Origin of the sequence: Weissella confusa, assembly GCF_004766315.1 — a bacterium.
GTDB lineage: Bacteria > Bacillota > Bacilli > Lactobacillales > Lactobacillaceae > Weissella > Weissella confusa_A.
Genome location: NZ_PVSN01000007.1, coordinates 1 through 52,261, shown reverse-complemented (window position 1 = coordinate 52,261; position 52,261 = coordinate 1). Strand labels below are relative to the sequence as shown.

Here is a 52,261-nt window from a genome sequence, read left to right as displayed (position 1 = left end):
AAAAATAGCAAAATCTGGCTGGTTTTAGTGTGCCCATTTTTCTCAAAAAACGCCCAATCGAAAAAAACACCCTGAAACCGTGCCAAGGTACTGGCAGTTTCAAGGTGATTTATCGTATTTTACTGATCTAGCTGTGGTTAAAAATTTAGTGCATGAATAATCCGGGTTAAATAATGAATATTCTAATCGTTATTTTAAGTGTACTAGTTGCTTTGGAGTTCTTTTTCATTATGTATTTGGAAACATTCGCAACAACTTCATCTCGTACTGCTGAAACTTTCAGCATGTCAAAAGATGATCTTCAAAGCGAAAAGGTAAACACTCTACTTAAAAATCAAGGTATTTATAACGGTCTTATTGGCGTTGGAATACTTTATTTGTTGATTTTTACGCAAAATTACAACAATAGCTTGTTTGCCATTATGCTATACATTATTTTGGTGGCATTATACGGAAGTTTCTCATCAGGAAACAAGTCAATTTTCTTCAAGCAAGGAACTTTGGCCGTCATCGTGGTAGTTTTGTTGTTAGTTCAAATGATTCTGGGATAATTAGCAGGCATTGCTAATCAGGGGTCTGCGCAATATTGCGCCAACCAAATGGGGGTTCGTTAATTTTGACGATACCCTAAAAATTGAGGCCCGCCGAAAAGTCGGCCACCTCTTCACATACTCAAAACTTAATGCCATACATAGAGTTGGCTGCTCGCATGGAAAGGCTTAACTATGAGTATTACGAAACAAAAAAACGGCACCTACTCCGTGCGCATCCGTTGGACGGACAAACAGGGCAAGCGCCGTGAAAAGGCAAAAACTAAATTTGAAACTAAAACACGTGCAAAGCGTTGGGAACGGCAAGCAACATTGGATGCTGACGCCGGTAAATTTGATGGTGTCACGACGGACTTAACCGTTAATGAACTTGTTGATATGTATCTGCAAGAATACGTGCGCGGTAAAAGGCTATCGACCACAAGCAAGGTGGCTCGTTCATTTGAAATGTACGTGCTCACTCCCAAATGGTTCGATAACATCAAAGTGGCCAAACTATCCAAAGTTGAATTACAACGCTGGGTTAATTGGTTAGCTGGCCAGTTCTCATCGTACAAGCGCAAAGTGGATCATTTCAGAAAAGCATTAGATATTGCTGTATCTTATGAACTGCTAGAAAGTAACCCGCTTAATGACGTTCGATACCCTACGGCAGTGTCAAAGCCTGATAGGTCATATCGAGTTGAATTTTATGATCGTCAGCAACTTCAATCATTCATGCAAGCTGTACAAGACAAGTATGATAATGCTATCAACTATCACAAGTACGCCTATCTCCGTTTGTTAGCATTTACGGGGATGCGCAATGGTGAGGTTCGTGCGCTTGCATGGTCCGATATTCATTTAGAGGTCAATGAGCCACATATTATCGTTAGCAAGACCACTAGCGAAACAACTGGCCATGGTGTCGTTATTAACCCGCCTAAAACGAAGGCAGGTAATCGCAAGGTTATGCTAGACGAAAAAACTGCCGGCATTCTAAGACACTGGCGGGCTATTCAAGGACAGCAATTGATGAAACGTGGTATATCTGCCAATGGCATCGTTTGGACCAACCAGCGGCTTGATAATCGCATTTCAGGCAATCAACCACGTTCGTGGCTACTATCAGCCATACGTGATACGGACGTCCCTCAAATTAATATTCACGGGTTACGGCACACATATATCACACTTGCGGTTCAAGCTGGCATGGATATTAAGACTTTGCAGTCACAAGTTGGACACGATGACGTAAAAACTACCTTAGCAATTTATGCTACCGTCACAGATGAAATGCGATCAAAGACGGCCGATATTTTCACTCAATTAGTCAGCTTTTAATGACAACTGGGGGAGTAACTGGGGGAGTGAATAGAATTCAATACTGAAAACGCCTATACGACAAGGGTTTCAAGCTGATTGGTCGGTTCCCAGCCAGAGCAGTCAGTAATTTCGCATGTAGCGCCGGTTCCGTTTGGAGCCGGCGCTATTTGTTTGCCATATAAAAAAAGATGCGTATCACTACGCATCTCAATAACTATTTCTATCGTCGACGTTGGCGGTAAGCCATGCCGCCACTAATGAGCAACAGCACGCCTGGCACAACCCAAAACATTCGGACGCCTGGTCCACCAACACGTGGGAAAATCGACTTCATCTTTTTGGTTGGTAGGTCTACCAACCATTCACCACGTTCTTCGTTGTACTGTAGCTTGTCGCCCAGTGGCACACAATCCACCGCCATTTCTGCCGGCTCACCGTTAATACCACCCGCTGTAACTTCAAAACAGTAGACCTTTGGATCAACTTCAAACCCAGCCGGAGCTTCAACTTCTTCTAACGTATAAAGCCCCTGACTCAATCCAGGCAACGTTTGCCCTGATTCACGGGTCGTAAACTCACGGCCGTGACCCGAACTCACACGCGTCAATCGATAAGTTGAACCAGCCAGTGGCTTATCAGGGTCATCCCCCAAAGCAAACTTACGGAACACAACGCCGTTAACTTCATTGGCAAAAAGAACCTCGTGCACATCTGTCGCAGCACGATGCTTGCTTGTCGGCAAATCCGTCGTCACAACACCGTCTGTCACATGAACTTGATACTCATTTTCATCAATCCAATAACCGTGGGCAACACCAGTTTGGCGTAACGTATAAGTCGTGTCATCTGCTAAACCTGCCCACAATGTCGTGTGACTACCTGAATTTTGCTTAGTCAATTGCTTACCAGAATCATCAAACAGTTCGAATTCACCACCCAGCAACGTTAAGTCACCAGCACGGTTTGTATTCTTAACCGCAAAGGAAATCTGCTTCTCTTCAGCAGGTGCTTCTTCCTTTCCCTTACGTTGGTGACTCACCACGTTTGATTGCTGCGTACGATTCCACAATACGTTATTGAACGTATATGAAACTGCGGCTTGTTGGGTGTAGGTTGCATCAGTCAAATATTCCGCAACCGAATGACGTACGTTAACCCCGACTGCCCAGTCTGAGCCGTTAAACATCAACTTACGTACACCTTCCTTGGTCAACGTCACCTTAACCTTACGATCGTTCACCGTCACCTCATAGTCGGTGCCGTACGCCATTTCAGCACGGGTACCGGTTGTCGTGTCGTCACTCGTTCCCGCCGTATTGTAGACCTTCACGCCATTCTTTAAGGCACCGGCCAAAATCACCGCATCACCACCGACCTTCGGCAAATTAACCGTTGCTTCAACCGCACTTGGTGATAGCAAATAATCTTCACCGTTCGCATAAGTCGTTGGGTATGTCCAATACCAGAATGGCTTCGTCGCATCTTCCAGCGTTTTGCCATTCAAATCATTCGTATCCTTGTGGACGAATTTATTCACCGATGGCTTATCACGCGTCCCGACAGTCGTATCAATGTCGAATGAGAATTCCTCATCATTCGGTACGGAGATACTTGAACTCAAGAACGCGCCCCAAACACCGTTGGTTAATGAACCCATGCGTACCTTTGCCGATGTACCTTCAAGCACAAATGACACGGCTGAACGTTCAAAATTCTCACCGTTCAAATAATCCTGCCAAATGTCATTACCAGTCTCCCATTGACTAGCCGCGTCAGCCGTCCCAATGTACTTGTCTTTGTGATAAGTAATGGTTGCACCTTCAACTGTCACACCCTTGTTTTCGTTTGCACCTGCCCAGCCGACACCTTCCGCATAGTCATAACGCTTTTCGATGTCTGCATCAGGTCCCCACGGGTTTGTCTGACGATTAGCATTCAATGATGCAAATGTCAGATATGACATCTTCTTATCCGTCTTTTGCACATCAATCAGATGCTTATTTTCAAAATCAACATACTGGAATTCAATTTGGAAATCCGAGAGTTTGTTGTACAACAACCCCGAATACAAATTATTCGATAGGTTCAAATACGGATCGGCCGAATCACCCGTTCCGCCAGTATGACCACCAATGACGCCTGGAATGAAGTCTGACAATGTCACGTAGGCACCCATCAAATGCGTCGTCCACTTCACATCGCCATTATCATCCACGTGCTTGGTTTTGTACGTGCCGACATATGGGTAATAAATCGTAATTTCACCACGTTTTGCACGACTCGCAACCATCTCAATCACGGAAATCATAACTGAGTAATTCTTACCCGGCGACTGCTCATTAAACTTCTCGTAGTAGTACAAACCGTGGTCGTTTTCCTCTGAGTTCCACCACGTTTCACCCCACATGTTCGCCAAGTTACTACGCTTGTCTGAGTTCAAGCGTTCCTCAATGACCAAATAATCATCATCAATTGCGTCTTGGTTCAGATAAACTTTCATCTTGCTTGGGTCAGAATAGGCATCAGCCTTAATCGTCGCGCTGTAACCCTTCAACGTTTCAGTCGGAATCAAATCGTCTGGTCTCGCTAACGTCGCACGCTCCTCCTGCTCGTCGTACACCGTCATCTTTTGATCATCGTGCTCCCAATCACTCGCAAATGGATAAAACAGCACACCCATATGAATTTCACGTGGAATATACACGTTTTCATGACCATCTGAATAGATTTCCTCACGCACCGGCGACACAATCATCAACCCATATTTCTTATTAGCCGGTGGTCGCAGCGTAAACTTGAAGACTTGCTTTTCAGTTCGTGCATCAACTCGGTAACGATTCTTATCATCCAACTCAATCGGCTTGTCATTAAGCGTGATGCTTTCAACGCTGCCAACACGATCGCCGTCAACACCAAATTCAACCGGGAATACCCCAGCTTCCTTATCAGTACCAAACTTTTGAAAGTTATCTTCTACTTTGTCAAACGTAATCTCGTAATCCATAAAGGCACGACGTTGCGAAACTTTAATCACAAATGGCACACCTTCGTAGTCGAAGTAATCATAAATTGTTCCGGCAACACTCTTTAGCACAGCCGGCTTCATCGGAGTTGTTGGTTCCAACTCGCCCTCACCAGTCAACGTCGGATTACCCTCACCGGCACCTACGACATCCGGCAACGACACTTTACCAGTATCTTCAATCGCATCTAGCAGTCCGTTATCAATCTTAGCTGGTAGCTCACTAATCAACGTATTCTTAGTTTCCGCGTACGCCACCTTACTGAAGATGGCGAGATTTAGTAATAACGGCATCAACAAAATCAGCACACTAAATCGGGTATTAAATTTTCGCATGCGTCTTGTCATCACTGCCGTATCCTTCCATTTTCTACTTATCCCATATTACGGACAAGATACAAAATCTATGTGGCTGTCAATTAAAGACTCTTGGAAATTATCGACGGGTTTATGTCCAAAAATACAACAGAAAAGCCGGCTGCGAACATTTCTGTTCACAACCGGCTTATTCAAGCACGTCTACTTCAAATTATGTGTATCAAAATTATTGGTTTTGACGGCGCTTGATGTACCAAGCTGCCCCACCGGCGATCAACATAACGATCAAACCAGCACCAATGTATGCTTGAATTCCTGTTCCTCCAACACGAGGGAAGATTGACTTAGGGTTGTTTTGAACTTCAAACGTACCGATAAAGATACCATCGACTTCATCCATAGATGCCCATCCGTACGCCTCTGTTCCTTCAGCATTAGTTGCAAGTAATGCAACGTCTGTCAAAGGCGCGGTCAAATTGCTGTACAAACCATAATCAGACTTTGGCACTACCTTGAAGTAGATGCTGCCGTCCAAAGCATATCCATCAGGAGATTGGGTTTCCTTAACTTCATACATAACTTCCTTCTTTGAAGGACGATCGTAATCTAGTTGCTCGCCTGACTTCATTGTGAAGATAGCACCGTTGGCATCCAAATCATGCCATGTAGCTTCTGGTTGATCATTAACAATCATGCGGTATTGGAACTGAGCTCCTGAAAGCTCGTTGCCATCCGCATCCTTCTTAATCAACTTGACCTTAGCTTCCTTTTCACCGTTAGGCACGTCAACTTGAACACCAGTGTCAATATCAAATGTATTCCAAGTTGTGCCGCTAGGGAGCGTGATAACCATCTTCAAATCGTCATAATGGTCGTCCTCAGGTGTTAAACTTGGATTTGCACGCACATAGTTCAATGTAAAGACAATATCAGCGATACCAGTCCACCCGTCCGGTGTTTGCGTCTCGCTTAGCTTGTACGTTCCAGGCTTCAACTTAGGCTCACCTGGCGTTCCATCTGCTCCTTCAGAAACAGAGTTATCAAACGTCCATGTATCCGCCGTCTTTGAAGCTGGTGTGATTTCTAATTCAGATTTCGTTGGGGTATCAAACGTCGTACCATTCCAGTTCGTGTATTCTGTTTGACGAGTCAACGTGAAATCAGCACCTGAAAGTGAACGTCCATCACCGTCAACCTTGTGAATCTTCAATGCGATGTTTGCATCCAATGGATCCAAGTGTGTCGTAACCTTGTTTGTCTTCTCATCACTTACACCAGTAATGACTTCGGCTTGGTTTTCCCAAACCACCTCAGACTTTGCATTGATAGCTGACATAACGTCAACCTTTACACGGAGACTAAATCCAATATCATCACCATTAAACACAGTCTTACCAATACCAGCATCCGTAAATGTAACCGTTACTCGCTGGCGCGTTGGCTCATCTGCATCTTTTTCAACTCGAACAGAATAATCGTTAGCGGCTGAATTTGTTTGACGAATCAAAGGTGTCGTTGTACCCGTTCCTGTTGGAACGATAACACTGACGTCTTGTTGGCTGTCAATGGTTACTGGCGTGTCTGACAAATCATAGTCACGCAAAGTCATACCTTCTGGCAACAAGTCGGTCATCACAATCTTATTTGACTTAGCAATTGACTCATCCCCAACTGTATACGTTGGTTGGAACACCCAATAGTTATGAACAAAGTAACTTGTGTTGTTCTTCGTAAAGGTTCCAGCTTGACTGACACTTTCACCATCGTAGTCTCCAGCTTGTTTCGCTGACCCGCTCGTATAAGCATCAAGTTCAGCCAGCGCTGATCCATAATCCGTCTTATCCGTTACAGTCTTGTAAGGTTCCGGCAGTGCAACTGGATTAATTTGCGCACTAGTCAACGTTTGCCAAGTATTACCCGTTCCTGAGAACAAACGGAACGTGTTCGTTGTCCCAGTGATTGGGCAATTAATGGCTCCTCGTTCGAACGTATTTGACTCAGCAACGTCGACCCAACGATCGTATGGGTCATTGTCATACATGGCCATGCTTGACACTGGGTATTGCGGATCTGTCGTGTAATGTCCGTGAGCAGTTGAGTACCACTCACCCTTCATTTCATTAGCAAGTGAATTGTCTTGCACCATCGCTGTTCCTGCCTTAGCAGTTCGAGCTGAATTCCAATCTAAGGTGTTGCCAACAACCTTGGCAGCTGACTCAGCAAACTGGGCTGAGTTAATACCATATGCAGTTGCATCCCATTGATTAACAGTTCCGTGGTTAGTCGTCGTACCAAAGTTATTCAAAGAGTCAAATGTAATACTTGCCTTTGTTGTATCAGCTGAATCATTTTGAACATTAATAATGTTTGCGAATTGACCGCCTTCAACAGTAAAGAACTGCAACGTTACGTCCAATGAACGAATACCTTGGTAAATCAAACCTGAATACAAGTTGTTTGGCACATCGATAAAGTGGTGTGTACCATCCCAAACGCCACGGTTGTCTTGTGCCATACCGTCAACAGCCACAATGTTTGACAAGTGCAACGTCGCACCGATTTGGTGTTCGTCACCGTTGGCATCAACATACACACCAACATTGTCGTATACAACCGTGAATGCTGATCCCGTTACTTGGCTTGCATTTTGGAATTCAATCAAATATGAAGAACGGTTTGGTTGTGGATCCGTTTGCTCATATTGTGCGTGATAGTGTGTTCGTACATTTTGAATGTGCGCAGCAGCAGAGCCTTCCTTGTATCCGTCAATCGTTCCTGAATCCAGTCCCAACTTTTGGCGAATTTCAATTGCCGCATTTGGATCATGAGTCACAGTCCCAGTTGTAGATGTTTGCACTTGTCGAGTGTATTGACGATTACTCCAAATTTGGAAGTTATTAGGATCCGTTGCCTCACTATTTGTCTGAGGAGTCGTGAACTGACGAGACTTCATAACAATAGACGTAACTTCTGTCCCCCCAATTTGTGAACCGGTCCATTTTGCTGGATCAGCATTTCCATAAGGAACAAAACCGTTGTTTGAAGGCACCACACGTGGAGCCTTTTCAGCTTGCTTTTCTTCCTTAACTTCAGCTGTCTTTTCTTCAGACTTTACTTCAGCCTTCTTCTCTTCCTTAGCAACCGCTTCAGTCACTGTCTCAGATGAAGATTCCTTAGCAATTTCAGCAACTTGCTCAAACGCCATCGTCAAATCGACTGAACGATTATCGGCTGGCAACAAGTTTTCACCGTTTTCTTCGTTATACAATCCCAATTCAGTAACCGGCAACGTAATGTCGTGTTTATCTTCATTAGAACTGATAGCTGTCAAAATCAAATGCGGTGATTGTGTCTTCAGAACGGCATCCACGATTCCTTCGCGCATGTCTAGTGGCTCGCCCAACTTGTCGCCATCCTTAACAGCAATCTCGGCATCGGTTAACCCAGCCTTTTCCAAATCAAGTTTGAACTTAACTGTCTGCTCACTGACAGACATATCTGATCGATCAAACTCCAAATCCCACGTGGTCTTTGCTTTGTCCTGTGATGTCTCTAGTTTGACATTCAGCAACTTGCTCTCATACACGTTCTGCGGTCCAGTGACCGCATGAATCGCGTCTCCCAAGGTACCCAGATTGGCGGCAAATGGCACAGCCAGAGCTGCCAAACCAATCAAAGCGCCTAACTTGCGGTGACGCTTCTTAATTGAAAAGCCTCCACTTTTTGTCATAGACGTACTCCCTAAATCTGTATTTTTTCTCTCATAAACAGTGTGGTCCATCCCACCTTCTGTTGGACTCTCTTAGAATACCGACAAAATGGTGCAACAGTTTGTAGGAGCCGTAACGACTTTTAGAAACGTTATGAAGAAACTTTGCCACTTGCCTTGAAGTTTGAATTTTCCATTACAGAATGACGTCAATTCACAAATTATTCATTTTTCTTGCACGTTTTGACCCTCATTTACTTTTTATAATGAATAAATGTAAGAGGGGCTAACGCAACTTCTCACCTAGAGAATACACAAAAGACGTCGACCGGCATAAATGCTAGTCGACGTCTTTTGTTTTATTGCTTATTCAAATGCCATTTGGTTGTTGTACAACTCAGCGTAGAAGCCGCCTTGCGCCAACAATTCCGCGTGGCTACCGTGTTCGATAACGTTTCCGTCACGCAACACGACAATCTTATCCGCATTCAAAATCGTCTTCAAACGGTGAGCAATCACGAAACTTGTACGTCCCGCAATCACATTATCCATCGCCTTTTGAATCTTAGCTTCCGTCACCGTATCAACGTTTGACGTTGCTTCGTCCAAGATCAACAAGTCAGGCGCCGTCAAAATCGTACGCGCAATTGACAACAATTGCTTTTGACCCGTTGAGAAGACTGAGTTTTCATCAGACACTTGCGTATCATAGCCATCTTCCAACGTCATGATGAAGTCGTGAATGTTGGCTTGCTTAGCCGCATCAATCATTTCTTCATCCGTTGCATCCGGCTTACCGAACGTGATGTTGTCACGGATTGTACCCGTGAACAAAACAGAGTCTTGCAACACGATACCAACGTTATCACGCAAAGACTTCAAGTCCATGTCGCGTACGTCAACACCGTCAAACTTAACGGCACCGTCCGTCACATCATAGAAGCGGTTCAACAAGTTCATAACGGTCGTCTTACCTGAACCAGTTGGTCCAACCAAGGCTACCATTTGACCCTTGTCCACTTCAATGTTGATACCGTGCAAAATCTCGCGCTCAGGGTTGTAACCAAAGTGTACATCGTCCAACAAAATTTTGTCCTTAACGCCAGTGAACTTCACGCCGTCCTTAGGGTTGATTTCATCATCTTGTGCGAACACTTCGTTCAAACGGTGCGCACCAGTCATGGCCAATTGCAACATGTTGTACGTTGACGTGATTTGCGTGATTGGTTGGTAGTACTGTTGTGAGAACGAAACGAACGTCACAATCAATCCCAAACCAGCCGCACGCGAAGCCAAGTCACCGTTCAAAGCTTGCGTGGCACCGTAGAAGATTACGATAGCCAAGTTGAACAAGCCCATTCCTTGCATCAATGGGAACAACACACCTGACCAGGCTTGACCCAGGGTCGTGGCCTTACGCACCTTGTTGTTGTGCTCGATAAAACCACGAATTGACTCTTCTTGCAAACCGTTGGTGATAATCACCTTTTCACCGTTGATTTGCTCGTTGATGTAACCGTTCAAGTGCCCTACTTCAGCTTGTTGGGCATCCACGTACTTCTTTGCTTGCACAATGATCAACGCAGCCAAGATAACCGCAACGGGTGTTGAGGCAATCGTCACCCAAGCCATCTTAGGACTTTCGTTAAACATCATCCAAACCACACCAATCAACATCGCAATTTGTGAGAACAATTGGAAAATGGCTTGGTTCATTGCGTTAAAGATGTTATCCAAGTCAGACGTGAAACGTGACAAGATTTCACCGTCTTGGTGAGAATCAAAGTAACGCACCGTCATACGTTGCATCTTACCAAACAAGCCCTTACGCATGTCATTAACTGAATTAGATGACACGATAGCTTGAATAAAGGCATTGATGAACAAACCAGTTAGCATCAACAACACAAAGCCGAAGAACAATAGCAAAGCATGGTGGAAGTCATGCAAGCTTGCTTGGCTAGCCGTCATTGGGTTCAACTTCACCATCAAGTACTTTGACAATTCCGTAATTGAACGTCCCATGTAAACCGGCGCCTTAACTTGCGCCCACGTTGCGAAAATCGTGAACACGAGGATGGCAATCATCCCCATCCAGTAACGCTTGAAGTAGTGCGCAAAGAAACGAATTGATTCAGTAATATTCTTCATCTTTTATGCCTCCTGCGCCTTTTGTGTCTTGTAAATCTCTTGGTAGATTGGTGATGTCTCAACAAGGTCCTTGTGGGCACCTTCCGCAACCAATTCACCATCTTCCAAAACCAAAATACGGTCGGCGTTAATCACTGAAGAAATCTTTTCCGCAATGATAAATGTCGTCGTATCTTGCAAATCATGATCAAGGGCTTCCTTAACCAACTTTTCTGACTTCGCGTCCAATGCAGACGTTGAATCATCCAAAATCAAAATCTTAGGGTCGCCAATCACACCACGGGCAATTGACAAACGTTGCTTTTGACCACCAGAGAAGTTTGATGAACGCTCTTCAACCACGTGTTCATACGTGTCTTCATAACGCTCAACGAATTCAGCAGCTTGCGCGATTTGTGCCGCACGCTTCATATCAGCCTCTTCAGCATCCGCCTTACCTTGACGCAAGTTGTCAGAAATCTTTCCTGAGAACAACGTTGCGCGTTGCAAAACGAATGACACCGTCTTACGCAATGATGATTCGTTGGCATCCTTCAAATCAACACCACCGACCTTAACTGTTCCCTCAGTTGGGTCAAACAAGCGTGGAATCAATTGGGCCATCGTTGACTTACCTGAACCGGTTGCACCGACAATTCCAATCATTTCACCAGGTTGCACCGCAAATGAGATGTGCTTCAACGTTGGCTTATCATCCCCTGGGTACGTGAATGACACGTCGTCAAACTCGACAGCCCCAGACAAATCTTGTTCTGGCACATCCTTGTATTGCAAATCAGGCTCCGTATTCATAATCTCTTGAATACGACCCATAGAAACAAATCCACGGGCTGCAAAGGTCATCATCATTCCACCGATAATGATAGATTGCATAATGATCATCAAGTAGTTCGTAAATCCAGTGATTTGCGCCAACATCTTTGGCTCAGAACCAACCATGTTTCCAACGAAGTAAATGGCCACAACCATCAACCCTTGGCCAATAAACATGAACGCAGGCACGATAATTGAGAACAAGTAACCAATTTGCAAGTTAACGCCGTTCAATTCGTCAGAAACTTCATTGAAACGGGTTTGTTCGTTGTCTTCTTGGTTAAATGACTTAACCACACGGACACCTTGCAAGTTTTCCTTAGCCTTGGCGTTAACGCGGTCGATCAAACCTTGAATCATACCGAAGCGCTTACCCATGTTTCCCATGACAACCGCTGACACAGCACCAACCAAGATGACCATTACGACGATAACCCACCACAAAGCGGGAATTGAGTGTACGGCCAAGATAAATCCACCGACAAACAAAATTGGCATACGCAACAATGGTTGAAGTCCCATCATCAAAATACTTTGAATTTGCGTAATGTCGTTCGTCAAACGAACCACCAAGTTACCAACTGAGTATTGCTCGATGTTTCCAAATGAGAACGTTTGAATCTTGCGGTAAGCCGCTTCACGAACATCTGAGGCAATCCCTTGTGAGGCACGGGCCGCAAAAATCGTGTTAATAATTCCAGCAATCAACCCGATACCGGCAATCACCAATAGCTTGAATCCAATTTGGTTAACCTTATCCATGTTATCGTCTGAGATAGCTTGAACGATGTTGGTTAGCAACGTTGGCTGTAGCAACATTGAAATCGCCATGATGGTCACCGTCAAAACGGCAATCGTCAAATCGAGTTTGTAACCCTTAAAGTAGGGCTTCAACAATCGCATAATTTCCCCTCCAAATTTCTTATTTATTTCTATTCGTCAATAGGCTATTTTAGCAGACTTGCAACCCCTTTTGTAAATTAAGTTTACAAAGAATTAACAAAAGAACCACACCCGAATATGCCGGATGTGGTTCTAGAAATATTACTTAACGAATAACGTGGCAATCGCCAAAATGACTGACACACCAATCACAAGTGCTGAAATCGCAATGTGCAAACGACGGTGCATGTTCAAGACAGCAATGTATTCACGAATAAAGGCCGGAATGCGGTAGTAGAATGGCGTCTTACCACCACGACCTTGCGCTTCAATGCCAAACTCACGTGCTTGCAAACCAGCACGGAAGACGTGGTACTCACTCGTAAAGAATTCGAATGATGGTTCAACCACACCCGTTTCCTTACTAATCAAATCACGTGAGAAACGCATGTTTTCACGCGTCGTACGACTTTGATCTTCCAAACGCGTTTGTTCGGCTGGATAACCAAACGTTTCAACCGCGTAATCGCGCATGGCTTGCGCTTCGGAAATCTTTTCGTCGCCACCTTGTCCACCAGAGAACACGATAACTGGGTACTTGCCGTCCTTTTCGAAACGACGCTTACCCGCATCGGTTGCGGCTTGAATACGGTTAGCCAACAACTTACCAACCTTGTGGCCATCAATCAAGCCAGCACCCAAGACAACATAGTAGTCACTCTCATGCTTCTTCATGGCCCAACCGTAAACGATTGATGACACGAAGAAAATCAAGAAGACGACCATGAAGTACAGCGTCATGACACGGGCTGCGGTGAACAACGTGTCCAACCATGCAGGGGCATTGTCCATGATACCGTCAACAATGTTGAACACGGCCATAGCCAAGAACAACAATGGCAACAACAAGTTGGCCAACGTGTGCGATTCTTTACGCCAGATTTGCCATGAGTAGTAAACAACTCCTAGGTCAATCACGATTGAGGCAATCACAAAGATGGCAATAATCATCAAGACAACCCCGGCCATCACAAGTAGGCCCGGGCCACCGACGAAGCTGGCCAACAACATAATTGAAATCAACAAGAAGAACAAGAACACAAGCGTCCAAGTTCCAAGCCACATTGAACGTGGATCATTTTTAACGTTTCGCCAAATCATGTAACCGGCGAGTACGGTAATTAAAACTGAAAGTAATGTAAGTGGGACCATTCGCGGGCTCCTTAATCAACAATATATTTTGCAAAACGCGCAGCTTGCACTGGCGTCAACGTCACATCCATCATCGTACCAGCTTCCACATAGTCGATGCTGTGTACAGATGCTTCTTCATTCAATTCATTTACCAATTGACCTTGGTCAAATGGAATCAACACCTTTACCTCTTGGTGATCCGCAAAGATGTGCTCACGAATAACGTTTACCAACAACTCCAATGAGGAATCATCTTGTGCTGACAACGTCAACGTATCACCTTCACGGTCAGGGAATGATAGTCCTTCAATCTTGTCGGCCTTGTTGTAAATCGTAATCATTGGAATATCTCCAACACCGATTTCCTTCAACGTACGAGCCGTCGTTGACATCATTTCCTTATAGTTTTCATCCGCATAGTCGACTACTTGTATCAACAAGTCCGCTTGCGCAGCTTCAGCCAACGTTGCGCGGAAGGCTGCCACCAAACCGTGGGGCAACTTTGAAACGAATCCAACCGTATCAGACAATAAGAAACTTTGGTTATCAGGCAAATTCAACTTGCGCACTGATGTCTCCAACGTCGCAAACAACATGTCGGCCTGGAAAACTGTCTTTTCTTGGTTCTCGCCAAATTGACGTACCAAGCCGTTCATGAACGTTGACTTACCAGCATTGGTATAACCAACCAAGGCCACGTTCTTGATGCTTTGCCTATCACGACGCGCACGACGCGTTTGATCGTCAGCTTCAACGTCCTTCAATTCAGCACGCAACAATGAAATTTGGTGCTCGATGTGACGACGGTTCATTTCCAACTTCGTTTCACCAGCACCACGGCTAGTAAAGCTACCACCGCCACCACCAGTTTGCTGGTCAAGACGCACGTTCATTGACGTACGTAAACGTGGGAGTTGATATTGCAATTGTGCAATGGCAACTTGCAACTTCGCCACACGCGTCTTAGCACGTGATGCGAAGATGTCCAAAATCAACGCCGTACGATCCATGATGCCGGCGCCCGTACCTGATTCCAAGTTACGGATTTGTGATGGTGACAACTCGTCGTTCGTCACAACCATGTCGGCTTCGTAGTATTCAACGGCTTCCTTAAGTTCTTCAACCTTACCCTTACCAAAGTACGTGGCAGCGTTTGGACGTTCCAACTTTTGGGTCACCGTCCCAACTACTTCCATGTAATTCGCTTCAGCCAAGTTGGCCAACTCGATCATCTCGTAATCGAATTCAGCATTTTGCTTATCTAGTCCCGCAAGAACGACCTTGCGGATTGGATGCAAATCATTTTCTATCATAAATTATCTTTCCTACCAATTAGTTGTCGTATCGTTGTACGCCTTCAACTTCATGTCGTCATCTGAGACTTCCCAAACTGAAATTGAACCATTCAATGGCTTTTCCTTAGCCGTCTCGTGTGAGTCGTACTTATAAACCAAGTTTCGAATCATTGTCCCGTGGGCGACGACCAAAACGTTTTGCCCATCACGTGTGTTTTGACGCAAAATATCCAACCCATTCTCAGCGCGGGCCCAGAACGTGGCTGAATCTTCAGCGTCGTGCGTTGGATCAGCTTCCTTAAACGCATCCATTACTTCGTCTTGCGTCAATTGTGACATCAAGTCACCGTATGACGTGATGTTTTCCAAGCCAATAATACCAGCAATTTGCTCGGCACTTGATGCACTAGGGAGTCCTTCGAAGAAACCGAAGAATTGCTCACGGAATTGTTGCAATTGCTCAGGCGTCTTCAAATCACCACTTTGCGTGTTACGTCCCAAAATAAATTCAGCTGTATGAATAGCACGTTGCAAGTCAGATGAGTAAGCCGCATCAAAACGCACATTACTCAATCGCTCACCAGCCGCAAACCCGTCTGAAATACCCTTATCAGTCAAAGGTGCGTTTCCCCACCCTTGCATACGTTGATATTTATTAAAGTAAGTTTCCCCGTGACGTACTAAATACAAATTAAATGACATTGTTAACCTCTTTCTGGTTGTGCTTGTCCTCGATAATCAGGCATCGACAGCCTTCTAATTGTTACTATTGTACCATTTTTGTTACACTGACCGCAGGCATCAAGGAAATACTAATTATTTGAAATTAGTTTACGAAAAAGTGTTGACTTTAGTGTGGTATATCTGTATAGTTATGTATTGTTGTTAAGACAACAGATGATAATTTTGGCCCAATGGTCAAGTGGTTAAGACGTCGCGTTCTCAGCGCGGAATCCAGGGTTCGATTCCCTGTTGGGCTATTAAGCTCAGGCTTGCTAAATTTATCATCATGGCCCAATGGTCAAGTGGTTAAGACGTCGCGTTCTCAGCGCGGAATCCAGGGTTCGATTCCCTGTTGGGCTATCACTTAAGGCACGGAAGTCGTATGGCTTCCGTGTTTTTTTATTCTTTCATACCAAATAAAGCAGCGACCAGATAACTGATCGCTGCTTTTTCATTGTCTATCTTAAACTTCGCGCCGCTTAAACAGCATCAACGCGATGCCATACAGGACACCACTGTAAATAATCGTTACCAGCCCAACTAAGAAACCATTCATCTGATACTCAGCCATCACGTCTGGCAACCCTGCCATCGCACTCACATAAAAAGCACCCAGTGGCGAATAATCAAGTGGCAAAATACCATGCCCCACAACCACTGCCCCAATTACTTCGAGTAGCAAAATCATCAAAATACCAATGACCACCACTAACAAATCATTGCGGATAAGGTTGGCAACCACAAACATCACACTGACAAACAGAATTGAACTGATGACACTGCCGAATAAGTAGCCAGCAAAGCTACCTAGGTCAACCAACCACGCATGTCCAAACAACAACGATATCAGCAACATCGTGATAAACAGCGCTGCTTGCAATATCACAAACGCGACCGCGACCGTCACTAACTTCGCCACGAATATTTGCTGGCGCGTAAAGTGTTGGGCAAACAACATCTTCATCGTGCCAAACGTAAACTCAGACGTAATCACACGACCCGCGATTCCAAGTAACATCAAATCAGTCACCAACGCCAATGTCCCTGTGAATTCTTGATTCACGAGCAACTTGACCATTTCAGAATGATCCAACGCATTTGCGAGGGCCAACAATAAACCAAGTCCGAATATTGTCAATGGCATCACCCAGGTCGATGTCTTTTTGAAAAACTTCTGCAATTCCAACTTAATCAACATCCCCGACTCCTTGTTGCTTACGACGCGCAATCACATCCGCAAACATCTCTTCTAAGTCTGGATCCACCTTACCGTCAGCGGCCGTCAAAATTTCATCACGCGAAATGACTTCACCACGATCAATAAAGATATAATCGTCAACCAAGTCTTCCAAATCACGGACGGTGTGCGATGAAATCAAAATCGTTTTGCCAGCATCACGCCACTCACGCAAAACAGCCTTAACTTCGGCAACGCTAACCGGATCCATCCCATTCAACGGTTCATCAAGCAACAAGAGGTCTGGATCATTAACCATCGCTAACGCCACCCCAACGCGTTGCTTCATCCCCCACGAATAGGTCTTCACTTTTTTATTAATAAACTCAGCTAAACCAATCTGCGTCACAATCTCACTAATTTTGTCATCAGGTGTCCCCGCGACGTCCGCATACAACTTCAAGTTATCCCAACCTGTCATATATGAATAAAGACCAGGATTCTCAATCAATGCGCCAACCTTAACCAGCGCCTGTCGTTGTTGCATCGTGACCGTTTCACCAGCCACCTGCACTTCGCCAACATCCGGCGCCGTTACGCCAGTAACCACCTTCATTGTCGTTGACTTACCAGCGCCATTCGGACCAACCAAACCAATGATTGTGCCATGCGTTATAGCAAAAGAGACATCACGCAACGCCCGCACACGGCCGAACGACTTATTAATATTCGAAACCTGCAAAATCGGCGTTTCCATGTTGCATCTCCTCCTATCCACAGTTATTAATCATACAACTGACTCAGATGCCTTGCAAAGAAATTGTCATATTATGGTCAAGATTGTAATCTGACAGGCACCCCAATTTTAGATACAATGGAATTAAACAGAAAAAAAGGATAGGTGCCTGAAATGAAGTTCATCTCATGGAATATTGATAGCGTTAATGCGGCCGTTGAACACAAATCAGCGCGTGGCGAAATGACTTGGCAAGTTTTGCAAGATATCGCCGCTGAGCAACCGGACGTACTTGCAATCCAAGAAACAAAGTTGAAGCCAACTGGTTTAACAAAGAAGCAGGCGGCTGCGCTGGATGAACTTTTCCCAGGCTACCACCGCTACCTACGTATGAGCACAGGCCGCTCAGGTTATTCTGGAACAATGATGCTTTCAAAGACGGAGCCAATCGCCGTTGAGATGCCTGAAATTGGCGCTCCTGGCGACATGGACATCGAAGGACGTATTATCACCCTTGAATTCCCTAACGTGTATGTATCAACGGTTTATACGCCAAATTCAGGCAGTGAGTTGGCCCGTCTTGATGAACGCCAAGCTTGGGATGATGCCTACCGTGCATACGTTTCAGCTTTGGACGCTAAGAAGCCGGTTATCTTCTCTGGTGACTTCAACGTCGCCCACCAAGAAATCGACTTGAAGAACCCAAAGACGAACCACAAGAGCGCTGGCTTTACTGACGAAGAACGGTCGAAGTTCAGCGCCTTGTTGGATGCCGGCTTCACTGATGTCTTCCGTCACTTAAACCCTGACCTCGCCGGCGTTTACACGTGGTGGGCTCAGATTTCAAAGACGTCAAAGATTAACAATTCTGGTTGGCGTATTGATTACTACCTCACATCAACTCGTTTGAACGAGCAATTGGCTAACTTCAGCGTCATCGACACCGGCGCGCGCCAAGACCACGCCCCAATTAAGTTGGAAATGACAGACGATTTTGAACTGTAAGCAAATACCGCACCTGAACTTATTTTCAGGTGCGGTATTTTTTAATCATTATCAATCAACGTTGGCGTTAGAACTTCTACATACCCGCGCAACGTACCATCTTGATTGGCATAAACCGAAAAACCAACTTCAATTGGTCCCGCCGAATTATGCGTTTGCTCTGTCATTAAGCCAATCTTGTGTGAGGCACCTTGTTGCACAGCGGTCGTATTATCGTACCCTGCCGGCTGGCCATCATCACCAAATTGCTTCACCAAATCAGCTGCCAGCAACTTCAACTGCTTTTCGCTCGTTAAATCAGCTAGCGTCCAAACGTTACTTGAAGAACCCGGCACATTACCAAAGGTCAAATTATCCTTCTGATCAACATCGGCACCGTAATCAACGTCCGTAATGTGCTGAATCGTCGACCCATCACCATTCGTTTCCTCGGAACCTTGGTTGTAGTACTTCAATTTGCCATCCGTCATCTTAAAAGTTGGCAACGTCTGGAACAAATTGTTGAAATTACCGTGTGGGTCGGTTGCAAAATCACTTGGATTCTCCAACGCCCAACGGATTTCTTGCTTTGCCAAATTCAACGCCACTGAAGAGGCCGACACCTGACTCACATCATAATGCGCACGATAGCTGTTCAATGCATCCAGCGCATAGTCTTGCAGTGAATCCAACGTTCGGTCTGACAATACTTGTCCTAGTTGGTTACCCGCCAAATCAGATTGCTCGCTATGAACCGAAGATGACCCCGGTGCACGATCCAACTTGTACGTAATGGTCTGTGACTTCTTAACCGTCATTGTATCCCCACGTGACATGCGATAGCCGTCTTGTGAAAATGACGGAATAATCAGCTTTGCCCCATAGGTCGCATCATACGTTTTCGTTGCCACGACATCATTGTTATCCGCGTCTACATAACGCAACGTTACTGAATATGTTTCAGGGACATATTTAAATGTAATTAACGTATGACTCTTGATGGTCTGCGTAACTGATGCGGGTGTTGTATAACCCGGAATATCAATTGGCACCAAGGTTTGCTGCTCACCAGGACGAATACTTGCATTACCCTGCGGTGCAATTTCTTTCCCAGTACGCACATCGACATACTTGATCACGACACCACTTTGATTGATGCCACTTGTAAAGCCACTAACGATTCCGTCTTTTCCATCAACGGCGAGTCCCCCCAACGCCAATGATAGTCCGACCAATCCGGCCACTTGCCACTTTTTCAAATCCTTCACCTATACTCTCTCGGGTGTGGGTTTGCCATTGTTTTTCGTTAACGCAAAGTATACAGATTCGCGTTAAGCCCCTGCAACAAAAATGCCCCGGAATTTTCGTCCGAGGCATTGTTTACTATCGCCAACCGTAACTACCGAAGTCGGTAATTAAATCAGAATATGGTCCAAAACAAGTTTCTTCATAGCCCTTAAAAGGCTTCTCTGGCATATCTTTCCCCAAAGACTTCTTTGTTTGCGTGACCGCAATTCTTTCTTCATGTTGCATCGCCAAGCCCCTCCTTTTCGACACCTCTATTTTATCAAAATCCGTTGTTGATTGTTTGTTGGAACCATCTAAATAAAAGCACCCACAAACCATGGCTGTAGTTTGTGGGTGCTATAGATATTGAGTTGTGAGGCGTTAACCTAGATTAGAATTGGTCTGACAACAAAGTGCGGATCTCTTCCAAACGTGGTTGACGTGGGTTACCTGGCGTTGTTTGGTCGTTGTATACCAAGTCAGGCAAAGTCTCCAAAGCCTTGTCAAAGTCAGCCTTTGATACACCGTTTGCTGACAAAGTTGGAACAACTTCTACACCAGCGAACAATTGGTCAATCTTAGCCAACAATGCTTCAACCAATTCAGCATCGTTCTTTCCTTGCAGACCAAGGTAGCGAGCGATATCAGCGTAATCCTTTTGTGCCGTGTAAGTCTCGTAACGTGGGAATGGCGTACGCTTTACGTTTCCAGTAACCGCGTTGAACTTGATGACGTGCTTCATGGCGATTGAGATAGCCAATCCGTGAGGCAAACCGAAGGCACCACCAGTCTTGTGAGCCAAGGCGTGGTTAATTCCCAAGAAGGCGTTGGCAAATGACATACCTGCCAAAGTTGAAGCGTAGTGCATCTTTGAACGTGCTTCTTGACCTTCCTTAGTTGGGTTAGCTGGGTCGTACTTGTATGACGTCTCCAAGTTATCGAAGATCAACTTGATAGCTTGCAAAGCCCATGGACGAGTGAATTCTGAGGCCATAACTGAAACGTATGACTCCAAGGCGTGTGACAAAGCGTCCAAACCTGAGAAGGCAACCGTGCGCTTTGGCACCGTCATAACGAACTCTGGGTCCACGATGGCAACTTGTGGCGTCAACTCGTAGTCAGCCAATGGGTACTTAACGTGCGTCTCATCGTCAGTAATAACGGCGAATGGCGTTACTTCTGAACCAGTTCCTGACGTCGTTGGGATAGCAACCATTTGCGTCAAGTGTTGGTGATCGAACTTCACGATACGCTTACGGATATCCATGAACTTTTGTGCCAACTCGCCGAACAATTCCTTCAAGGCAGCATCGTCGTTCAAGATTCCTTCGTGACCCTCTTCTGCAGAGTACTCGTACAAGAAGCGAGCAATCTTACCAGCGTCAAGAGCTGAACCTCCACCGATCAAGACAACAGTGTCTGGTTGGAATTCTGACATTTGACGGGCGATTTCGATAGCTTGACCGATAGTTGGGTCAGGTTGTACTGAACCGTAGATTGACGTCTTCACTTGGTCTTGGCGCAAAGCAAATTGGTCCAAAATCTTGTCTACGAAGCCGAACTTAACCATTCCTGGGTCGGCAACGATGAAGGCGCGATCAATGTTTGGCAATTCTTGCAAGTACGTGATTGCGTTTGACTCGTAGTAGATGTCCTTTGGCAAACGTACCCATTGTGGGCGGTTACGACGAAGTGCAACCGTCTTGATGTTAAGCAAATCGTAAGTTGACAAGTTGTGTGACAATGAATTCTTCCCCCATGATCCAGTTCCAAGCGTCAATGATGGGCGCATTGCGTCAGTGTAGATATCTCCAACACCACCGATTGAGTCTGGTTGGTTAACCAAGATACGTGATGCTTCAATCTTGTCGGCGTATTCCTTAACGAATGGATCGTCTTGCGCACCGATTTGGATAGCAGCGTTGTGTCCTGCACCTTGGTAGTTCAACAAAGCGCGTACGATTTCGATAGCGTCTTCGCGGTCAGCAGCCTTGTAAACTGACAACAATGGGCTCAACTTTTCTGATGACAAAGCTTCACCGATGTTCTTCTTGTCCAATTCGAACAACAAAACATCCTTGTCTTCTGGCAACTTCAAACCTGCTTGCTCGGCAATCCACTTACCTGACATTCCGGCAACTGGTCCGTTAACACCGAAGCCTTCTGCGTTTGGCTTGAAGACGAAGTTAGCAACCTTCTCGTAGTCCTTCTTAGGCGTCAAGTATGCACCTTGTTCTTGCAACTTGCGCATAACTTCATCATAAACTGGGGCTTCGATAACCAATGAGTTTTCAGTGGCACAGATCATACCGTTGTCAAAACGCTTTGACAAAAGCAAGTCTTCAACAGCGCGGTCGATGTTAGCAGTTGCATCAACGAAGACGGCACCGTTACCAGCTCCAACACCCATTGATGGGTTTCCTGACTTCAAAGCGGCGTTAACCATTGAAGGTCCACCAGTAGCCAAGATTGAAGCAATCTTTGGGTTTTGAATCAAAGTCGTCGTTCCATCTAGTGATGGCTTCTCAATCCATTGAATGAAGTTCTTAGGAGCACCAGCGGCAACGGCTGCATCGTAAACGATCTTAGCAGCGTGTGCTGATGACTTTTGAGCTTGTGGGTGGAAGGCGAAGACAATCGTGTTACGCGTCTTAGCAGCCAACATCGACTTGAAAATAGTCGTTGAAGTTGGGTTAGTCGTAGGCACGATACCAGCCAAGATTCCAAGTGGGGCTGCCAATTCAACCTTACCAGTTACGCGATCTTCTGAGATAACGCCAACCGTCTTATCGTTCTTGATAGCGTTGTAAACAGATTCTGATGCGAAGCGGTTCTTCGTATCCTTATCTTCAACAACACCACGACCAGTTTCATCGTGAGCTTCGTGGGCCAACAACAATGAGTTTTCTGATCCAGCCAATGCCATTGCAGCAACGATCTTATCAACTTGCTCTTGCGTGTACGTTGAGAATTCCTTCAACGCAACTTCAGACTTGTCAACCAATTCTGAAGTCATCTTCTTAGCAGCTTCGAAACGTGCTGCCTTTTCTTCTTCCGTTAGTACCTTCTTCTTAGGTGCATCAGCCATGATTATAACCTCTCAAATATCTTTCAAAAAATTCGTTTGCTCATTTATTAACATACTTAGTATATCATTTCACAAAATGTTGTCAACACCATTTGCCAAAATCGATTATTTTTACCAAACATATGCGTCATACCAACCTTTCTCGTCTCTTTTTTCTACAAGTGAATAATATCACATAAGGCTAATATCGTGCAACCATTTGTTTTATTTTCATGAAAACAAGTGATTTAAAGCTGGAAATGCATGCGTTTTCATATTTTTAAGTAAGCTATCGAAAGTATTGTGAACTACGTAACTAATGGATTTGTACCAATATATACTAGTAAAGAGAAATTTACCGGAGTAAACTTCTCTTTCTCGATTATTAATTCTCATCCAACGCTAGAAATAGATTACCAAGCGTTTATGAACGAAACCTTTAAGCTTTTCGACTAATTATTGCGAGTGTTTGATAAGTTTCTAATCGTTGTACACCAGCAACCGCGACATCGTCATAGTTCGAAATCAGGACATCCCCCGTCACAAAACATTCTGGGATCGAAATCTTAGTTACTTCATTACTAAAGTTGTTCAGCACTAGCAATTGCGTGCCATCAAGATGCCGAATGTAGGCGTACACCTGATCATGTTCTGGTATCCAAGGTTCATAATCACCTTCTGCAATCACGGGTTCCGTCTTACGCAACGTGATGAGCTGCTGATAGAAGGAACGAATACCACCGTTCAACATTTCATCAGCGACGTTGATGTCTTTATAATGCGTGCCGACTTTTAGCCACGGTGTCCCCGTCGTAAAGCCGGCGTTGTCGCTGTCATCCCATTGCATTGGGGTACGTGAATTATCACGTGACTTCTTAGCAACAATCGCAAATGCTTCTTGGGTCGACTTACCTTGTGCTTGCAACATTTCATATGCATGCCAGCTTTCAACATCGACATAATCATTCATGCTATCGAAATCCGGGTCCACCATACCGATTTCTTCACCCATATAGATATAAGGTGTGCCACGATTCAAATGAATGCTGGCCGCCCACATTTTGGCACCGACTTCACGATACTCATCACCGTTAATGAAGCGGTTCAATGCACGTGGTTGATCGTGATTATTCCAGAACCACGCATTCCAACCACCACCTTGCGACATCCCTGCATTCCATTCATGCAACAAATCACGCAATTGCTTGAAGTCAGCTGGCGCATCCGTCCACTTTTGCCCCGTTTCATAATCAACCTTCAAATGATGGAAGTTAAACGTCATCGATAATTCATGGCGGTCAGGTCGCGTGTACATAATGCAGTTTTCGACAGTCGTTGAACTCATCTCACCAACTGTCATGATGCCATCACGTTTTCCAAAGGTTGCAGCATTTAGCTCTTGCAAGTAATCATGCACCACCGGCGTATCAGTGTACTCAGCCTTCCCCTCATTCACGTCGTTATCACGCAACAACTCATCTTTACCAATCACATTAATCACATCAAAGCGTAAGCCAACCGCACCTTTATCCAACCAAAAATTCACCACATCCTGCAGTTCACGACGTACGGCTGGATTGCGCCAATTCAAATCAGCTTGCGTTTCATCATATAGATGCAAGTAATACTTGCCGGTATCTCCGAACGGCGCCCAAGCACTCCCGCCGAACTTGGATGGCCAATTATTTGGTTCATCACGCAAAATGAAATAATCTTGATAGGTTTCGTCACCGGCCAATGCCTTTTGGAACCACTCGTGCTCGGTCGACACGTGATTAAGGACCATATCTAACATCAAGCCCATGTCCTATTCTTGGGCGACTGCAACCAGTTTCTCAAAGTCGGCCATCATCCCAAACCGCGGATCAACCGCCGTATAGTCGGAAATATCATACCCATTATCACGCTGCGGTGAAGGATAGAACGGATTCAGCCAAAGGACATCAACACCCAAATCAGCTAGATAGGGCACCTTTTCAATAATGCCGGGTAAATCACCAACCCCATCGCCATTCGAATCATTGAATGACTTAGGATAAATTTGATAAACCACTTTATCGTGAAAACTCATCACTATGCCCCCTGCGCTGTCTTAAAGACATTCTTCTTTTCAGCAGTCTTGGCAACTTCGGTATCACTATCCTTGAAGCCCCAGAAGTAAACACACAAGAATGACACCGCGATTGTCGCTGCACTACCAGCCCAAAAGGCCCAGAAACTCATATCGATTCCCGTCTTCGGATTGATAAATGATGGGAACCCAATCAAAGATCCAGTGAAGCCCCACATATCAATCTTCATCAAGCCAGCAATGAAGCCACCCACGGCACCACCGATATTGGCCATCCAAAAGACGCGACCGTACTTCAAATTAATACCGTACACAGCTGGCTCGGTAACACCAGCGAAACCAGACAAGGCGCCGGCCAAACCAAGACCCTTTATGTTAGCTTGCTTTGACTTAACGAATACTGCTAATGCACCAGCTGCTTGCGCAATCATTGAGAAGTTAATCAACCCGTTCAATACCGAGTGTCCCGTCGTCGCCAAATCGTTTGAAAGTAGCGGAATGACCATCCAGTGTAAGCCGAAGATTACCAAGCACTGGTACAACCCGCCGATAATCAAACCGGCAACTGCTTCGTTTGCTGTCACCAACAAGTGAATCAGCCACGCCATGCCGGCTGAAATCAATGAAATCACCGGTCCCATCACACACAAGATGACTGCTGTGACGATGAATACTGTGAACAACGGCTGAAAAATTGAACGCAACGACACTGGCAATACCTTCTTAAACCAGTTGCCGACTGGTCGTGCGAGCCATGCCCCAAAAATGATTGGGAAAATTGAATACGTATATTGTGGAATGTGAATTGGCAGTCCGAAGAAATCGGCATTCAGTGGCACCCCGAATAATTCGTTCATCCCCTTCGTTGGTGCGCTCCACAATTCAGCAATCGTTGGGTGAACCAATACACCCGCAATTGCGGCTACCGTAATCGGATCAGACTTCAATTGTTTTGCAGCTGAGAATCCAACCAAGATCGGCAAGAAGTAAAACGCCGCATCACCCATCGCGTTGATGATGGTGTATGTCGTTGAATCCGTATCAATCAAATGGAAGTTAAACGTGAATAGCGTTAGGAACCCTTTCAGAATTCCTGACGCCGCCAACAAGCCAATTACCGGCATCATTGACCCTGTAATCGTCGCAATCAACAGCTTAAAGCCATGCGACACCCAGCCTAGCGTCGTCGTTGGCTTCGGTGCTTGCGTTGTCGTTGTTTCTTCCACATCCGTTTGACCCAAAATTTTGGTCACTTCATCGTAAACATCAGCGACCTCTTGCCCAATAACCACTTGATACTGACCAAGTTGTTCGTTGTAAACCGCTCCAGCCACGCCTGGCATCTCACGAATCGCTTCTGAGTCCGCTTTGGTTTCGTCCTTCAGGTAAAAACGCAAACGCGTAATACAATGAATCACCTTGTTGACGTTCTCCGGCCCACCAACGGCTGCCACAATATCATTCGCTAACGGTCGATAATCTTTTCCCATAACCTCGCTCCCCCTTACTTAGCCTTTGCTGTAGCGATTTCTTCACCAGCATTTGTTGCGGCTTCCTCCTGAAAGACCATCGTCATCGAAGCCAACTTATCAGCCGTATTTGTAATCAAGACCATTGTTGTCTTTGGCAAGCCAGCTGCATCAACTTGCGCCCAGTCAGCTGTCGCAATAACATCGCCGCCTTGCACAACATCACCAACCGACACTGTAATCTTGAATGGGGACCCATCTAGCGACACTGTATCAATTCCCATGTGCAACAGAATCTCTAAACCGTCGGCACGCTTGAACCCCACTGCGTGTCCTTGCACCATTGTCACTTCCCCACTGACTGGTGCAACGATCTCATTTCCAGTCGGTTCGACCGCAAAGCCATCTCCCATCATGCCACCAGCAAAAACCGGATCAGAAACATCTTCTAGCTCAATTACTTGACCCATAACCGGGGTGTATAGTCGTTGATCCAACACTGCTGTTTTCTTCTTCCCAAATCCAAACATCATTTAATCCCCCATACTTATAGTTAGTCATCACTCGACAATTTCGTTATATTGAAACCGCTTACAAATTACCTAAATATTTCGACGGATTTTTTGCCGTTTTTAAAAACTCCTTATCAAAGCCCGCCTAGGTTGGGCTTTTTGGCAAATTAAAAACCGAATTCGACCTGCCATGTGGCAAATGAATTCGGTTTGTTATATACTAAATTTGTGGCGGAGCACCGCAAAGTCACACTTTATTGATGATAAAGATTAGACCACGGCTACCGGCGAAAGTTTCCGTGGTTTTTCTTTTGCCCAAAAATCTTCAGCCTCGGTCTTCGTCTTCGAAGCCGACGTAAATCAGCTCTCTCAACGTAACAAAGGAAAACGAGGATTCCTGGGAATGACAACTGATGCCTCACCAAAACATATAATGCCACTGTTCGCAGCAAAGCATGATGTAACGGCACGTGCGTCATAATGTTTCCGAATAGGAATACAAACAAAATTAAAATTAAAGGATCTTGGAATAAGACCAGTAAATGCGTCATTATGCACCTCTCTTTCGAAATTGAGAAGTGCGACCCCACGGTGCTCCGCAATGGCTCCCGCCACGTCTTTTAGTTTAACCTATAAAACTTTTAACTACAATCAAATTAAAAGTTGCTAAAGAATAATAATTTGGTCGGAATGCGTAAGGATCCATGTTACGATAAATACGCATCATTATGTACCTAGTGTTGATGAAGAATAGACCACGGGTTACCTGCCAAAGTTACCGTGATTTTTCACTACACAAAACAGCCCCCGTATCGGCAATCGCCGACGCGGGGGCTGTTTTCTGCTTATAGCTATTGTTTCTTCGGTAACTTAAATGTCTTGGCCGCCTTCATAATGATACTCGTGATATCACCCGGCGTTACCTTTTCGCCTGATTCCAGTTCGTTCACAATGGCCCAGCCGATTGCTTCGGTTAATCCGACCGCTGTCGCCATTGAGATTGCTGCACCGGTTGTCGTGCCGATACCAGGGATAAACTTCAACGCGTTCCCCACGACGCCACGACCAAATGACGTCGCAGCGACTGCCCAGACAGCCCCACGTACAGCACCTTCCATCACCTTTTGATCATACGCCTTGAACAAAGACGTAATCATCGTGACTTGAATCGGCACAAGCAACGTCGCATCCGTGAACGGAATTGGTGACAAGGCCACCGCACCAGCTGCGCCTGATGCTGAGTGAATAATGTTTTTTGCTTTTTCATTTGGTGTCATAATTCCACCTCCATACGGTTATTATACCTAATCGCGATAAATTAAAAACCGAATTCGACCTGCCACTTGGGCAAAGTCGAATTCGGTTTTTTCATAATCATTACCAGATCATCACACGGTCTTCTGGCGCGCGGTACATCTTGTCAGATGGTTGCACATCAAATGTCGTGTAGAAGTCATCGAAGTTAGAAACCGTCACGTTAACACGGAACTTAGCTGGTCCGTGGACGTCTGAGGCAGCCAACAATTGCATGATTTCTGGACGGGCCTTTTGACGCCAGATAGTTGCCCAGCTCTCAAAGAAGTCCTTCGCTGAGAAATCATCATCGCGCTTTGCGGCAGCCAAAGCAGCAGCCACACCGCCCAAGTCAGCCACGTTTTCAGAAACCGTTAACTTACCATTAACCTTGGCACCATATGAATCCAAGCCGTCGAACTCATCCACAACCTTTTGCGTACGCTCCTTGAAGGCTTCATAGTCTTCTTCCGTCCACCAGTCGTTCAAGCTACCATTTTCATCAAATGACGCACCGTTTGTGTCAAAGGCGTGTGAAATTTCGTGCGCGATAACTGCACCAATACCACCGTAGTTCGCTGATGAAGATTGGTCCAAGCTGTAGAATGGCGCTTGCAAAATAGCCGCTGGGAACACAATTTGGTTTTGTTGTGGATCGTAGTAAGCATTCACCATGTGAGCTGGCATGTGCCACTCTTCACGGTCAACGGGTTGGTTCCACTTTGACCATTGGTACGCCACCGCTTGGGCACGGAACTTTTCAGCCGTCTCAAACAAATCAGCCCCGTCGTCCACAATCTTATCCTTGTAGCGGTCAGGAAACTTTTCTGGGTAACCAATATGTGGCACAATCGCATCCAACTTCACCACGGCCTTATCACGCGTGGCTTGTTGTAGCCAGTCAGCTGATTGCAAACGTTGCTTGTAGACGTCAATCATCGTCGCAACCTTTTGCTCGACGTCTTGCTTAGCTGCTTCAGAGAACTTCTCACCGGCATACCACAAACCAAGCGCTTGCGTGTATGGTCCGGCAGCCAAGTAGTAAGCAGCCTTTTGCTTGTTCAACGCTTCTGGCGTTCCTGACAACGCACGGCCGTACCCACCACCCAAGACACGAATCTCGTCTGATAGGTAGCTCGTAAAGGCGTTGGCGATACCAACAATCAACGTTGCTTGCAACAATGGCCAAGCTTCTTCAGAGAAGAATTGATCTGATGCAGCCCAGAAACGCTCTTCTGGCACAACAATCATGTCCGGCGTCTGACCAGTCATTGCTTGCAACACATCGTCCATTGGCAATTGCGTCAACGCCGTGAAGTCGGCCCACTTGTATGGGTGGTACAACTTAGCGTATTCGGCAGATTCTTCTTGGCTCAAGACAACCTTGGCAATACGGGCGTCATAAGCAATGTACTTGTCCAACAAGTCCTTGATTTCATCAGCTGAGAAACCAAACTTTGGCAACAAGTCTTCTTGCGCTGCTCGCCACTTGGCCAACAATTCCTTACCTTGCTCGTGATCTTCAGCATAGTAAGTCGTATCTGGCAAAATCGTGCCCAATGCATCGGCCCACAAGACATTCGTACGCGCATCCTTGAAGTCGGGCGCAATACCGATTGGAAAGGCGTTTGGCAAACCTTCCTTTTCCAATTCAATAATGTGGTTCTTGAAGTCCGCAAATGATTCAAACGCTTGGTAGCGCGCAATCAATGGCTTAACCGGCTCTGTGCCCAACGCATCACGGGTCTCCCAATCTGACGTCAAACGGTGGAACTTAATGAAGTTCGTCAAAATGTCATCAGTTGGTGCATCCTTGCCGTCCATCCAAGCATCAGTCGTTTCCAACATCATCTCTTCAATTTCGTCAGCCAAATCGCTGAAGCCACCCGTTCGTGATTTGTCCGCAGGAATCACCGCTTGCGCTTCCCATTCCTCGTTGATTGCATCATAGAAATCATCTTGTACTCGTGTTGCCATGTGCATTACCTCGTTCTTATTATTTCTCACTATTCTAACACTGAACCATGAAATAAGCCCGAAGGATATGCGGATGTTATCGTGCGAAATACATTTGCATGAATGTCGATATCATCGTGCACACCAATCCCATTACGGCTGAGACGACTGAAATATTAAGTACCATCTTCTTTGAGTATCGATCAAATGCCTTATCAATTCCTTCTTGCACAATCACTTTCACATCAGCGTTTGTTGGTAAACTTTCGATGTGTCCTTCCAACTTATCCAATCGCGTACCCAAATGATCAACCTTCACATCAAGTACATTCACCTTCCCCTGCAACATCGTAACATCCTTGGTCAGGTCCGTCACTTCTCGCGCTAGCGGCTTAAAGTCTTGCTCCTTAAAATTATCAAACTCCTGCTTCGTCACATATCGATCCATGGTTGCCTCCCGGAACAGTCAACACTGTTACATTTCTCCCCTAAACAACAAAAGGAGCACCGCAGTTGCGGTACTCCAATCAGTATCTTCAGGATAACATATCTATAGCAATGAAACTACTTACCAGCCAAAGCCATCTTGGCTTGCTTGATGCGGATAATCTTACGAATCAAGACACCAATAATTGTGGCCACAACGACCATCAAACCGGCGAACCACAAGAACTCTGAACGTAGCGTTCCTGATGGCAACGTATCACCCGGCACTTGCTTACCAGTCACCAACAAACGGTGTGAGTTAACCCCAACTGGCGTACAACTTACCAATGTCACCAAGTTTTCCTTTGGGTTCAACTTAAAGGCGTTCTGCATCTTATCTGGCTTCATCACACGAATCTCGACAACCTTGTACGTCATCGTCTTGCTTCCAAGCGCTTCGATGTAGAACTTGTCGCCCTTCTTCATCTTACCCAAGTCCGTGAACAACTTTGACGTTGGTAAACCTGAGTGCGCCATGATAGCCGTGTGCAACCCTTCCTTATTGGCTTGTGGCAATGACGTACCTGGCACAATACCGGCACCCGTACGCAACACCTTTTCCTTCACGGAGTTGTAGATTGGCAAACGCAACCCACCAATTTCAGGAATCGACAAAACACCCAATGGCTTACCGGCAATCTTCGTCAAAGAAGAGTTCTTACCTGTCTCCAAATCCTTCTTTTGGTTCAGCTCAATCATCGCCTTCACCACGTCCGGATCCGTATCACCATTTGTGCTTTGCGCCTTCTTCTTAATCTCCTCGTTACGCTTATCAGCTTCTGCCTGCAACTTTGCCTTTTCATTGGCATTCATCTGCGCAGCCGTTGATTGATATTGTTTCACCATTCCTGATTGGTGAGTTGCTTCATAAGCTTGCGTCACAATCGGATATGAGAAAATGCTCAATCCCACAATAAATAGAATCCAGGTAGACCAACTGGCCCCGGCCATAAATTTCTTTTTCTTTTTTGCCATTCTTTTCTCCCCCGAGTTAACAGCTAAATATGTACCCCGCCGATCACCCGGCGAGCAGACTAATCGAAATTAGTCGTTGTTTTGTGCACGGCGCTTCTTGAAGAGCGCAATCAAACCTGCCAATCCTAGCAACGTCAACAAACCACCAAGGGCCGTTGCCGTGTATGGCAAGATACCGCCAGCGTGCGTTGGCGTATCGTTAATTTGTGGCGTTACTGGTTGGGCTGGTTGCTCACGGTAGTTAGCCACCGTGATGTCATCAGCCGTTGCAGCCCCGTTAATCTTACCTGATTGTGTGTTTGACAACGTGAAGTAGTGTGGTTCCGTCATCAACTTGTAGCCTGATGGTGCTTCACGCTCAATCAATTGATAATCACCGCCGGCCAAACCACAGTATTGCAAGTATCCGTCAGGACCTGAGTAGTGGGTCGTGGCGTTGTCTTCACGAACAGTCCACAACACGTCACCCATTGGGTCAGATGCATTTGAGTGCATTGATGCCATTGGCTCACCCATCTTCACATCTTCGTGCATGAAGTATACCCAGCGCGTCTTGCCAGCCTTCACATCGTCACGCAGTTGTTGGATATCTTGTTCTGAGGCTGTACGCTTCATGTTCGGGAAACGCTTTGCTGAATACATCTCAGCGATAACTTCATCAATGTTCGTTGATGTTACCTTAAGTCCCAAGTCGAATCCGGCGCCAGCCAACCCGTTGGTGATGTTACCATTGGCGTCAGTCTTGACGTCGCCATCCGTCTTGATGATTTCCCATCCAGCTGTGAATGTGTGTGTCTTATCGTCGTCTGATCCGCCGTCATACTTCGTGTTGTAATCCAAATCAATCTGGTTGACCAAGTGATCCGCTTGCAACGCCGTGTTACCAGCTGAGTTGATCTTCCAGCTCAAGTTCCATGAACCATCATCAGCACCTTCAGCCAATAACTTTTCAATCAAGGCACCCATTGCTTGGCGCCCTGAAGCCGTCATATCCAACACGATTTCACCGTTTTCAACTGGCTTCGTCCAGTCAACGACACGGGCTGGGTTAGCTGAATCACCTTGTCCAACGAATGTGTACGTACTCTCATGTCCGAACAAGTTGAAGGCTGATGAATCAAAGCCATCGGCCAAGCCAGTTACCTTTGGAGCAGTCGCAGCATCGTAAGCAATCGTCTTGTCATTCAACGTTGACCCATTTTGATCAGTCGTGAAGCCTAGACCTTGTCCAGTCACACCCTCGTCAATCAATGACTTGTCAGTTGCGTGGTTCACTGGGTACAAACCGTTGACCACTTGTGACAATGGCACTGACTTTTCCTCGCCATTTTGCGTGTACGTCAATGCTAAGTCCATTGACATCCAGTTCACTTGATATGGCATTTCATCAGTCAACTTGTAGCTCGTGTAGTCAGCAATGTTCTTGTTTAATTCAGACGTGATATCCCAAGTAAACTTTTGTCCACGGGCGATACCTTCCTTGTCATCACCAGTACCCTTTTCATTGGCACCGAATGTTTGGTTATCAACCGTGATGGCCTTGTCCACTTGCAACTCATCGTAGTTGACCAACTTCGCAGCGTTTTCGCTATCTTGTTCAGCCGTTACGACCGTTACTTGTAGATCCGTCAAGTAACCCTTAGGGGCCATCAATTCGGCAATCACGTATTGTTGTCCCTTTGAGATAGCGATACCCTTGTTCGCATCAAAGACAACTTGTCCATTCTTATCAGTTGCTTCAATTGAGAATTGATCTGACGTCAAGCCCAACGCAGCAGCGACCAATGCGTCGGCCTTCGTTGGTGTCTTTTCAATATCCTTAATCAATTGTGGCAACACTTCGTTCAACTTATCTTGTACTGAAGCTGGTGCCAGCAAAATTTGCGCACCGCCCAAGACCTTCTTCGTTTCCGCATCAGTCTTCTTAATCGTTACGGAAGCCGTCTTGTATTGCTTTGTGTAAACGTGCAAAGGTGATTGTGTGTCATACCAGTAATCAGTCTTGGTTGCATTTGACTTACCCATTGGCAAATCCAAGAAGATTGGCATCGCTTCATCTGTACCAGTGGCATCAGAATCTTGCGTGATCACCCATTGTCCGTTTGGCAACGTAACAGTTGTTTCACCTTCGCCATCAGTCGCCTTCGTTGTCTTAGTTGCCAAACCAGCGTCCTTCACAGCCTTCACGAATTGGTCGCGATCAACCACTTCGACGGTCTTATCCAACACATTTTTGTTACCCAAGTTAGTCGTGGCAACACCTGATGGCACATCAACAACCTTCAACAGCTTTGTCCAGTCAATGCCCTTAATCTTAGTCGTGGCAATCTTTGGAATACCGTCAGTCTTAGGGTATGTGACAACCCCAGCTGGCAGCTCGTAAGCCGTAAACGTTGCGCCAGTTGTCGTCTCCCAAGTCGTATCAGGCTCGGCATCTTGCAACGTCTTCATATCCTTTTCTTCACCTGAACCCCACAACTCTGGTGCATTGCCTGGATCAGTATCACTCACATCTGTAATAGCGTGAATCACAACGCTTGTGTTCTTTGGCTCATTGTTGATGCCTGATTTTGCCAACGCATCCCCAGTCGTTAGCAAAATCGGTGCAATCAACGTCCCCATTAATAGTAATGAACGATGCTTTTTCATCCGCGTATCTCCTCAAAAATCATATCCTTATTTTTCGCTCATACTTGACCATGTATGAGTTTTTCTTCACAGTAAAATTCTCACAAAAAAAACGGCGTTTCCGCCGTTTTTGTGTTTCACTTTTCTATTTAATTTGTGCCTGAATTTTGTTATTCGTGGGCATTTTGTGAAGAGTGAAATTTCAACACAGATAACCCAAAAACGGTAATCAAACCTCCATCGATTTGATCACCGTTTTCGTGTTTTTCAACATATCGTAAGAAAGATATCATCGCAAAGGCGGGATCAATCTCGTCTTTCTAATATGTCTTGTCACGTTTTCTGGAATGTATAACGTTATTCTAGCTTACAAATTAAGCTTCGTTCTTCATATCCTTCTTACGCTTCAACAATGCAAGTCCCATTGCCAACAGTCCAGCAATCACTGCGAACAAAGTACCGATTCCACCAACAAGTGGGAACATTGACTTTTGGTAGTTCTCGATATGGATATCGTCAGCCGTTGGCTTTCCGTCAATCTTACCAGTTCCACCGTCCAACACACCTACACCCTTTGAACCCAAAGTAAACGTTTCTGCGTGTGCATAAGTCTCGTTTCCAAGTTGTACTTCGTTGTCAATCAACGCATATCCTTCTGGTGCAGTCTTTTCAATCAAAGCATACTTACCAGCTGCCAATCCGCAGTATTGTAGGTAACCATCATCACCAGTTACGTGAGTCGTTGCCCATGCTCGAACTGGCGTCCAGATAACATCACCCATAACTACACCAGTTGCACCCATGTCCATTTCTGGCATGTATGCACCAGTAGCAGCATCCTTGTGCATGAAGTATAGGACGTTTTGACCATCAGTCTCGTAGTCAGTTGCCGTCATCATAGATACCAACTCATTGTACAAAGAATTAGCATCAGTTGTGTTGTATGCAAGAGCCTTAATAGCATCGTCATCCGTCAAACCTGAAGTGTCATATCCAGTCTTGAATTGATCAGACTTAGCGGCATCCAAGAACATACCTTCCCATAGAGCACCAATAGTTGTTGGTTCACCATCTACAGTTACTGCGTAATTGTACAACGCTTGATCATAAACGTGTTGACCCTTCTTCTCTCCTTGTGAAATTTCACCATGGAAGAAGTTGTTCAACAAGGCGGCACGCTTAACCTTATCGGCCTTTTCAGTACCATTAGGAATTTCAACCGCCAAATCGAATCCTGCACCAGCCAAAGGTTGACCACTACCATCGGTCTTTACGATTTCCCAACCAGCGTCAAATGTCTTAACCGTGTCCTTGTCAGTTGAAACGTCGTAATCGTTCTCAACGTCAAAGTCAACCTTGTTGGTGATATCTGTAGTGTCGTTAATTGAAGCTTGCGCAGCTGAGTTTGCGTGCGCTGTCAAAGCGATGTTCATAACACGCTTAGCAGTGTCAGTTTGAGCTGCGGCCAAAGCTGAGAACAATTCACGGCCTTGTTCTTGAACTGCAATCGTCAATTGACCATCTGCATCCTTAACGGCCAAACGGTTATTCTCTTCAAAGTGGTACTTTGATGACACCCCAGAAACTGTCACGTTTGTGTTCAAGAACGTTTGCAACGTCGTGTCGTTCGTTACACCTGCTACATCCAAAATAGCCTTAGCGGCTGTTACGTTTGCCAACTTAGCGTATGTGCCGTTTGGAACTGTCAACTTCAAGTAGGCGCTGTTCAACGCACCGTTTGCTGTACCACCCGTTGTACTTGGGTTATCGTTGTTACCATACGTGATAGCATGACCCGTCAATCCACCGTTTGATGGGTTTGGCAAGATGTGTTCCAATTCAAACACATCATCAATGCCAGCAACAGCAACCTTGGCAGCTGTCCAGTTCGTTTGGTATGGAATCGTATCGTCAATTTCATACTTCTTGTTGTAATCAGATGCATCCACACTCAAGTCAGATACAATGTTCCAGATGAAGTCTTCACCACGATCAACACCGTTTGTAGTGTCGCCACCATTCTTCGTACCTTGACCAGCAGTATCAGTATCTTCACCTGACCCAATTGTGATACTCTTATCGATTCCTGGCATATAGTTGTTAACATCCCATGTTCCGCCTGAGTATGGTACCTTGACGTCATCTGGCGTCAAAGCTGGCGTAGTATCTGAGTTATCAAATACAATTTGTTGAATTGTTGCATCCAACAAGTAGTGTGGTTCATCAGCGTCAGCCACTACCGGCGTCTTGCTTTCGACAATGTAGTATGATTGACCCGCACCAAGTTGTGTTACTGGATCCAAACCAGTGAAACTTGCCTTACCAGTGGTATCCGTACCCACGGTTTGGATAAAGTTTTGACCAATTTGACCTGCAATTACAGTTGACAAGTCAACATTATTTGCAGATGACCCTTCTGGAAGAGCCGCTGCAATTGCAGCCTTAACGTTAGCCAATTGCGTTTCATCTGCAACGAAGACAGTATAGTAGAAATCCTTTTGTGGCAAATCTGACTTTGAGCCGGTCTTTGTCACATCAACCTTAGCTAATGAGGCAATGTCCTTTGGATACAAGTTCAAGATATTTGCACCATAACCTGAGCCAGCATCACCAAACCAGTACTTATTTGCATCTGGTTCATCTGCCGTAATTGATGCAGCATCCATCATTGGCAAGCTTAAGACCATACCTTGTTGGATAGTATTAATGCCCGCATCCTTTGGCGTATCTGTTTCAAGGATAATCCAGTTTCCGTTTTCTAGCGATGGCTTGTTGCCATCAGAACCATCAAACCTAGCCGCTCCGCTTGCATCCGTCTTATCAACGAACATCTCTACGTGATTTGCATCCAAGTACGTCTTTAATTGTGCTTGGTAATCCATATCAATTGAAAGCGAGTATTGTACAACATAGTCAGTCTTTTCGTTACTTGCATCGTGTGCTGTTGACTTTGCTGGCTCTGCATTCACTTCGATTACGTCTGACCACAACAAGTCTGACCCATCCGTCTTTGTCAAGTTACCGATTTGTACATCTGCAACCTTAGGCGTACTGTTGCTGTTCTTTGGGAATGAAATCAACTTTACTTGTGATCCAGCTGGCCCTACCTTTTCAGGTACTTGATAAGCAGTAAATTCATATCCAGCACCAGCAGCCTTCCACCCGTTAGCTTCCGTGAATGGGTTTGTAGGCGTTGCTTCGTGTCCATTTCCCCAGAACGTATCACCCTTGTGTGATGTGTTTGAATCCGAAGTCAATTGCTTGTGCAAAACAACAGGTGTTGACGTTGGACGTGCGTCCTTAGGTGCAGCCAATGCATCCCCCAATGGTGAAGCCCCAAAAGCAATAGGCGCAACGATTGTTGAAATCAACAAAGCATTCTTCCATTTAGCCATATAGCATATCTCCTTAAAAATACAATCTACCCACTCGTGGCTCGATTTGTTTGTTTTTTCTTTACTCTATAATTGTGCCGAAAAAAAATACCCAAACTGCTATATGCACGTTTAGGTATTTTACATCTTATGTGTTTTATTACAGGTTTGTTACAGTTGTTTTTGAACAAACTCTGAAATTGTGGATTTTTTTAGCGACTTAGTTTTCACGCATATCCGTCTTACGCTTAATGTATGAAGCGATCATTGCAATTGCTCCGATGAAGAACAAGCTCAACGCACCAACTCCATCAACAACTGGCAATACTGACTTCTTGTAGTTCTTGATTGAAGCCCAGTTATCTTCAGACGTGGCATCTTCACCAACGCGACCAGTGATTTGGTTATCAGATGGCATTTGTTGGTTATCACCTGCAGACGTTACCGTTGGGTACTCTGCATTCTTAGACTTACCATTTGCGTCAACATAGAATGAATCGTTAGCACCAATTGTGAACTTCAAGTCATCCATTTGCTTGTAACCCTTAGGCGTGATTTCTTCGTGCAAGACGTAGTTACCATCGGCAACTCCACAGTATTGGAAGTAACCACGATCCGTACCAGACAAGTGGGTCGTTGCCCAACGCTTATCCGTTACCCAGTAGATGTCACCCATTTCCATGTGTGAATCCATGGCATCGACGATTGGTTGCTTGTTGCCACTTGCATCAGCTGCTGCCGTCAAGTGAATGAACCAAACAAATGTTTCCGATCCATCAGCAACCGCCTTACGAAGGACATCGGCTTGACCATTCAAGTAGTTCATTACTTGTGCAATCTTAGCAGCATCGTTACCAGTGAAGCCCATCTTGTCAGCCATGTGAAGCTTAGTCTCATCAGATACGACGTTTCCGTTGTTCTTGTTACCAATCAATTGAGAGATAACATTTTCAACGTTTTCCTTCGTTACCAAACGTCCCAAGTCAAATCCGGCACCACTAACTGGGTTACCCTTTGAGTCAGTCTTTTGGAATTCCCAACCAACCGCGTTCGTTTGTGATTGGTCATACATTGAGCCACCAACATATCCATTATTGTAGTTGAACGTCACAAAGTTGTTGATCATGTTCGTTTGTGGCTTTTCACCATCTGTGATGCCCTTGTTAGTTCCACCAACGTTAGCTTGTGCGGCTGAGTTCGTTTGCGCATTCATCTTGAATACCAAACTTGATGACACGCCTTGATCTTGCGTCAACGTTTCAAACTTGTTAGTTGATGAGTACTTAGTCAAGAATTCCTTTGAGAAGTCGATGGTCATCTTACCATTCTTCAATGCGCCATCACCGGTAGCATCAAATTGAACAGCTTGGTTCTTGGTATCAAATGAGTATTGGCTGTTGTATCCATACATGTGAATCAAATGTTCTGAAATCCACTTGGTTTGGTCAATCAATGATTGCTTGTAGTTTGGATCACCTTCTGCGTAAACCTTACCTGGATAATCAAACGCATTCGCTGCTGCTTGGTCGTAGAACTTGAATGACACTCCAGTTCCCTTATCTGTATCGTAAGGCTTTGAAGGTTGGTGAAGTCCGTCCGACGTCGAGTGGTCAGGTGTGTCACCGTCAGGGTCGACGGCTTGAATCAAAGGTACTAATCCTTGGTTGTTATCAGCCAATGTTGTAACACCGCCCTTACCAAAGCGTCCGTACAATGTCCAACTGTTAATGTTTACTTGGTATGGAATGTTATCAACAATACCAAACTTTGAATACGTCCCCAAGTCAGGGTTAGTTTCAAGGTCAACCGTGTAGTTATAGGCCTTACCACGAGATACACCGAACTGGGTATCGTTATCTACGAACGTTTGACTGTAGTCAGCATTCTTGTTGTCGTAGATTGGATTGTTATCTGCATCATAGCCGTTAACAACCAAATCAGTTACCGCTGCCGGCTTCAAGACGTTGATATCCTTATCCAAAGTTGGCGTATCATAGTTCTTCAACTCGTACTTTCCACCACGGTGGTCAACCGTTACGTCTTGCGTATCCGTTCCGATCGTTTCGTCACCAGTTGCTAGACTTGCTCGTTCAACGTTGCTTGTTGCAACTTTCCATTTGGCAAATAACCGTTTGGTGCTGCGATTTCAAGTACGTAGTATGTTTGCCCTGGCACAAGGTTGTTAAATACAACACCTTGCTCAGCGTTTTCAATCACATCGTACTTCAATGAACCTTCCGATGCATACTTGCTCAACTCAGATTCGATTGTGGCAACCTTGCCAGACAACACCCCCCTTAGAAATTGCAGTTTCAAGCTCTGCCTTCTTGGCGTCCGTCAATTGCATAATAGCAATCGTAGCACCCTTAATGGCAGCCTTAGTTTGTCCGTCTGTCTTAACGACACGCAAGTTTCCAGTATCCGTATAGTTCTTTGGATACAAGTTCAATTCAGAATCAGTATCTGTTCCAAACCAGTTTGTCTTTCCATCTTGCGTCTTCGCATTCAACATTGGCAATGAAAGAATCATTGGCGTTGCAAATGTTTCAATTGAATCACTTGGTTGCGTACCATTCTTGATATCTTCCAAGATAATCCAGTTACCATTTTCTAGATTTTGTGTTGTTTCACCCTTGTCATTAGTAGCGCCAAATGTCTTCGTCTCTACCTTCGCCTTCTCTAACGCAGCACGCAAATCAGTCGCGTCAAAGTTTGGTTGATCAACAAATTCAATTGCATATTGGTTCTTGTCGTCCGCATTTCCTTGCTTTACAGGTGCTGTACTTCCTTCAACCGCAGTCAAAACTTGGTTCCACTTGTACTTACCGTCAGTACCTGGAACGTCTTGTGTTGCGATCTTTGGCTTTCCATTTTCATCTAGGCTGATGATGTTACCCAAATCGAAAGCCGTAAATGTTACGCCAGCTTCCCACTTCCAGTTATCAAACGCGCCAGACGTATCTAGATTTCCATCACCCCAGTAAAGATTTTCCGCATCCTTACCAGCGCCCTCAGCACCAACGGTCTCACGCTTGTGCAAAACAACCGTTGTTCCCTCATCTCCAGGTCGGTTTGCTTGCGCAAAGGCGTCACCCACACCAAACGCAATCGGCGCCACGATCGTACTAATTAAAGCAATATTTTTCCACTTCGCCATATCGCTATCTCCTTAAGCATTTATATCATTTAATAATTTCGATATTCTCTTACGCCTATCAGTTTCGCAAAAAAAACACCCAAACTGCAATGTGCACGTTTGAGTATTTTTGAGTTTGTATGTTTAATTAGTGTTTATCGTCCGGTATTTTTGACGTTTCTGTCGCAACTGTTAAATAATTGTGCCCTTTATTGCCAACTTTGAATTTTTTCGTTCAAAGCCTTCTCAAGATTAGCTTGGCGCTCTGACTTTACCTTGTTCACAATTTCAGTTTGGAGCTTTTGTTGAGCGTCCTTATCCTTTAGGAAGTTCTCATCATCCTTGGCACGATCCGCAAATTGCTTTTTGACTTGGTTAGCAACTTCATCGGTAATCCCGTTGTTGCTATCCTTGACCATCTTTTGCAATTCCTTGACCTGCGCTGATGTGAGCACGTCCCAATCCTTCGGCACCGTCAACACATAATTCGTCTTACCAGTCTTCAACTTTGTCTCGCCGAATAGCATGAAGCGGCTGAACAATGACTTGGCTTGGTACGTCGTCACAATCGTTTCCAACGTGGCCTTATCACCCGTCTTAACAGTCGTTTCAGCGTTTTGCGTCAACGTTTGGTAAGCCTTGTTACCAACCTTGTAAGTGTAGCGGTTTTCACCATTGCTACCCTTTTCAGTGGTAATAAACTTGAAGTCCAACAATTCTGATGCTGGCTTAATCTTTTGGGTCTTATCGAGTGGCACCTTCGTCAACAAAAAGTTTGAGTGATGCGCCGTATACAAACCAACGCCCATCAAAATGGCCAACACCATACCGCTAATAATCGGTACCCATCGAATCGAATCATGCTTTACTGAACGCAAAATGCCAACAACCACAATAACGATTCCTAATACCAATAACAAAATCATGCTATCTTCCTCCGGCTCTTAATATAACTAGTATATCAAAGTCGGCCTACTTTTTGTCCTTTGTGCGCAAGGCATGGGCATAAATTATCAAAGCCCACACGCAAAGCAAGGTAATCATGAACGGAAACGCCGTCTTCTTCACCATCGTCATATCTTCCCCATTGATGATGTCGCGCGCACGAATGCGGGTGTCCAAGCTTGGCGTGTCTAAAACTTTTTCGTCCAAAATTAATTCTGGTGTTTCATACAACGTTGATTGACTCAACTCCGACCGATTGTCAGAGTGAGCGATCGTTGATACGCAACTCATGCTCACCAAGGCAAGCATAATCAGCAATACACGTTTCAACATTTCCATCTCCCTTTAATATCTATCTTTCCAATGGTCTATACTACGTGACCTTCTTGTTGAAAATAAGATTAATTGATACTGAATTCAGGAGTAAATGTGAATTAAAATATTTAATTTTGGATAGGACGGAAATTAGACAGATAATACTGCAATGGTGCGAATTGTGGTGCGTAATCAACTGGTGAAACATCGGCGCGAAGCACGTCTACAATCGCCACATCCAGCGGTCCATCATTTGGTGACCATAGGGTAATCCATGGCACTGCAGTACACCATGCTTCAAACATGGCCCCCATTAGGCCAGACTCTTCTGCAATGGCGACCGTTGGCGTTTGCGTAATCAAACCGAACAGTAGTCCGTGGATTTCATCCGTGACCAATACTTCGTAACCAGACATCGCACGCCAGCATTCACGCAGCGTTGTATCGCGCTTATGACCACTCAGATGCAGGTGCTTAGTGTTCAAATAGTCTTCTTCCGTCACACGGCCAAAGAGGTCGCTAACCATCTCTCTGACCTGTTCTTGCGTTGCCCGGCGGAAATCATTACCAGACGCATGCAACATCAGCATAGCGCCGTTTCTAGGCTTACGGCTAGCTGCCAAACGCCCACTCAAGTGCAAAATCATATCTGGAATTAACATTGCTGGGCACAGCAACAGTTGCGTTAAATCTTGTAGCGCTTTTTCGTCACGCGCTAACATGACCATGCGCTCAGCTGTGTTATACACTTGCTTTGAAATTTCACGCTCACGCACACTATTGAAAAACATTGATTGTGGTAGTTGAATCATCGGTTGATCCTTCAACCAAGCCACGACTGAACGGCGCAAATTCTCTTCAACCAATTCACGGTCACCAATGATGCCACCACCATGTAGCAAAACCAAGTTATCCGGTTGGATAATGCGATGAATTAATGGCAATGCTTCAGTTGTCGCCTCAGCTGGCACCTTCACAATTTGACGTTCCGGCAAATTCGTTCGCAAAAACAATTCCGTGGCATACGAAACTGCGTGATCACCTAAGTCCCCGTGTTCTGGCATACCAATGTAGAAAACCGTAGGCAAGTTCATATCAAGATTTAAAAGTTGTTGTTTTAATTGTGGTCGAATCGTCCATCGCCACATGATACGTTTATGTATCCATTCTCCAAATTTATTAACCATAGTATCTTCCCCGATTTTAAAACTATCTTCTACTATGCCTGATAAATGTGGGAGTTCTATGAAATTTTGAGTGCCAGGAACGACAAAAAGACCATTACTAAATCTCGAAAGAAATAGTAATGGTCTTTAAGTTACCCTTTAACCGGCCGAAGCCAGCCTCAGGTCAATTTTTATTTCGCTTAGAAATTAATCGTACGGCAGTAGATTACTTCTTCAAAGCAGCCCACTTCCAGTCAGTGAACTCTTCGATGTCGCGACCTTCGTTACGAGTAACTTCGAAGTGCTTTGCCAAGATGTCATCCATCTTCTTGTCGAATGCAGCAGCCTCGTCAGCTGAAACAACTCCGTTAGCAGCCAAGACAGCAACAGCGTCCTTAGCTTGGTTGAAGCGGTCCAACTTTGAGTATACACGCATGTCGTAAGTCGTAGTGATGTCACCATCTTCACGGTATCCGTGTACGTGCAATCCCAAATGTTGACGCTCGTAGAAGATTGACTCGATCAAGTCTTCGTATCCGTGGAATCCGAAGACAACAGGCGTTCCTGACTCACCGAACAAAGCGTTGAACTTGTCATCTGACAAAGCGCGCTCGTGGTTCATCTCACCGTTCTTGTTTTGCAAACGGTGCAATTCAACAACGTTTACATAACGCATCTTAACGGCTGGGAATGCATCGTTAACCAAGTTCAAAGCAGCCAAAGTTTCGATCGTTGGCTCAACACCAGCAGATGCGAAGACGATGTCAGCTTGCTCACCTTCAGCAACAGTTGAAGCCCAGTCAATAGCCTTCAAACCTTCAGTTGCCAATTCTTGAGCTTCTTCAACTGAGAACCATTGTTGACGTGGTTGCTTTGAAGCAACGATGTGGTTAACCTTGTGACGCTCAGTAAATGCGCGACCAAAGACAGCCAACAAAGTGTTACCATCAGCTGGCAAGTATTGACGAACGAAGTCTGACTTCTTTTCAGCCAAGTGCGTCAAGATACCTGGATCTTGGTGAGTGTAACCGTTGTGGTCTTGTTGGAATACAGTTGAAGTTGAAATCAAGTTCAATGATGGGTAATCGTTACGCCATGATTGCTCTGAGGCGTGACGCAACCACTTGAAGTGTTGAGTAATCATTGAGTCAACTACACGTAGGAATGATTCGTATGATGCAAATACACCAACACGACCAGTCAACGTGTAAGCTTCCAACCAACCTTCAGCTTGGTGCTCTGACAATTGAGCGTCCAAGATACGTCCCTCGTGGGATTCGTATTGGTCGTTTGGCTCCTTAACTTCTTCCATCCATTGACGGTTCGTTACTTCGAACATGTCCCATAGACGGTTTGACATCGTCTCGTCAGGTCCGAAGATACGGAATGACGTTGGGTTCATCTTTGAGATTTCAGCGAAGAATCCTGACAACACGTTCATGTCCATGTTGCGCTTTGAGTCAGCCAATTCAGTTCCACGGTTTGACTCGTTGATGTCGTTAGCGAATTGCTTCCAATCTGGCAAAGCCAAATCTTGAGCTTCTTCACCGCGACGACGTCCACCGTTAGCGATTGGGTTTGAAGCCATACGCTTGTCACCCTTAGGTGCCATTTCAGCCAATTCTGACTTCAATGAACCATCTTCGTTGAACAATTCAGCTGGCTTGTATGAGTTCATCCACTCTTCGAATTGTGGCAACGTTTCCATCTTCTTTGATGACAAAGGAAGTGGAACTTGGTGGGCACGGAATGAATCTTCGATTGGCATTCCTGATTGGTCGTGAGTAGGACCACCCCAACCCTTTGGCAAACGAGCGATGATTACAGGCCATGCTGCAATTTCACCGTCTTCGTAACGACCGTTCTCACGGGCGTCCTTTTGGATTGCTTGGATGTCTTCGATAGCTTGGTCCATAACCTTAGCCGTAAGCTCGTGGTATGCCATGTAGTCGTGGATGTCATCGTTTTCGATGAAACGTGGTGACCATCCCAAACCTTCGAAGAACTTAGTGATCTCTTCATCGCTCATACGTGAGAAGATCGTTGGGTTTGAAATCTTAAATCCGTTCAAGTCCAAGATTGGCAAAACTGCACCGTCGTTCTTAGGGTTCAAGAACTTGATTGAGTGCCAAGCAGTCATTGAAGGACCAGTTTCAACTTCACCGTCACCGATAACAGTAAATGCGATTTGGTTTGGGTTATCCAAAACGGCACCAGTTGCGTGTGACAATGAGTATCCAAGTTCTCCACCTTCGTGCAATGAACCTGGCGTTTGTGCAGTCATGTGTGATCCGATTCCACCAGGGAATGAGAAACGCTTGAACAAACGTGACATACCCTCAACATCTTGAGTGATTTCAGGGTAGTTTTCAGTGTATGAACCGTCCAAGTATGAGTTCGTAACCATAACTTGTCCACCGTGACCAGGTCCACCGATGTAGAACATGTCTAGATCGTACTTGTTGATCAAACGGTTTGCGTGTGCGTAAAGGAAAGTTTGTCCTGAGATAGTACCCCAGTGACCGATAGGCTTAACCTTAACGTCTTCCACCGTAATTGGTGTGTTCGTAACTGAGAACAATGGGTTGCTCTTCAAAAAGATCATACCTGCTGAAAGGTAGTTGGTAGCACGCCACCAAGCATCAACCTTAGCAAGGTATTCCTTTGAATCAAAATCTACTGCCATTTTGATTAAATCTCCTTATAATTTTGAGAAAAGGTTCAATCGCAGAAGTTATCTTCTGGATTACAAATACTATAATAACAGATTTCAAAAATTGGTACAATAAAAAGCACAAAATTGGTGCGGTCCAATTTTGTGCTTTGCTTATTTTTCACCCGTAAAGCCTGATATAATCGCTTTCCTGGCCAAATGTGAACAATTTATGAATTTTGAATTATTCGCCGTCCAAACTGACGAAACTGTTATAACGCATGTACTTGTAGTGCACACGCATCGTTCCAACTTCAAATGGCGTCCCGTCATCCAGGAAGTAAATTCCGGCCATCACACCGACAGGTTCAACTTCACTCAGTTGCAAGTGGCTACGATCATCTTCATCAGATGGTTCAACCGTCACCGTCATAAATGACTTCGTAACAGCCTTTTTTGTCGTTGCTTCTGCATAGTGGAACATTGAGTGGCCCAAGTCTTCGCTAGTCAAATCTGGTAGCAGCTTAACTGGCACCAAGGCGTTCTCAATCATGAACGCTTGGTCTTGCAACTTACGCAAACGCTTGATGCGATAAACCTGCTCACCAGGTTCCAAGAACAGCGCCAAACGCGTTTCTTCGTTAGCCTCTTCCGTTTCAAATGACAACAATTGGATGGCTGGCGCTTCGCCGTTAAAGCGGAACGAATCAGAAACACCCAAGTTGTTACCAATCGCATAGAACATTGATTGGTTTTTGAGGTAAAGCGGGTTCACGAAAGTTCCTGAACCACGCTTCTTAAAGATAATTCCTTGCTGGGCCAAGACGTTCAACGCGCGCTTGATTGAGCTGCGTGACACGTCATAAGACAAGGCCAATGAGCGTTCGTCTGGCAATTTCAAGTTTGGGAATTCGCGGTTGTAGATACGCTCCTTCAAATCCCCAAGTACTTTCATGTACAGTACTTCAGTCGGCATTTGTCTATGCCCTCCCGTTTTTAAGTCGGTCTTATCGTAACACAAAAGTGGTCCAACCAAAAGTTTTGGTTGGACCACTTTTTAAATTTATGCGTTAGTTCGTTGCTTAAAGAGTTGGGTTAATCCTAGTGCTAAGACGACCAAACCGTTCGCAATCCAAAAGGCGGCGTGAATACCAGCCAAATCGGCACGCGCTTGCGCCATTTTTGCCGGTGCGCCCAATGAAACTAGACTGTAAACCGTAATCAAAGCGGCGGTTCCAAACGAGGCGGCAACCTGACGAATCGTCGTATACATCGCTGATCCATCGGGCACCATCTCACGTGGCAATGAGTTAAAGGCCTCAGTTTGAATTGGCATCGTGACCATAACCAAACCAAGTTGACGGATGAATTGTCCAACCGCTGGCAACCAGATTGGTGAATCCAGTTGCAACGTGGCCAACACAATTGTTCCAATCACCACAAACACCAACCCGATTGGAGCCAAGCGCTTCACACCGAACTGGTCGTACCATTTACCTGATGTTGGCGATAGGAATGCCGTAATCAAGGCACCCGGTAGCAAAACCAACCCCGAAATAAAGGCTGATTGGCCACGGACGGTTTGCATGTAAAGTGGCAACATCAAGGCACCACCATACAACGCAGCCATCAAGACCACGTTAATCAATGTTGCCATCGTAAAGTTGTGGTACTTGAAGACATCAAAGTTCAACAATGGCATCTTTGAGTGGGTTTGTTGATAGACGAACAACGCCGTTACGACAATACCGATTAACAAAAATGCCCAAACGTCAGGACTTAGCCAGTTACCCGTACCGGCGTTTGAGAATCCGTATAGCAAGCTTCCCAATCCGATACTTGAAAGGACCATCCCCAAGAAATTGAACTTCAAGAACTTTTGTTCACCGATGTTCTTCAAGAAAATAAAGGCCAAAATCAAATCAATAATAATTAGTGGCGCAATTCCTAAGAACAACCAACGCCATGAGTGGTTCGACACCACAAATCCAGATAGCGTTGGTCCGATGGTTGGCGCAAAGTTCAACGCCAACCCGATAATTCCCATCGCTTGACCACGACGGTCAGCGGCGAACAGATTCATCACGACCACATTCATCAACGGTCCGAACACACCTGCGCCGGCCGCTTGAATCATACGTCCCATAATCAAAATGGGGTATGACGGTGCGAACCCTGCAACCAAGGTTCCCACTGCAAATACAAATACCGCACTTAAGTACAACGTTCGCGTCTTAAGGCGTTGAATTAAGAAGGCTGTTAACGGCACCATCACACCATTCACCAACATGTACCCATTCGTCATCCATTGACCAAGGGCTGTTGAGATGTGAAAGTCTGCCATGACTTGTGGCAAGGCCGTGTTCATCAACGTTTGATTCAAGAATCCCAAAAAGACTCCCGCAATCAAGATGATCAAGACACCTCGCTCTTTCTTACTAATTCCGTCCATATAGCCTCCTTATATTTTTAATTTAGATAATCAGTTCCTGCCCACTCTGCTTCAAACTGCGCCACGAATTCATGCATAATCGCATCGCGCTTCGCACCAATTCGCTTTCCTTCGTCAGTATTGAGGTAATCCTTGAGCAAAAATAGCTTTTCATAGAAATGGTTAATCATCGTTTCGCCCGTCGCATCACGATAATCGGCCTTCGTCTTCAAATCGCGCGGTGGCATCGTTGGGTCATACAAAATGTGGTGCTTTTGGACACCATATTGAATGACACGAGCCACAGCAATCGCGCCAATCGCTTCAAGGCGATCAGCATCTTGCACGATTTGACCAGCCAATGTGAGTGGCTCTGGGTTGCCGAAACGTTGCTTGCTCCATGACATGTTATCGATAATTTGGAAAATCTCAGCCTGTTTAGCCTCATCAATACCATTATCCGTCAACATATCCACAGCTGCTTGTTTGGCGCTTGTGACATTTTTAAATAACTTATCGTCATACGTATCATGCAACGTCGCCGCAGCCACCGCGATAAACTCATCCGCCGTTGGTTCCGTCGTCAAAATGTGCTTAGTCAGCGCCACAACACGATCAATGTGGGTCGTATCATGCCCTGATTCATCCCCGCCAAGCACCTTTTGCATAAAAGCAGTAATAGCAACCAATTGTTGTTCTTCTGTTTTTGTCATCATTATTCCCCGAATTTTATTAGCGTCGACCGATAATCGCGGTCAACATGTACATGATAAATGTCGCTGCCAACACACCGCCAAAGAAGTAGGCGATTGGTCGGCCAACGGTTTCCCAAATAATAAACGCATCGTTAATCCATAGGCCAACACCCAAGGCGACGATGGTCAAAAAGATAAAGTAATACAACGCCCCACTCTTTGTGTTTTGCCAATCGGCATCACTCAGATTCAAGGCTAAACTCAAGTTCAAAATGGCATAAATCCATAGTGCCACTTGCCACCATGCGGTATTCAGCCAAACGCTACTACCGTCGTGAAACCCAATTAGTAGTTGTGGCCACAATAGCTTCGTTAACCCCCAACTAGTTAAGGCAATCCCAAAAATGGGCGCCATCCCGATGAAAAAGTTTCCCAGTTGTTGGTACTTATTCTTCGGATTCCAGGCGTGTGACACATACCCCATGCGGTTCTCGTTGCCTTCCTTAAACGGATTTTGGAGCAACTTAATTTTATCGACATGGTGACCGAAGATGATCGACATCACCGCATGCGAAATTTCATGAATCATCACGCCAAACCAGCCAAAGATGAGCGGTGCATTCATGCCAAATGCGCGCATCAAATGTTGGTTTGTACGGGTTGTCACTACTGAAATCAAGGTACTACCAATGAGTGGCAACACGAAGAAAATGCCAATGACGAATACCCAAGTTTGCCAAATAATCGTCCAGCTCATGGTTAGTCAGCCGTGCGAATATCCGCAAACTTAGCGTGGACGAATTCAGCCAATTGCTCGGCATCCAAACGAATTGAACGGCCCACTTCACCAGCTGACAACGTGATTGTACCGGCTTCCTTGGCACTGTTATCAAAGTAAATTGGGAACTTCTTCGTTTGCCAGATACCAACTGGGTTATTCGCACCGTGAATGTAACCAGTTGTCTTTTGCAAATCCTTCGTTGGAATCATGTTGACCTTCTTGTTACCTGAAACGGCCGCCAACTTCTTTTCGTCCAAGTGGGCATCCATTGGCACAATACCGATAACTGGGCCAGTGACATTTCCAATCAAAGCCAATGTCTTGTAGATATCATGGTCAGTTAGGCCATAATTATCCAACTCGGCTTGGTCACGGTTCATACCGCCAGCAAACACAATGCTTTCATATGGAATCTTAGCCTTATCAAGAATTTGCTCGACAAGGATCTTCTTAATACGCTCTTTCTTAGCCATGATTATCTCTCCATTCTTCAGAACACTTCTCACTAAATCTAGTATCTATTAATATACGCTTAAATGGTGTACACTAAAAGTCCGACTAACCCTTCATGTACTTTTGAGACGTATTTCTCGGCTTTTAGCCAGGTACATGAAGAAAGGCCCGTACGTTTTGCGACGTACGGGCCCTTTTTATTTTCTATTGATTACTTGCGCAATTCCATTTCGATTTCTTCAAGTGACTTACCGCGCGTCTCTGGCACGAGGTAACGAACGAAGAAGATTGAGATGAAGGCAAAGACTGCGAAGACCCCGAATGGTCCACCCACGTTGTTGTGGAAGACGGCCAACAATACCAAGAAGAATTGTGACACCAAGAAGTTTCCAATCCAGTTGGCAGCTGAACCGATTGATGAACCGATTCCACGCACTGACATTGGGAAGATTTCACCAATCAACAACCAAGCGATTGGTCCCCATGAAATGGCGAATCCGAAGATGTACGTTGCAATCAACAACATCGTTGGAATAGCAGCCGTTTCAACTGATACCGTGTAGTTCAAGACCGTCAAGATAGCCAAAGCGACCGTCATAACGATTGAACCAAACGTCAACAACGTCTTACGGTTGAAGTTATCCATAATCATCGTTGCCAAAATCGTCACTACGAAGTTAACTACACCGATTCCAACTGAAATCCAGATGGCGTTGGCTTCGTTAAAGCCGAATCCCTTGATAAACACTTGTGGCAAGAAGTAAATCACTGAGTTGATACCAACCAATTGTTGCAAGAACATAATTCCAACAGCAACAATCACGGCTGGACGGGCGATTGTGAACAAGTCCTTCAACCCACCCTTTGGTTGCTTATCAACTTCAGCCATGGCAGCCAATTCGGCTTCAACTGATTCACCTGACTTGGCGCGCAAGTGAGTCAACACGCGCTCTGCATTTTCCTTATCACCCTTCGCAAACAAGAAACGTGGTGATTCTGGTAGCAACAAGCCACCTACGAACAACAATACGGCTGGAATCAAAGCTGATCCAAGCATCCAGCGCCAAGTCACGGATACCCATGAAGTCGTGGCCCAAGAAACCAAGGTTAGACACGTAGGCCAACAAAATTCCGGCCGTAATCATCAATTGGAACATTGACCCCAATGAACCACGGTGCTTAGCAGGTGCCAATTCAGCCAAGTAAGCTGGCGTCAACGCTGAGGCTGACCCAACGGCCAATCCCAACACGATACGGGCGATGGCCATCGTACCGAAGCCAGTGGCAAACGCCGTCATCAATGAACCGGCGATAAAGAACAAAGAAGCCAAAATCAACAACTTCTTACGACCAAAACGGTCAGCCAAAGGCCCAACCCCAAGCGCACCAGCCGTAGATCCAATCAACACGGCTGACGTTACGAAACCAGTTTCAGCAACCGTCAACTTAAAATTGCTTTCAATCAATGGAGAGGCTCCTGAAATAATTCCTGTATCAAATCCAAAGAGCAAGCCTCCCAATGCCCCAAAGAAGAAAATAAACCAAACGTTAATCTTCATAATGCGTTCCCTCACAATTTGTCCCGGATTATTCATGCACTAAATTTTTAACCACAGCTAAATCAGTAAAATACGATAAATCACCTTGAAACTGCCAGTACCTTGGCACGGTTTCAGGGTGTTTTTTTCGATTGGGCGTTTTTTGAGAA

At 45.3% G+C, this 52,261-nt stretch carries 35 protein-coding genes, 2 tRNA genes and 2 pseudogenes; 5 read left to right on the top strand and 34 right to left on the bottom strand.

Features of this window, described 5'->3' with window-relative positions:
* Window positions 1-173 precede the first annotated feature (173 nt).
* Together C6P11_RS01195 and C6P11_RS01190 are read left to right on the top strand one after the other, a co-directional pair.
* The gene (locus C6P11_RS01195) at window positions 174-551 is read left to right on the top strand and encodes a DUF1304 domain-containing protein (RefSeq protein WP_135518053.1); all 378 of its coding nucleotides are present in this window, start codon (window positions 174-176) and stop codon (window positions 549-551) included.
* 174 nt (window positions 552-725) lie between these two features.
* A complete protein-coding gene (locus C6P11_RS01190; protein ID WP_135518052.1) occupies window positions 726-1,874 on the top strand; it encodes a site-specific integrase in 1,149 nt (382 codons plus the stop codon).
* A gap of 202 nt (window positions 1,875-2,076) precedes the next feature.
* Here the strand turns inward: C6P11_RS01190 and C6P11_RS01185 are convergent, their stop codons facing one another.
* The 7 genes from C6P11_RS01185 to C6P11_RS01155 form a co-directional block, all read right to left on the bottom strand.
* Window positions 2,077-5,226, bottom strand: coding sequence for an MSCRAMM family protein (locus tag C6P11_RS01185; RefSeq protein ID WP_135518051.1), 3,150 nt, complete (start codon window positions 5,224-5,226; stop codon window positions 2,077-2,079).
* 196 nt (window positions 5,227-5,422) lie between these two features.
* A complete protein-coding gene (locus C6P11_RS01180) occupies window positions 5,423-8,926 on the bottom strand; it encodes a SpaA isopeptide-forming pilin-related protein (protein WP_135518050.1) in 3,504 nt (1,167 codons plus the stop codon).
* Window positions 8,927-9,271: 345 nt separating this feature from the next.
* Window positions 9,272-11,056 carry an ABC transporter ATP-binding protein gene (locus C6P11_RS01175; RefSeq protein ID WP_135518049.1) on the bottom strand — a complete coding sequence of 595 codons (1,785 nt, stop codon included), beginning with the start codon at window positions 11,054-11,056 and terminating at the stop codon, window positions 9,272-9,274.
* 3 nt (window positions 11,057-11,059) lie between these two features.
* Entirely contained in the window at window positions 11,060-12,772 is a 1,713-nt protein-coding gene (locus C6P11_RS01170; RefSeq protein ID WP_135518048.1) for an ABC transporter ATP-binding protein, read from the bottom strand.
* A 141-nt stretch (window positions 12,773-12,913) separates the two neighbouring features.
* Window positions 12,914-13,963: a YdcF family protein gene (locus C6P11_RS01165; RefSeq protein WP_135518047.1), complete on the bottom strand. Its 1,050-nt coding sequence runs from the start codon at window positions 13,961-13,963 to the stop codon at window positions 12,914-12,916.
* 11 nt (window positions 13,964-13,974) lie between these two features.
* A complete protein-coding gene (hflX, locus tag C6P11_RS01160) occupies window positions 13,975-15,258 on the bottom strand; it encodes a GTPase HflX (protein ID WP_135518046.1) in 1,284 nt (427 codons plus the stop codon).
* A 12-nt stretch (window positions 15,259-15,270) separates the two neighbouring features.
* Window positions 15,271-15,942 carry a histidine phosphatase family protein gene (locus tag C6P11_RS01155; protein WP_135518045.1) on the bottom strand — a complete coding sequence of 224 codons (672 nt, stop codon included), beginning with the start codon at window positions 15,940-15,942 and terminating at the stop codon, window positions 15,271-15,273.
* A gap of 206 nt (window positions 15,943-16,148) precedes the next feature.
* On the opposite strand from C6P11_RS01155, the gene C6P11_RS01150 reads away from it, so the two are divergent.
* A tRNA-Glu gene (locus C6P11_RS01150) sits at window positions 16,149-16,220 on the top strand.
* A 31-nt stretch (window positions 16,221-16,251) separates the two neighbouring features.
* Window positions 16,252-16,323: transfer RNA gene (locus tag C6P11_RS01145), tRNA-Glu, on the top strand.
* A 103-nt stretch (window positions 16,324-16,426) separates the two neighbouring features.
* Here the strand turns inward: C6P11_RS01145 and C6P11_RS01140 are convergent.
* Complete coding sequence (locus C6P11_RS01140) at window positions 16,427-17,161, bottom strand: ABC transporter permease (RefSeq protein WP_135518044.1); 735 nt, start codon at window positions 17,159-17,161, stop codon at window positions 16,427-16,429.
* Entirely contained in the window at window positions 17,151-17,897 is a 747-nt protein-coding gene (locus C6P11_RS01135) for an ABC transporter ATP-binding protein (protein WP_135518043.1), read from the bottom strand. Before C6P11_RS01135 ends, C6P11_RS01140 begins: the two co-directional genes overlap by 11 nt.
* Window positions 17,898-18,050: 153 nt before the next feature.
* On the opposite strand from C6P11_RS01135, the gene C6P11_RS01130 reads away from it, so the two are divergent.
* Window positions 18,051-18,881 (top strand): exodeoxyribonuclease III, encoded by an 831-nt coding sequence (locus tag C6P11_RS01130; protein ID WP_135518042.1) that lies wholly within the window; start codon window positions 18,051-18,053, stop codon window positions 18,879-18,881.
* Between the two features lie 41 nt (window positions 18,882-18,922).
* Here the strand turns inward: C6P11_RS01130 and C6P11_RS01125 are convergent, their stop codons facing one another.
* The 25 genes and pseudogenes from C6P11_RS01125 to C6P11_RS01010 all read right to left on the bottom strand — a co-directional run bounded on the left by C6P11_RS01125 (window position 18,923) and on the right by C6P11_RS01010 (window position 52,112).
* Window positions 18,923-20,128, bottom strand: a complete 1,206-nt coding sequence (locus tag C6P11_RS01125) for a MucBP domain-containing protein (RefSeq protein WP_245299716.1) — start codon at window positions 20,126-20,128, stop codon at window positions 18,923-18,925.
* A 115-nt stretch (window positions 20,129-20,243) separates the two neighbouring features.
* Window positions 20,244-20,393 carry a hypothetical protein gene (locus C6P11_RS10865; protein WP_167849504.1) on the bottom strand — a complete coding sequence of 50 codons (150 nt, stop codon included), beginning with the start codon at window positions 20,391-20,393 and terminating at the stop codon, window positions 20,244-20,246.
* A gap of 145 nt (window positions 20,394-20,538) precedes the next feature.
* Window positions 20,539-23,235: a bifunctional acetaldehyde-CoA/alcohol dehydrogenase gene (gene adhE / locus C6P11_RS01120; RefSeq protein ID WP_135518041.1), complete on the bottom strand. Its 2,697-nt coding sequence runs from the start codon at window positions 23,233-23,235 to the stop codon at window positions 20,539-20,541.
* Between the two features lie 418 nt (window positions 23,236-23,653).
* Window positions 23,654-25,285, bottom strand: a pseudogene (gene treC / locus C6P11_RS01115) (alpha,alpha-phosphotrehalase).
* 2 nt (window positions 25,286-25,287) lie between these two features.
* Window positions 25,288-26,775 carry a PTS transporter subunit EIIC gene (locus tag C6P11_RS01110; RefSeq protein WP_135518040.1) on the bottom strand — a complete coding sequence of 496 codons (1,488 nt, stop codon included), beginning with the start codon at window positions 26,773-26,775 and terminating at the stop codon, window positions 25,288-25,290.
* A gap of 14 nt (window positions 26,776-26,789) precedes the next feature.
* Window positions 26,790-27,284, bottom strand: coding sequence for a PTS sugar transporter subunit IIA (locus C6P11_RS01105; RefSeq protein ID WP_135518054.1), 495 nt, complete (start codon window positions 27,282-27,284; stop codon window positions 26,790-26,792).
* Between the two features lie 833 nt (window positions 27,285-28,117).
* A complete protein-coding gene (locus C6P11_RS01100) occupies window positions 28,118-28,543 on the bottom strand; it encodes a DUF697 domain-containing protein (RefSeq protein ID WP_135518039.1) in 426 nt (141 codons plus the stop codon).
* Window positions 28,544-28,643: 100 nt separating this feature from the next.
* Complete coding sequence (locus tag C6P11_RS01095; RefSeq protein ID WP_135518038.1) at window positions 28,644-30,536, bottom strand: M13 family metallopeptidase; 1,893 nt, start codon at window positions 30,534-30,536, stop codon at window positions 28,644-28,646.
* Window positions 30,537-30,612: 76 nt separating this feature from the next.
* Entirely contained in the window at window positions 30,613-30,963 is a 351-nt protein-coding gene (locus C6P11_RS01090) for a hypothetical protein (RefSeq protein WP_135518037.1), read from the bottom strand.
* Between the two features lie 116 nt (window positions 30,964-31,079).
* Window positions 31,080-31,976 (bottom strand): class C sortase, encoded by an 897-nt coding sequence (locus tag C6P11_RS01085; protein WP_135518036.1) that lies wholly within the window; start codon window positions 31,974-31,976, stop codon window positions 31,080-31,082.
* Between the two features lie 69 nt (window positions 31,977-32,045).
* A complete protein-coding gene (locus C6P11_RS01080; protein WP_135518035.1) occupies window positions 32,046-34,625 on the bottom strand; it encodes a SpaA isopeptide-forming pilin-related protein in 2,580 nt (859 codons plus the stop codon).
* A gap of 353 nt (window positions 34,626-34,978) precedes the next feature.
* A complete protein-coding gene (locus C6P11_RS01075) occupies window positions 34,979-37,999 on the bottom strand; it encodes a prealbumin-like fold domain-containing protein (protein WP_135518034.1) in 3,021 nt (1,006 codons plus the stop codon).
* Window positions 38,000-38,198: 199 nt separating this feature from the next.
* Window positions 38,199-39,983 (bottom strand): hypothetical protein, encoded by a 1,785-nt coding sequence (locus tag C6P11_RS01070; RefSeq protein ID WP_135518033.1) that lies wholly within the window; start codon window positions 39,981-39,983, stop codon window positions 38,199-38,201.
* Between the two features lie 71 nt (window positions 39,984-40,054).
* On the bottom strand, window positions 40,055-40,267 hold the full coding sequence (locus C6P11_RS01065) for a prealbumin-like fold domain-containing protein (protein ID WP_135518032.1): 213 nt from the start codon (window positions 40,265-40,267) through the stop codon (window positions 40,055-40,057).
* Window positions 40,236-41,135 carry a pilin N-terminal domain-containing protein gene (locus tag C6P11_RS01060; protein WP_135518031.1) on the bottom strand — a complete coding sequence of 300 codons (900 nt, stop codon included), beginning with the start codon at window positions 41,133-41,135 and terminating at the stop codon, window positions 40,236-40,238. The genes C6P11_RS01065 and C6P11_RS01060 overlap by 32 nt, the downstream gene beginning before the upstream one ends.
* Window positions 41,136-41,323: 188 nt before the next feature.
* The gene (locus C6P11_RS01055; RefSeq protein ID WP_135518030.1) at window positions 41,324-42,040 is read right to left on the bottom strand and encodes a DUF4811 domain-containing protein; all 717 of its coding nucleotides are present in this window, start codon (window positions 42,038-42,040) and stop codon (window positions 41,324-41,326) included.
* 46 nt (window positions 42,041-42,086) lie between these two features.
* Complete coding sequence (locus C6P11_RS01050; RefSeq protein WP_135518029.1) at window positions 42,087-42,392, bottom strand: hypothetical protein; 306 nt, start codon at window positions 42,390-42,392, stop codon at window positions 42,087-42,089.
* 110 nt (window positions 42,393-42,502) lie between these two features.
* Entirely contained in the window at window positions 42,503-43,561 is a 1,059-nt protein-coding gene (locus tag C6P11_RS01045) for a polysaccharide pyruvyl transferase family protein (protein WP_135518028.1), read from the bottom strand.
* Between the two features lie 205 nt (window positions 43,562-43,766).
* Window positions 43,767-46,226, bottom strand: a complete 2,460-nt coding sequence (locus C6P11_RS01040) for a phosphoketolase family protein (RefSeq protein ID WP_135518027.1) — start codon at window positions 46,224-46,226, stop codon at window positions 43,767-43,769.
* A 211-nt stretch (window positions 46,227-46,437) separates the two neighbouring features.
* The gene (locus C6P11_RS01035) at window positions 46,438-47,169 is read right to left on the bottom strand and encodes a GntR family transcriptional regulator (RefSeq protein WP_135518026.1); all 732 of its coding nucleotides are present in this window, start codon (window positions 47,167-47,169) and stop codon (window positions 46,438-46,440) included.
* Between the two features lie 87 nt (window positions 47,170-47,256).
* Complete coding sequence (locus C6P11_RS01030; RefSeq protein ID WP_135518025.1) at window positions 47,257-48,645, bottom strand: DHA2 family efflux MFS transporter permease subunit; 1,389 nt, start codon at window positions 48,643-48,645, stop codon at window positions 47,257-47,259.
* Between the two features lie 17 nt (window positions 48,646-48,662).
* Complete coding sequence (locus C6P11_RS01025; protein WP_432430730.1) at window positions 48,663-49,337, bottom strand: HD domain-containing protein; 675 nt, start codon at window positions 49,335-49,337, stop codon at window positions 48,663-48,665.
* A gap of 19 nt (window positions 49,338-49,356) precedes the next feature.
* Window positions 49,357-50,076, bottom strand: a complete 720-nt coding sequence (locus tag C6P11_RS01020) for a hypothetical protein (RefSeq protein ID WP_135518023.1) — start codon at window positions 50,074-50,076, stop codon at window positions 49,357-49,359.
* A 2-nt stretch (window positions 50,077-50,078) separates the two neighbouring features.
* Window positions 50,079-50,573 (bottom strand): aminoacyl-tRNA deacylase, encoded by a 495-nt coding sequence (locus C6P11_RS01015; RefSeq protein ID WP_004560088.1) that lies wholly within the window; start codon window positions 50,571-50,573, stop codon window positions 50,079-50,081.
* A 191-nt stretch (window positions 50,574-50,764) separates the two neighbouring features.
* Window positions 50,765-52,112: pseudogene (locus tag C6P11_RS01010) on the bottom strand (sugar porter family MFS transporter).
* Window positions 52,113-52,261: the final 149 nt, after the last annotated feature.

Excerpts from the sequence above, each read along its gene's own strand:
- C6P11_RS01195 (WP_135518053.1), top strand. The coding sequence starts at position 174 with ATGAATATTCTAATCGTTATTTTAAGTGTACTAGTTGCTTTGGAGTTC.
- C6P11_RS01190 (WP_135518052.1), top strand. The coding sequence starts at position 726 with ATGAGTATTACGAAACAAAAAAACGGCACCTACTCCGTGCGCATCCGT.
- C6P11_RS01185 (WP_135518051.1), bottom strand. The coding sequence starts at position 5,226 with ATGACAAGACGCATGCGAAAATTTAATACCCGATTTAGTGTGCTGATT.
- C6P11_RS01180 (WP_135518050.1), bottom strand. The coding sequence starts at position 8,926 with ATGACAAAAAGTGGAGGCTTTTCAATTAAGAAGCGTCACCGCAAGTTA.
- C6P11_RS01175 (WP_135518049.1), bottom strand. The coding sequence starts at position 11,056 with ATGAAGAATATTACTGAATCAATTCGTTTCTTTGCGCACTACTTCAAG.
- C6P11_RS01170 (WP_135518048.1), bottom strand. The coding sequence starts at position 12,772 with ATGCGATTGTTGAAGCCCTACTTTAAGGGTTACAAACTCGATTTGACG.
- C6P11_RS01165 (WP_135518047.1), bottom strand. The coding sequence starts at position 13,963 with ATGGTCCCACTTACATTACTTTCAGTTTTAATTACCGTACTCGCCGGT.
- hflX (WP_135518046.1), bottom strand. The coding sequence starts at position 15,258 with ATGATAGAAAATGATTTGCATCCAATCCGCAAGGTCGTTCTTGCGGGA.
- C6P11_RS01155 (WP_135518045.1), bottom strand. The coding sequence starts at position 15,942 with ATGTCATTTAATTTGTATTTAGTACGTCACGGGGAAACTTACTTTAAT.
- C6P11_RS01140 (WP_135518044.1), bottom strand. The coding sequence starts at position 17,161 with ATGTTGATTAAGTTGGAATTGCAGAAGTTTTTCAAAAAGACATCGACC.
- C6P11_RS01135 (WP_135518043.1), bottom strand. The coding sequence starts at position 17,897 with ATGGAAACGCCGATTTTGCAGGTTTCGAATATTAATAAGTCGTTCGGC.
- C6P11_RS01130 (WP_135518042.1), top strand. The coding sequence starts at position 18,051 with ATGAAGTTCATCTCATGGAATATTGATAGCGTTAATGCGGCCGTTGAA.
- C6P11_RS10865 (WP_167849504.1), bottom strand. The coding sequence starts at position 20,393 with ATGCAACATGAAGAAAGAATTGCGGTCACGCAAACAAAGAAGTCTTTG.
- adhE (WP_135518041.1), bottom strand. The coding sequence starts at position 23,235 with ATGGCTGATGCACCTAAGAAGAAGGTACTAACGGAAGAAGAAAAGGCA.
- C6P11_RS01110 (WP_135518040.1), bottom strand. The coding sequence starts at position 26,775 with ATGGGAAAAGATTATCGACCGTTAGCGAATGATATTGTGGCAGCCGTT.
- C6P11_RS01105 (WP_135518054.1), bottom strand. The coding sequence starts at position 27,284 with ATGTTTGGATTTGGGAAGAAGAAAACAGCAGTGTTGGATCAACGACTA.
- C6P11_RS01100 (WP_135518039.1), bottom strand. The coding sequence starts at position 28,543 with ATGACACCAAATGAAAAAGCAAAAAACATTATTCACTCAGCATCAGGC.
- C6P11_RS01095 (WP_135518038.1), bottom strand. The coding sequence starts at position 30,536 with ATGGCAACACGAGTACAAGATGATTTCTATGATGCAATCAACGAGGAA.
- C6P11_RS01090 (WP_135518037.1), bottom strand. The coding sequence starts at position 30,963 with ATGGATCGATATGTGACGAAGCAGGAGTTTGATAATTTTAAGGAGCAA.
- C6P11_RS01085 (WP_135518036.1), bottom strand. The coding sequence starts at position 31,976 with ATGGCAAAAAAGAAAAAGAAATTTATGGCCGGGGCCAGTTGGTCTACC.
- C6P11_RS01080 (WP_135518035.1), bottom strand. The coding sequence starts at position 34,625 with ATGAAAAAGCATCGTTCATTACTATTAATGGGGACGTTGATTGCACCG.
- C6P11_RS01075 (WP_135518034.1), bottom strand. The coding sequence starts at position 37,999 with ATGGCTAAATGGAAGAATGCTTTGTTGATTTCAACAATCGTTGCGCCT.
- C6P11_RS01060 (WP_135518031.1), bottom strand. The coding sequence starts at position 41,135 with ATGGCGAAGTGGAAAAATATTGCTTTAATTAGTACGATCGTGGCGCCG.
- C6P11_RS01055 (WP_135518030.1), bottom strand. The coding sequence starts at position 42,040 with ATGATTTTGTTATTGGTATTAGGAATCGTTATTGTGGTTGTTGGCATT.
- C6P11_RS01050 (WP_135518029.1), bottom strand. The coding sequence starts at position 42,392 with ATGTTGAAACGTGTATTGCTGATTATGCTTGCCTTGGTGAGCATGAGT.
- C6P11_RS01045 (WP_135518028.1), bottom strand. The coding sequence starts at position 43,561 with ATGGTTAATAAATTTGGAGAATGGATACATAAACGTATCATGTGGCGA.
- C6P11_RS01040 (WP_135518027.1), bottom strand. The coding sequence starts at position 46,226 with ATGGCAGTAGATTTTGATTCAAAGGAATACCTTGCTAAGGTTGATGCT.
- C6P11_RS01035 (WP_135518026.1), bottom strand. The coding sequence starts at position 47,169 with ATGCCGACTGAAGTACTGTACATGAAAGTACTTGGGGATTTGAAGGAG.
- C6P11_RS01030 (WP_135518025.1), bottom strand. The coding sequence starts at position 48,645 with ATGGACGGAATTAGTAAGAAAGAGCGAGGTGTCTTGATCATCTTGATT.
- C6P11_RS01025 (WP_432430730.1), bottom strand. The coding sequence starts at position 49,337 with ATGACAAAAACAGAAGAACAACAATTGGTTGCTATTACTGCTTTTATG.
- C6P11_RS01020 (WP_135518023.1), bottom strand. The coding sequence starts at position 50,076 with ATGAGCTGGACGATTATTTGGCAAACTTGGGTATTCGTCATTGGCATT.
- C6P11_RS01015 (WP_004560088.1), bottom strand. The coding sequence starts at position 50,573 with ATGGCTAAGAAAGAGCGTATTAAGAAGATCCTTGTCGAGCAAATTCTT.